The organism is Rothia sp. BD8, from assembly GCF_044878465.1.
GTDB lineage: Bacteria > Actinomycetota > Actinomycetes > Actinomycetales > Micrococcaceae > Rothia > Rothia kristinae.
In genome coordinates, this window is the sequence record NZ_JANJES010000011.1 from 1 (window position 1) to 57,671 (window position 57,671).

Here is a 57,671-nt window from a genome sequence, read left to right on the forward strand (position 1 = left end):
GCCGGGGGGGTCACCCCCGGCCCCCCCCCCCCCCGCCCGGGGGGGGCGGCCCCCCCCCCCCCCCCGCGGCGCCCCCCCCCCCCCCCCCCCCCCCCCCCCCCCCCCCCCGCCCGGCGGGGCCCCCGTCCCCGTTCCCGCCCCGTGCCGAGGACCGGGGGAGCGCGTCGGACCTGCTGATAACCTAGGCTGGAAACGGTCACGGTTCGGTCACGACGCCGGGACCCGGCGGTCCTGCCCGGACCGCCGCAGCACACCTTTGACCACCACCTGCGAGGAGACGGTTGCGCACATGACGGTCGGATCGATCGCGGGGCTCATCGCCGCCGGCGTCTTCGCCGTGCTGGTGGCCCTGCTGGCCCTGCCCATCGTCAAGCTCGGACGGGTCTTCGATGAGTTGCGCGTGACCGTGCGCCAGCTCAACGAGGGCACCGGCCCGCTGATCGACGAGGTCACCCGCACGGTGGCCACCACCAACACCCAGCTGGAGAAGGTGGACGGGATCACCGACAACGTCTCCGACGCCTCCGCGAACGTCTCCGCCCTGTCCAGCCTGGTCGCCTCCACGGTCGGCCAGCCCCTGATCAAGGTCGCCTCCTTCTCCTATGGCGTGCGCAAGGCCTTCCGCGGCCGCGACGGCGAGACCCAGGCCGCCGATCCCGCAGGCCCCACGGAGGAGAGCGCATGAGCTTCTGGTCCAAGGCCGCACTGACTCTGGCCGGTGCGGCCGCGGGATACTTCGCGGCCCGCCGCGGCCCCGCCGTCGTGCGCACCGGACGCGAGCTGGTGCTGCGCGGGCCCTCCGCGCTGTCCGAGCAGACCCCGAGCCCGGGAGGAAACGCCATGGCCCGCTTCTGGAGCTCCTCCGCCGCCGCCCCGTTGCGCGCCGGGGCCCTGAAGGCCGTGCGCTTCGCCGCGACCGTGAAGCAGGGCATGGCGGAGAAGGAATCCGAGCTGAACCGCCGCTACGCGGCCCAGCAGCGGGACCTGCGCCCCGGCTCCCTGGACAGCTGGGACCGGCCCCTGCCGCCGCAGCCGCCGCAGCACATCGCACCCCGAGACGTCAGCGCCGCGCCGCCCCCGCAGGCCCACGACGCCGAGACCACCACGAGCCCCACCGAGAAGGACGACCGCTGAGCATGCTCTCCCAGGAAATCTCCCAGCGCTGGACCGACTACTTCGCCGAACGAGGCCACACCGTGGTCCCCTCGGCCTCGCTGGTCTCCAACGCGCCCGGCTCGATGTTCACCATCGCCGGCATGGTCCCGTTCATCCCCTACTTCCTCGGCCAGGAGACCGCCCCGTACTCCCGCGCGGTCTCCGTGCAGAAGTGCATCCGCACCCTGGACATCGAGGAGGTCGGCAAGACCGCCCGGCACGGCACCTTCTTCCAGATGGCCGGGAACTTCTCCTTCGGCGACTACTTCAAGGCCGAGGTGATCCCGTGGGCCTGGAACCTGCTGACCTCCCCGGTCTCCGAGGGCGGCTACGGCCTGGACCCGGAGCGGCTGTGGGTCACCGTCTACGAGGGAGACCAGGAGGCCTACGACCTGTGGACCCGCGAGGTCGGGGTGCCCGCGGAGCGGGTGCAGCGGATGGACATGAAGGAGAACTACTGGTCCACCGGCCAGCCCGGCCCCGCCGGCCCGGACTCCGAGATCTTCTACGACCGCGGCCCCGCCTACGGCAAGGAGGGCGGGCCGGCGGCCGACGACGACCGCTACATCGAGATCTGGAACCTCGTGTTCATGCAGTTCCAGCGCGGCGAGGGCATCGGCAAGGACGACTTCGAGATCCTCGGGGAGCTGCCGAAGAAGAACATCGACACCGGCCTGGGCGTGGAGCGCCTGGCCATGCTCCTGCAGGGCGTGGAGAACTTCTACGAGACCGACCAGGTCCGCCCCGTCCTGGACGCCGCGGCCGAGCTGTCCGGCAAGCGCTACTCCGGCTCGGAGTCCGCGAAGGACCCCGGCTACGAGGACGACGTGCGCATGCGCGTGGTCGCCGACCACGTCCGCTCCTCCCTCATGCTGATCAGCGACGGGGTGACCCCCTCCAACGAGGGCCGCGGCTACATCCTGCGCCGCCTGCTGCGCCGCTCCATCCGCGCGATGCGCCTGCTCGGGGTCACCGAGGCCTGCCTGCCCGTGCTGCTGCCGGCCTCCCGCGACGCCATGAAGGGCGCGTTCCCCGAGGTCGAGCGGGACTTCGAGCGCATCTCCCGGGTCGCCTACGCCGAGGAGAAGGCGTTCCTGCGCACCATCGAGTCCGGGACCAGCCGGCTCAACGAGGCCGTCACCGCGGCCAAGGCCGAAGGCCACGCCGTGACCGGCGAGGACGCCTTCACCCTGCATGACACCTACGGCTTCCCCATCGACCTGACCCTGGAGATGGCCGCCGAGGCCGGGGTCTCGGTGGATGAGGCCTCCTTCCGCGAGCTCATGGAGGAGCAGCGTCACCGCGCCCAGGCCGATGCCCGGGCCAAGAAGGGCGGGCACGCGGACCTGCACGTGCTGCGCCAGCTGGCCGACGAGCGCGGCTCCGTGTTCACCGGCTACACCCAGCTGCGCACCGAATCCGCGATCCGCGCGATCCTGGTCGGCGGGGCCACCGTTCCGGCCGCCTCGGCCGGGCAGGAGATCGACCTGGTGCTGGATGAGACCCCGTTCTACGCCGAGGCCGGCGGTCAGGCCGCCGACACCGGCACGATCTCCGGCAACGGCTTCTCGATCCGCGTCAAGGACGTGCAGCAGCCGGTCAAGGGCCTGAGCGTTCACCGCGGCGTCGTCACCGAGGGCGAGGTCCCCGCGGGTGCCGCGGCGGTCGCCCAGGTGGACGTGCAGCGGCGCAAGGACGCCGAGAAAGCCCACTCCGGCACGCACATCGTGCACGCGGCCCTGCACCGGGTGCTGGGCCCCGAGGCCGTGCAGCGCGGCTCCTTCAACAAGGAGGGCTACCTGCGCTTCGACTTCGCGTGGAACGAGGGGCTGTCCGAATCCGTGCAGGCGGAGGTCGAGGAGGTCTCCAACACCGCGATCCGCGACAACTACGAGGTCATCACCCGCGAGATGCCGCTGGCCGAGGCCAAGGCCATGGGCGCGATGAGCCTGTTCGGGGAGAAGTACGGGGACATCGTGCGCGTGGTGGAGATCAACGGGGACTTCTCCCGCGAGCTGTGTGGGGGAACCCACGTCGGGTCCTCCGCGGAGATCGGCTCCCTGTCCCTGCTCTCGGAGGCCTCCGTGGGCTCCGGGAACCGGCGCGTGGAGGCCCTGGTGGGCCTGGACTCCTTCAACCACCTGGCCGCCGAGCGCACCCTCGTCAACCAGCTCACCTCCCTGATGCGGGTCCAGTCCTCCGCCGAGCTGCCCGAGCGCATCGGTCAGACCCTGGAGAAGCTGAAGTCCGCGGAGAAGGAGCTGGAGAAGCTGCGCCGGGAGAAGCTGCAGGCCGAGGCCGGCAAGCTCACCGAGTCCGCCGAGCTGATCTCCGGGATCCGCGTGCTCACCCACGACGCCGGGCAGATCCCCGCCGACGACGCCCGGGGCCTGGCCACGGATCTGCGCCACCGGCTCGGGGAGGACCCGGCCGTGGTGGCGGTGGCCGCCGAGGCCAAGGGCCATCCCGTGATCGTCGTGGCCACCAACCAGGGCGCCCGCGACGCCGGGATCAAGGCCGGTCAGCTGGTGCGCACCGCCGCCGGGATCCTCGGCGGCGGGGGCGGCGGCAAGGATGATCTGGCCCAGGGCGGCGGTCAGAACCCGGCCAAGATCGCCGAGGCCCTGGAGGCCGTCGCCGGCCAGATCGCGACCGCGGCGAAGTAGCCGCCGCACCACGGGCCGGGAGGACACGGGAATGGGATTCAGCCGAGGCGTGCGGATGGGCGTCGACGTGGGCAACGCCCGCGTCGGCCTGGCGCTGTCCGATCCGGACGGCATCCTCGCGACCCCGTTGAAGACCCTCAAGCGCAACCTCAACACGGATTCCGATCGGCGGGTACTGCGCCGCCTGCTGGAGATCCACGAGGTCGCCGAGGTCTACGTCGGGCTGCCTCGCACCCTGTCGGGGGGCTCCTCGGCCTCCACCCAGATGGCCGAGGACTACGCCTCCGGCCTGGTGGCGGAGCTTGCCGCCGAGGGACGCGAGATCCCCGTCTGGTTGGTCGATGAGCGGCTGAGCACCGTCTCGGCCCAGCGGTCCCTGCACGAGGCGGGGGTCTCCTCCCGCCGGTTCAAGACGATGGTGGACCAGGTCGCGGCCGTGGCCATCCTGCAGCAGAGCCTGGACGCCCTGAAGGCCGATCGCGCCGTGGCCGGGTATCGTGTGGAAGCGCCCACCGTGCCGCGCGAGGACGCCCGGTCCCAGCACCTCGATCCGACCTCGGAGCCGAGGCCCGAGCAGAACGGAGATCCCGCGTGAGCGACGACTCGACACGCCGACGCCCCACCTCGTCCGAGGACGAGGCCGGGTTGCACGACATCCTCGCGCCCAGCGACGCGGACCGACGCGATGGGGTCCTCGGGCTGCGGGTGGAGGACGAGGACATCACTCCGGAGCAGGCCCGGCGACGCCGGAAACGGCGCCAGCAGTCCCTGGTGGCCGCGGTGCTGGTCTTCGTCCTGGCCCTGGTGGTCTCCGGGGCGATCGTGGGGCCCAAGCTCGGATTGTTCCAGGCCAAGGACTACGACGGGGACGGCAACGGCACGGCCGTGACCTTCACCGTCAGCTCCGGGGAGACCAACCAGCAGATCGCCCAGGGCCTGGAGGACAAGGGCGTGGTGGCCGACGCGGGCCGCTTCGTGGACGTCTACGAGGAGAAGTCCGACGGCTCCTTCATCCAGCCCGGCACCTTCCAGCTGCAGGAGCGGATGAGCTCCGAGGCCGCCGTGGACGCCCTGCTGGGCACCGGTGGGGAAGCGGTGCACTACGTCGCGATCAACCAGACCCTGCGCAAGGACGAGGCCTTCAAGGCCCTCGCCGACGGCACCGGCATCCCCGTCTCGGAATTCGAGCAGCTGGACAAGGACCCGGCGAAGTTCGGCATCCCCTCGCAGTTCCCCTCCCTCGAGGGCTACCTGCACCCGGGGGAGTATCGCTTCAAGACCGACGCGACCGCCGAGGACATCATCCGCGAGATGGTGGATAAGACCAAAGCGGATCTGAAGAGCGCCGGGGTCACCGGGGACCAGCACACCTTCGACGTGCTGACCATCGCCTCGATCCTCGAGTTCGAGGCCACCCCGCAGGACTACCGCGCCGTGGCCGGGGCGATCCACAACCGCATCGACAACCCCGGCGGGGAGACCAACGGGTACCTGCAGTCCGACGCGACCGTGGCCTACGGGCTGGGGGAGAAGACCTACCAGATCACCGCGGAGCAGAAGCAGGACGCCTCCAACAAGTACAACACCTTCGCCAACAAGGGCCTGCCCGAGGGGCCCATCGGCTCGCCGGGACTGAAGGCCATCCAGGCCGCGCAGAACCCCCAGAAGAACGACTACTACTACTGGGTCACGGTCAACCTGGACACCGGCGAGACCAAGTTCGCCAAGACCTACGCGGAGCATCAGAAGAACGTGGAGGAGTACCAGAGCTGGTGCTCGGATCACGAGGGCAAGTGCTCGTGAGCCCGGAGCCCCCGAAGGAACCGGACCCAGCCGCATGGGCGGCGGTGCTGGGCAGTCCGGTCGGGCACAGCCTCTCCCCGGACCTGCATGCGGCCGCCTACCGCGAGCTCGGCGCAGCCGTGCGGTACCGGCGTCTCGAGACGCCTCGGTCCGAGCTGGGGGCCCGGCTGGCCGCCGCGGCCGAGCCCGGCTGGCGCGGCTACTCCGTGACCATGCCCCTGAAGGCCGATGCGGCCCGGGCGGTCTCCGCGCTGACCCCGTTCGCCCGCGCCGTCGGGGTGGTCAACACGGTCGCGGCCGCGTCGCGGGGCGCCGACGGGGCGGCCCGGGGCCTGCTCGGGCACAACACCGACGTCGCCGGCATCGTCAACGCCCTGCGCGACCTCGGGCCCGCTGACCCGGAACCGGTCGCCCCCGCGGCCGTCATCGGCGGCGGCGGGACCGCGACGGCCGCCGCGGCCGCGCTGCGGCTGATGGGCTGGGAGGAGACCTTCGTGTACGTGCGCGACGCCTCCCGCACCCGCGAGCTGCGCGCGGCGGCCGAGCGGCTCGGGCTGCGGCTGCGGATGCGTCCCCTGGAACACTGCCCGGCGGAGCTGGACGGGATCGGCACGGCCGTGTGCACCCTGCCGGCCCGCGCCTTCGACCCGCACGCCCGGCGGCTGAGCGGGGACCTGTCCGGGCTGCGCCTGCTGGACGTCTCCTACGATCCCTGGCCCTCCGTCCTGGCCGAGCGCGCGCAGCAGCGGGGGGCGCGGGTGGCCTCCGGGGCGCACATGCTGCTGCACCAGGCGGTGGACCAGGTCAAGCTGTTCCTCGGCCTGCCCCTGGACCGCCCGCTTCCGCACCAGCAGACCGTCCTGGAGGCCATGGCTGCGGCGATCGGGCTGCCCGCTCCCGTCCGGGAGCCCGTGCCGGTGCATACTCTGGATGGGCTGACCGAGACCGCGCCCTCCGAGGACGGGTGAGCGCCGCACCGAGAGGACCCGCACCGGCAGGCGCTTGCGGCCGGAGCCCGCGCCCGCGGAGAATGGGACGACCCCCGATGACGCCGCCCGGCACCGTGCCCCATGCACGGCCGGGCGGGTTCGCCGAGACGAGACGAAGGAACGTGACCAGGTGACCCTACGCTGGCTGACCGCAGGAGAATCCCACGGCGAGGCGCTCGTCGGCATCATCGAGGGGGTGCCCGCCGGCGTGGAGCTGACCACCGGGCAGCTGCGCGAGGCCTTGGCCCGGCGCCGTCTGGGCTACGGGCGCGGGGCGCGGATGAAGTTCGAGGAGGACCGGGTCCGCATCCTCGGCGGCGTGCGCCATGGGCTGACCCAGGGCGGGCCCGTGGCCGTGGAGATCGCCAACACCGAGTGGCCCAAGTGGACCGAGGTCATGTCCGCGGACCCCGTTAACCCGGCGGTGCTGGAGGGCAGGGCCCGCAACGCGCCCCTGACCCGTCCCCGGCCCGGCCACGCCGATCTCACCGGCATGCAGAAATACGGCTTCGACGAGGCCCGCCCGGTGCTGGAGCGGGCCTCCGCGCGCGAGACCGCGACCCGCGTGGCCCTGGGCGTGGTCGCCGCGCAGATCCTGGACAGCCTCGGCGCGCAGCTGGTCAGCCACACCGTCGCCCTGGGCGGGGTGAGTCTGCCGGAGGGCCACCCGGCCCCGGTGCCGGCGGACACGCCGACCCTGGACGCGGATCCCCTGCGCTGTGCCGACCCGCAGACCTCCGAGGCGATGGTCCGGGAGGTCGACGCCGCGCACAAGGACGGGGAGACCCTCGGCGGCATCGTCGAGGTCCTGGCCTACGGGCTGGTGCCCGGGCTGGGCTCCTACGTGCACTGGGACCGGCGCCTGGACGCGCGCCTGGCCGGAGCGCTGATGGGCATCCAGGCGATCAAGGGGGTCGAGGTCGGCGACGGCTTCCGCACCGCCGCCCGGCGCGGCTCCGCCGCCCACGACGAGATCGTCCCGGACGCCGAGGGCGCCGCGCACCGGACCTCCAACCGGGCCGGGGGCATCGAAGGCGGGATGAGCATCGGGGACTTGCTGCGGGTGCGCGCGGCGATGAAGCCGATCGCGACCGTGCCCAAGGCCCTGCGCACCGTGGACACCACCACGGGCGAACCCACCCGGGCCCACCACCAGCGCTCCGACGTCGCCGCCGTGCCGGCCGCCGGGGTCGTCGCGGAGGCCATGACCGCCCTGGTGCTGGCCGACGCGTACCTGGAGAAGTTCGGCGGGGACTCCATCGCGGAGACCGCGTGCAACAAGGACGCCTACCTGGCCGCGATCCCGGCCTCCCTGCGCACCGTGGGCGACGGGCGGGACCCCCGCGCATGAGCGAGGTCCCGACCGCACCCGACGCCGCCGTGCACCCCCGGCCCGTCGTGCTGATCGGGCCGATGGCCGCCGGCAAATCCGCCGTCGGACAGACGCTGCGCACCCGCCACGGCTACCGGCTCATCGACTCCGACGCGCGCATCGTCGCCGCCCAGGGCACGATCCCGGAGATCTTCGCCCACCACGACGAGGCCCACTTCCGGCGCCTGGAGGCCGCCGCGATCGGCGAGATCCTCGCGGATCCCGACAGCGTCGGCGCGATCGTCTCCGTGGGCGGGGGCGCGCCGATGACCCCGGCGGTGGCCCGCCTGCTGGCCGAGACCACCGTGGTCTACCTGCTGGTGGACGAGCAGACCGTCGCGGAGCGGATCCGGACGGAGGGGGACCGGCCGCTGCTGGCCGGACACCCCCTGCAGCGCTGGCGGCAGATGTACGCCCAGCGCCACGAGACCTACGAGCGGCTGGCGGACCTGGTCGTGGACGCCCGCGGGCACCGGGACCTGGTCACCCTGGCCGATGAGATCCACGAGCACCTGGCCCGCGCGGCCGGGAAGGAGCAGCGATGAGCAGCCAGCCCAGCGGCGAACCCGAGCCGATCACCCGGATCCCCGTGACCGGTCAGCGTCCCGGCGAGAGCTACGAGGTGCTCATCGGCCACGACCTGCTGCGCGAGCTGCCCGGGATCCTGGGCCCCCGGGTGCGCCGGGCCCTGATCGTGCACCCGCGGGCCCTGCGCTCCACCGGCGAGCTGGTCATGAGCGATCTGCGCGCCGCCGGATACGAGGCCTTCTCCGCGGAGATCCCCGACGCCGAGGAGGGCAAGCACGCGCAGGTCGCGGCCTTCTGCTGGCAGGTGCTCGGGCAGAACGACTTCACCCGCTCCGACGTCGTGATCTCGGTGGGCGGGGGAGCGGTCTCCGACCTCGCCGGCTTCGTCGCCGCGACCTGGCTGCGCGGGGTGCGGGTCGTGCACCTGCCCACGACGCTGCTGGGCATGGTCGACGCCGCGGTGGGCGGGAAGACCGGGATCAACACCGCCGAGGGTAAGAACCTCGTCGGGGCCTTCCATCCGCCGGCGGCCGTGCTGTGCGACCTGGGCACCCTGCGCACCCTGCCCGTCAACGAGCTGCTCACCGGGCTGGCCGAGGTCGTCAAGTGCGGGTTCATCGCCGACCCGAAGATCCTCGAGCTCCTGGAGGCCCACCCGCAGCAGCTGCGCGACTCCCAGTCCGCGGTGATCCGGGAGCTGATCGAGCGGGCCGTGCGGGTCAAAGCCGAGATCGTCTCCGAGGACCTGCGCGAGACCGGGCGGCGGGAGTTCCTCAACTACGGCCACACGCTGGGGCACGCGATCGAGCTGGCCGAGCGGTATCAGTGGCGCCACGGGGCGGCGGTCGCGGTGGGCATGGTCTTCGCCGCGGAGCTGTCCGCCGCGGCCGGCAGCCTGGACCCGGCCGTCGTGCAGCGCACCCGCGCGATCCTGGAATCCCTGGGCCTGCCCACCGGATACCGGGCGGATCGCTGGGCGCGGCTGCTGGAGGCCATGCACCGGGACAAGAAGACCCGCGGCAATCTGCTGCGCTTCGTCGTCCTCGACGGGATCGCCCGCCCGCGGATCATGGAGGTCCCGGACGAGACCCTGCTGTTCGCCACCTACCAGGAGATCGCCGAGGCCTGAGGAGGCCCCCGCCGACCGCGCCACGGGGGAAGCGGGCCGGGGAGGCGATACAATGGCACCTGATCCGCCGCCGCACGGATGCGCCCTCCCGCGCGTCCCCGGATGCGGCGAGAGCAGTACGAACCGAGAAGGAGTGTCCGTGGCAACGACCAACGACATCAAGAACGGGACCATCCTCAACCTGGACGGGAACCTCTGGGGCGTCATCGAGTTCCAGCACGTCAAGCCGGGCAAGGGCGGGGCGTTCGTGCGCACCAAGCTGCGCAACGTCAACACGGGCAAGGTCGTGGACAAGACCTTCAACGCCGGCGCCAAGGTGGACATCACCACGGTGGACCGCTCCGAGTACCAGTACCTGTACCAGGACGGCGAGGACTACGTCTTCATGGACAACAAGACCTACGACCAGGTCACCGTCCCCGCCGCCGTCGTGGGCGATGCCGCGAACTACATGCTGGAGAACCAGAACGCCACGCTGGCCTTCCACGAGGGCACGCCGCTGTACATCGAGCTGCCGCCGTCGGTGGTCCTGGAGATCACCTACACCGAGCCCGGCCTGCAGGGCGACCGCTCCACCGGCGGCACCAAGCCCGCGACCCTGGAGACCGGCGCGCAGATCCAGGTGCCGCTGTTCGTGGAGCAGGGCACCCGCGTCAAGGTCGACACCCGCAGCGGCGACTACCTGGGCCGCGTCAACGAGTGAACTCCCGGACGAAGGCGCGCGTGCGCGCCCTGGAAGTGCTGTTCGAAGCCGATTCGCGCGGCGAGGACACCCTCGAGGTGCTGCGTCGGCGCCGCGCCCACACCTCGGCCCTGATCTCCGACTACTCCGAGCGGATCGTGCGCGGGGTCCTCGAGCACGACGAGGAGATCGCCGAGGCCCTGGAGACCTACTCCAAGGGCTGGACGCTGGACCGGATGCCGGCCGTGGACCGGGCGATTCTGCGCATCGGGGCCTGGGAGCTGCTGTACAACGACGACGTCCCCGACGCCGTCGCCGTCTCCGAGGCGGCGGGCCTGGCCCGCACCCACTCCACGGATGACTCCCCGCGGTTCGTCAACGGGCTGCTGGGCCGGCTGCAGAAGGTCAAGCCGACCCTGCTGGCCTGAGCACCCGCCGAGGCCGCCCGGACCGATCGCGTCCGGGCGGCCTCGGCGCGTCCAGGCTCCTGTGGTAGGTTCGAGCCCAGCAGAGCACCCTTTAAGCTCCCGTCCGGTGAGGCGGGGAAGGAGGCCGAGTCCATGACCGATCAGCATAACCGAGAGGACCCCCCGAGGGTCTCGCCGCGAGCCCGGGTGATCCTGGACGCGGCCGACATCGACCGGGCCCTGACCCGGATCGCCCACGAGATCCTGGAGGCCAACAAGGGCGCCGAGGACCTCGTGCTGCTCGGCATCCCCCGCCGCGGGTATCCGCTGGCCCGGCGCCTGGCCCAGCGCCTGCACCGCATCGATCCCGGCTTCGACCCGGCCGCGGCCCTGGGGCAGCTGGACGTGACCATGTACCGGGATGACCTGCGCACCGGCACCTCCCGCACCCCCGAAGCCACCCGCCTGCCGGGCCTGGGGATCGACGGACGCCGCGTCGTTCTCGTGGATGACGTCCTGTACTCCGGGCGCACCGTGCGCGCCGCCTTGGACGCCCTGGCCGACTACGGCCGCCCCGCCCTGGTGCGCCTGGCCGTGCTCGCCGACCGCGGCCACCGGCAGCTGCCGATCCGCGCGGACCACGTGGGCAAGAACCTGCCCACCGCCGCCGCCGAATCCGTGCGGGTCTTCCTCGCCGAGACCGACGCCGCCCCCGCGCTGAGCGGGAAGGACGAGCGGGATCTCAGCGACTGCGTGCTGCTGGACCCGGCCCCGCCGCGCCCGGGCCCGCAGACGGCGCCGAGCGCGGGGGAGGCCCGGGCATGAGGCACCTGCTGGACACCCGCTCCCTGACCCGCGAGCAGGCCATCGCCCTGCTGGACACCGCGGACCGGATGGGGGAGGTCGGCTCCCGCGAGGTCAAGAAGCTGCCCGCCCTGCGCGGGCGCACCGTGGTCAACCTGTTCTTCGAGGACTCCACCCGCACCCGCATCTCCTTCGAGACCGCGGAGAAGCGGCTCTCCGCCGACGTCATCAACTTCGCGGCCAAGGGCTCCTCCGTGTCCAAGGGCGAATCCCTGAAGGACACGGCCCAGACCCTGGAGGCCATCAACGCCGACGCCGTCGTGATCCGCCATCCCGCCTCCGGCGCCCCGGCCCGCCTGGCGACCAGCGGGTGGATCCAGGCCCCGGTGGTCAACGCCGGGGACGGCACCCACGCCCACCCCACCCAGGCGCTGCTGGATGCGATGACCCTGCGCCAGCGTCGCGCCGAGCTGACCGCCACCGGCGCCCAGGGCACGGACCTGGCCGGGATGCGCATCGTGATCGTGGGCGACATCCTGCACTCCCGGGTGGCCCGCTCCGATGTGTGGCTGCTGAGCACCCTGGGCGCGCAGGTCACCCTCGTCGCCCCGCCGACCCTGCTGCCGGTGGGCATCGACGACTGGCCGGTGCGGGTCAGCTACGACCTCGACGAGGCCCTGGCCCAGGACCCGGACGCCGTGATGCTGCTGCGCATTCAGCGCGAGCGCATGCACGCGGCCTTCTTCCCCAGCTCCGAGGAGTACGCGAGGCTCTGGGGACTCAGCCCCGAGCGCCTGGCCGGCCTCAGCGCCCGCGGGGCGCAGACCGCGATCCTGCACCCGGGGCCGATGAATCGGGGCCTGGAGATCAGCGCCGACGCCGCGGACTCCCCGCGCTCCCTGGTCCTGCGCCAGGTGGCCAACGGGGTCTCCGTGCGCATGGCCGTGCTCTACCACCTGCTCACCGGCGCCCCGGACCCCGCCGGGGCCACCGGGGACCCGGAGGCCGATCGTGCCTGAGGGCACCGGAAAGGACACCATGACCGACGCCGCGATCCTCATCCGAGACGCCCGCCTGCTGGGCGAGCAGACCGTGGACGTGCTGGTGCGCGAGGGGCGCATCGCCGAGCTCGGCGAGAACCTGACCGCCCCCGAGTCCGCCCGGGTGATCGAGGCCGAGGGCCTCGTGCTGCTGCCCGGGCTGGTGGATGTGCACACCCACCTGCGCGAACCCGGCCGGGAGGACGCCGAGACCGTGCAGACCGGGACCCGGGCGGCCGCCGCCGGCGGCTACACCGCGGTCTGCGCGATGGCCAACTCCGATCCCGTCGCGGACACCGCCGGGGTCGTGGAGCAGGTCCAGCGGCTGGGCCAGGACGCCGGCTGGGTCGAGGTTCGACCGGTCGGGGCGGTGACCGTGGGTCTGCAGGGTGAGCGCCTGTCCGAGATCGGCGCGATGGCGGACTCCCGGGCGCAGGTGCGGATGTTCTCCGATGACGGCAGGTGCGTACACAACCCGGTGCTGATGCGCCGGGCCCTGGAGTATGTCAAGGCCTTCGACGGGGTGATCGCCCAGCACGCCCAGGAGCCGCTGCTGACCGACGGGGCCCAGATGAACGAGGGCGCGGTCTCCGCGGAGCTCGGCTTGGCCGGCTGGCCCGCGGTGGCCGAGGAGTCCATCATCGCCCGGGACGTGTTGCTCGCCCAGCACGTCGGCTCCCGGGTGCACATCTGCCACCTGTCCACCAAGGGCTCGGTGGAGATCGTGCGCTGGGCCAAGCAGCGCGGCATCGCCGTCACGGCCGAGGCCACCCCGCACCACCTGCTGCTCACCGACGAGCTGGCCCGCACCTACGACCCCGTGTACAAGGTCAACCCCCCGCTGCGCACTGCCGAGGACGTCCAGGCCCTGCGCGCGGCCGTGGCCGACGGGACCATCGACGTGATCGGCACCGACCATGCCCCGCACCCGGTGCAGGACAAGGAGTGCGAGTGGGCGTGTGCGGCGATGGGCATGACGGGTCTGGAGACCGCTCTGTCCGTGGTCCAGCAGACCCTGGTGGACACCGGGCTGATCACCTGGGCCGACGTCGCCCGCATCATGTCCGCCGACCCCGCGCGTATCGCCCGCATCCCGGGACAGGGCCGTCCGATCGCGGTGGGGGAGCCGGCCAACCTCGTGCTGGTGGACCCGCAGGCCCGGCGCATCGTCGTCCCGGAGGAGCACCAGAGCAAGGGCCGCAACTCGCCCTACCGCGGCCTGGAGCTGCCCGGGCGGGTCATGGCCACCGTCTGGGAGGGCCACCCGACCGTCCTGGACGGGCGCATGGCGACCCCCCGCACCCCGGAGGCTGAGGGGGCGCGCGCATGACCTTCCACCACCTGCTGACCCTGCTCTCCTCGTTGCTGCTGGCCGGGATCGTGCTCGGGCTGATCGGACTGGGCTGGCGCCACCGCCGGGACCGGCAGTCCGGGATCGCCCGGCCCGCCCCGGTGCCCGAGCGCCTCGACGGGGCGCAGGCCTCCTTCGCCTGCCCCGCCCAGTACGTCAGCACCACCCGCGCGGGGGACTGGCTGGATCGGATCGCGGTCCACGGGCTGGGCGCGCGCGCCGACGGGCAGGCCCTGGTCCTGACCGAGGGCCTGATCATCGTGCGCGACGGCGCCGAGGACCTGTGGGTGCCCGCCGAGGCGATCCGGGTGCTGCGCCGAGAATCCGGGATGGCCGGGAAGTTCGTGGAGAAGGACGGGCTGGCTGTGATCACCTGGGACCTGGGCGGACTGCTCGTGGACACCGGGCTGCGCACCCGCCGCGCCGCGGACACCCCCGCCCTGCTGCAGGCCCTGCGCGCCATCGCCCCGCACGCCGCGGACCGCCTGCCCGAGCCCGCCCCGCCGGCACCAGCCGCCCCCGCCGATCAGACCACCGCCGCGACCTCGAGGAAGTAGCACACACCATGACCACCCACGCCACCCCCGCCCCCACACCGGCGGTCCTCGTCCTGGAGGACGGCTCCGCCTGGGAGGGCAGCGCCTACGGCGCCGTCGGCTCCACCCTCGGCGAGGCGGTGTTCTCCACCGGGATGACCGGCTACCAGGAGACCCTCACCGACCCGTCCTACGCCGGGCAGATCGTCATCCAGACCGCCCCGCACATCGGCAACACGGGTGTCAACGACGAGGACGCCGAATCCCGGCGCATCTGGGTCGCCGGCTACGCGGTGCGCGAAGCCGCCCGCATCCCCTCGAACTGGCGCTCCCAGCGCAGCCTTGACGAGGAGCTCACGGACCAGGGCATCGTCGGCATCCGCGGCATCGACACCCGCGCCCTGACCCGGCGGCTGCGCGAGGTCGGCGCGATGCGCGCCGGCATCTTCTCCGGGGACCAGGCCGATCGACCCCGCGCCGAGCTGCTGGCCGAGGTCCGGGACTCCGCCGGGATGCTCGGGCGCCGCCTGGCCGAGGAGGTCAGCATCACCGAGGAGCAGATCGTCGAGCCCTCGGAGTGGGGCTGGGAGGGCGAGCCCCGGGGCACCGTGGTCGCGGTGGACCTGGGCATCAAGTCCATGACCCCGCGCCGCTTCGCCGAGCGCGGGCTGCGCACCGTGATCGTCCCGGCCGACACCGGATTCCAGCGGATCCGCGAGCTCGGGGCGGACGGGGTGTTCTTCTCCAACGGCCCCGGGGACCCCGAGACCGCGGATGAGCAGGTCCAGCTGCTGCGCGAGGTGCTGCGGGCCAAGATCCCGTTCTTCGGGATCTGCTTCGGCAACCAGCTGCTGGGCCGGGCCCTGGGCTTCGGGACCTACAAGCTCCCCTTCGGCCACCGCGGGATCAACCAGCCCGTGCTGGACCGGGCCACCGGCACGGTGGAGATCACCGCCCAGAACCACGGCTTCGCGGTGGACGCCCCGCTGGATGGACCCGTCACCGCCCCGCAGGAGGAGTTCGGGCGGGTCGAGGTCTCCCACGTGTGCCTGAACGACGACGTCGTGGAGGGCCTGCGCTGCCTGGACCTGCCGGCCTTCTCCGTGCAGTACCACCCCGAGGCCGCCGCCGGACCGCACGACGCCGCCTACCTCTTCGACCGCTTCATCGACTCCCTCCCGGCCGCCGGATCCGCCGCCGCAACCGCGCAGAAAGCAGGAAAGTAACCCCATGCCCCGTCGCACCGATCTGCACTCCGTCCTGGTCATCGGCTCCGGTCCCATCGTCATCGGGCAGGCCGCGGAGTTCGACTACTCCGGCACGCAGGCCCTGCGCGTGCTCAAGGACGAGGGCATCCGCGTCATCCTGGTCAACTCCAACCCGGCCACGATCATGACCGACCCCGAGTTCGCCGACGCGACCTACATCGAGCCGATCACCCCGGAGACGGTCGAGAAGATCATCGCCAAGGAGCGCCCCGACGCGATCCTGCCGACCCTGGGCGGACAGACCGCCCTGAACACCGCGATCGCCCTGGACGAGCGCGGCGCGCTGGAGCGCTACGGCGTCGAGCTGATCGGGGCGAACATCGCCGCGATCAACCTCGGCGAGGACCGCGAGGCCTTCAAGGGCGTGGTCGAGCGCTGCGGGGCCGAATCCGCCCGCTCCGAGATCGTGCACTCGATGGACGAGGCCCTGGCCGCCGCCGAGCGGCTGGGCTACCCCATGGTCGTGCGGCCCTCCTTCACGATGGGCGGGCTGGGCTCCGGGATGGCCTACGACGAGGCCGACCTGCACCGGATCGCCGGGGCCGGGATCCAGTACAGCCCCACCAGCGAGGTGCTCCTGGAGGAGTCCATCCTCGGGTGGAAGGAGTACGAGCTGGAGATGATGCGCGACCGCAACGACAACGTCGTCGTGGTCTGCTCGATCGAGAACTTCGACCCCGTGGGGGTGCACACCGGGGACTCCATCACGGTCGCCCCGGCCCTGACGCTCACGGACCGGGAGTACCAGAAGATGCGCGACGTCGCGATCGCCGTGATCCGCGAGGTCGGGGTGGACACCGGCGGGTGCAACATCCAGTTCGCCGTGGATCCCGCCACCGGGCGCGTCGTCGTCATCGAGATGAACCCGCGGGTCTCCCGCTCCTCGGCCCTGGCCTCCAAGGCCACCGGCTTCCCGATCGCCAAGATCGCCACCAAGCTCTCCCTGGGCTACACCCTGGACGAGATCCCCAACGACATCACCCGCAAGACCCCGGCCTCCTTCGAGCCCACCCTGGACTACGTCGTGGTCAAGGTCCCGCGCTTCGCCTTCGAGAAGTTCCCGGCCGCGGACCCCACCCTGACCACCACCATGAAGTCCGTGGGCGAGGCCATGGCCCTGGGCCGCAGCTTCACCGAGGCCCTGCAGAAGGCCATGCGCTCCCTCGAGCAGAAGGACGGCGCCTTCGACTTCGCCGCCGAGACCCCGGACCGGGACGCCCTGGACGAGCTCGTGGAGGCCACCCGCACCCCCACCACCCAGCGGATCCACCAGGTCCGCCGGGCCCTGGCCGCCGGGGCCGGCGTGGAGCGGATGTACGAGGCCACCGGCATCGACCCCTGGTTCCTGGATCAGCTGCAGCTGCTCAATGAGGTGGCCGAGCGGGTCCGGGCGGATCCGAACCTGACCCCGGACACCCTGCGCGAGGCCAAGCGCCACGGCTTCTCCGACGCCCAGATCGCCGCCATCGCCCACACCCGCGAGGACGTGGTCCGGGGGGTGCGCCACGCGCTGGGCATCCGCCCGGTGTTCAAGACCGTGGACACCTGCGCGGCCGAGTTCGAGGCCTTCACCCCGTACCACTACTCCGCCTACGACCAGGAGGACGAGGTCGCCCCGCACGAGGGGGAGTCCATCATGATCCTGGGCTCCGGGCCCAACCGGATCGGGCAGGGCATCGAGTTCGACTACTCCTGCGTGCACGCCTCGATGGTGCTGCGCGAGGCCGGCTACGAGACGGTCATGGTCAACTGCAACCCGGAGACCGTCTCCACCGACTACGACGTCTCCACCCGCCTGTACTTCGAGCCGCTGACCCTGGAGGACGTCCTGGAGGTCATCGAGGAGGAGCGGCGCACCGGCGGGCTGAAGGGCGTGTACGTGCAGCTGGGCGGGCAGACCCCGCTGAAGCTGGCCGCGCAGCTGCAGGAGGCCGGGGTGCCGATCCTGGGGACCACCCCCGACGCCATCGACCTGGCCGAGGATCGCGGGGAGTTCGCCCAGGTCCTGGAGCGGGCCGGGCTGATCTCCCCGAAGAACGGCACCGCATCCACCTTCGCCGAGGCCAAGCGCATCGCCGACGGCATCGGCTACCCGGTGCTGGTGCGCCCCTCCTACGTGCTCGGCGGCCGCGGCATGGAGATCGTCTACGACGAGGCGAGCCTGGCGGCCTACCTCGAGCACGCCACCGAGGTCTCCCCGTCCCAGCCGGCCCTGATCGACAAGTTCCTCGAGGATGCGATCGAGATCGACGTCGACGCCCTGTTCGACGGCACCGACCTGTACATGGGCGGGGTCATGGAGCACATCGAGGAGGCCGGCATCCACTCCGGGGACTCCGCGTGCACCCTGCCGCCGGTGACCCTCGGCCCGGACGTCATCGACCGGGTCTGCGCCGCGACCCGCGGGATCGCCGAGGGGGTCGGGGTGCGCGGACTGATCAACATCCAGTTCGCCGTGGCCTCGGACATCCTCTACGTCATCGAGGCCAATCCGCGCGCCTCGCGCACCGTGCCCTTCGTCTCCAAGGCCACCGGGGTGCAGCTGGCCAAGGCCGCCGCGCTGATCGGGGTGGGCCGGAGCATCCGCGAGCTGACCGAGCATGGCGTGCTGCCCTCGCACATGGACGGGGCCCGCATCCCGGAGGGCACGGCGATCGCCGTCAAGGAGGCCGTGCTGCCCTTCAGCCGCTTCCGCACCCCCGAGGGCGTGGTGGTGGACGCGCTGCTGTCCCCCGAGATGCGCTCCACCGGCGAGGTCATGGGCCTGGACCCCTACTTCGACACCGCCTTCGCCAAAGGCCAGGCCGCCGTGGGCAGCCCGCTGCCCACCGAGGGCCGGGTCTTCGTGTCCGTGGCCAACCGGGATAAGCGCTCCGCGGTCGTCTACGTGAAGATGCTCCAGGACCTCGGCTTCGAGATCGTCACGACCGGCGGCACGGCCCAGGTGCTGCGGCGCAACGGGATCCCCTGCACCGTCGTGCCCAAGCTCGGCGACGTCGCCGAGGGGGAGCGCTCCGTGGTGGACATGATCCGCGAGGGGCAGATCGACCTGATCTTCAACACCCCCTCCGGCGGCTCGGCCCGCGGGGACGGCTACGAGATCCGCGCGGCGGCGACCTCGGTCGGGGTCCCGCTGATGACGACGCTGTCCCAGTTCGGGGCCTCCATCCAGTCCATCGCGGCCCAGCGGGAGCACTCCTGGGACGTGCTGAGCCTGCAGGAGCACGAGGCCTCCCTGGCCCAGCGGGCCCAGGAGGCCCCGGCAGCTGAGGGGGACCGGGCGTGAGCGCGGCCCCGGTGACGGCCCGGAGCCCGCGCGGCGAGGCCGGTGACCGGCTGGTGCGGGCCATGGCCGAGCACGGCCCCCTGTGCGTGGGCATCGACCCCCACCCGGGGCTGCTGCGCGACTGGGGGCTGGCCGATGACGCCGACGGGGCCCGGACCTTCGGCCTGCGCGTGGTGGAGGCCGCCGCGGGGGCCGCGGCCGTCGTGAAGCCGCAGGTCGCCCTGTTCGAGCGCCACGGCGCGGCGGGCCTGGCCGCCCTCGAGCAGGTGCTCACCGCCGCCGCGGATGCGGGGCTGGAGCTCATCGCCGACGCCAAGCGCGGGGACATCGGCTCGACCATGGCCGCCTACGCCGACGCCTGGCTGCGCGAGGGCTCCCCGCTGGCCGCCGACTGGGTCACGCTCAGCCCCTACCTGGGCTTCGGCTCCCTGGACCCGGCCCTGAACCTGGCCGCCGAGACCGGACGCGGCGCCTTCGTCCTGGCCCTGACCTCCAACCCGGAGGGTGCCTCGGTGCAGCACGTCGGCGGCCCCGAGGCCTCGGTGGCCCGGGGAATCGTGGCCGCCGCGCGGGAGCTCAACGAGCGGCTGCGCGAGCCCGGCCCCGAGGGGGCCGGCGGGTGGGAGCTGGCCGGACCGTGCGGGCTGGTCATCGGGGCGACCGTGGGCGCGTCCCTGTCGCGCCTCGGCATCGACCTGGCGGACTTCCCCGGCCCGATCCTCGCCCCCGGCTACGGGGCGCAGGGCGCCACCGAGGAGGATCTCGCCCGCGTGTTCGCCGGGACCGATCGGCGCCTGGTCGTCTCCTCCTCACGGGCGATCTTGCGCCACGGACCGGAGGTCGCGGCGCTGCGCAGGGAGATCCTCGGGACCAACCGGCGGCTGGCCGCGGGACTGGCACCCTCCTGAGCCGAGGACGGGTGCGGGTCCGGCCGGGGTCCGCTGCGTCACGATTGGTCGCCGCGGGCCCTTTTTCGGTAATTTGATCTGCGTACCCGTCGTCGGCCGACCCCGGATCCCGCGAACCGAGGCGGGCCCACCCAGGCCACGAACGAGAGGATGGCTCCATGGTTCTGCAACCCCTCACCGACGAGCAGCGCGCGGCCGCCCGGGAGAAGGCCAAGCACTCCCGGCAGGTGCGCGCCGAGGCGAAGCAGGCCCTGCGCCGCAGGGAGATCACCGTGGCCGAGTTCCTGGAGCGGGCCGACGGGGACGAGGCCCTCGAGCGGATCCGGGTCGAGGACATGCTGAAGTCCATCCCCAGCATCGGCGACGTCCGGGCCCGCGCGATCATGCGGGACCTGAAGATCGCCTCCAGCCGCCGCCTGCGCGGACTGGGCACGCACCAGCGCAACAGCCTGATCTCCTATCTCGAAGGGTGAGTCCATGTCCGAGGGGAACCACCGCACGCTGACCGTCCTGGCCGGTCCCACCGCCGTCGGGAAGGGCACCGTCTCCGCCTACATCCGAGACCACTACCCCCAGGTGTGGTTCTCGGTCTCCGCGACCACCCGCGGGCCGCGCCCGGGGGAGCAGGACGGGGTGCACTACTGGTTCGTCTCCGACGAGGAGTTCGACTCGATGGTCGAGCACGACCAGCTGCTGGAATGGGCCACGGTGCACAACAGCCACCGCTACGGCACGATGCGCGCCAAGGTGGAGGAGGCCCTGGCCGCGGGTCGTCCCGTGCTGCTGGAGATCGATCTGCAGGGCGCCCGGCAGGTGCGCAACGCGATGCCGGACTCCCGGCTGATCTTCCTGGCTCCGCCCAGCTGGGACGAGCTGGTGCGGCGCCTGCGCGGCCGGGGCACCGAGTCCCCGGAGGAGCAGCGCCAGCGCCTGGAGACCGCCAAGGAGGAGCTGGCCGCGGAGCCGGAGTTCGACGTCACCGTGACCAACGACGAGGTGCGGCGCGCGGCCGAGGAGATCGTCTCCCTCATGGGGCTGGACCCCGCCGCACACCGCGACTGAGCCGCACCCCCGGCACCCGGGGGTACCCTGCCGACGCACCACGCGGTATGATGGCCGTTCGGTCCCCGCACCAGGCGGCGGCAGGGCCGATCCACACCCGACCAACGGAGCTAAACCCTTGTCACTTTCCGAACACGAAGGCATCATCGACCCGTCCGTGGATGAGCTGCTCGGCAAGGCCGAGTCCAAGTACGGCCTGGTGATCTTCGGAGCCCGCCGGGCCCGGCAGATCAACGCCTACTACTCCCAGCTGCAGGAGGGCCTGTTCGAGCATGTCGGGCCGCTGGTGGACACGGACATCAACGAGAAGTCCCTGTCCATCGCGATGCGCGAGATCGACGAGGGGACCATCGAGGCCCACCACGTCGAGGGCGGGAAGTTCAACGAGAACGGCCAGCTGGTCCACGACGACGCTCCCGCGGACTTCTTCGGCGCCGACTTCTTCCCCGAGGACGTCGAGATCAACGGCGACGCCTCCGTCGACTTCAGCTCCGGGCAGACCCCCGAGGTCATCGACCGGACCAGCCAGAGCGCCGAGCAGGAGCAGGCCGCCGAGGATCCCTCCGGCGAGCAGGCCTGATCCCGGCCGCGGCTCGCCCAGGGCCGCGGCGCGATCGCCACGGGCCGCCCTTCCCATCCTCACCGGTGGGCGGGGCGGCCCGTTCGCGTCCGCGATCGCCTGCTCCGCACCGGCGGGGGGCGGCCAGCGGTGCTCCCGCGTCGAACCCCGGTGCCCGGTAGCATGGGCCGGGTGCGCATCGTCTTAGGAATCGGCGGGGGCATCGCGGCCTACAAGGCCGCCATCCTGCTCCGCCTGCTCAAGGAATCCGGTCACGACGTCGTCCCCCTGCCCACGGACACCGCCCTGAGGTTCGTCGGCGCCCCCACCTGGGAGGCGCTGTCCGGGCATCCGGTGAACACCAGCGTGTTCGACGAGGTCCAGGCCGTCAACCACGTCCGCCAGGCCGAGGAGGCCGACCTCGTCCTGATCGCCCCGGCCACCGCGGACCTGCTGGCCCGGATCGCCGCCGGCCGGGCCGATGACCTGCTCAGCGCGACCGTGCTCACCGCGACCTGCCCCGTGGTGCTCGCCCCGGCGATGCACACGCAGATGTGGACCAACCCCGCGACGCGGGACAACGTCGCCCTGCTGCGCTCCCGCGGTCTGCGCGTGATCGAGCCGGCCGTGGGGCGCCTGACCGGGGCTGACTCCGGCCCCGGGCGCCTGCCGGAGCCGGCGGACATCGCTCGCCAGGCCCTGGCCGCCGTGTCCGCCGCGGGCCTCACCCCGAAGGAGGCGACCCGGCTGGCGCGGCTGCGCGTGCTGGTCACCGCCGGCGGCACCCGGGAGGCCCTGGACCCGGTGCGCTACCTCGGCAACCGCTCCTCCGGCAAGCAGGGCATCGCCGTCGCCCGGGCCGCCGCCGACGCCGGGGCCGTTGCGCACCTGGTGCTGGCCCACGCGGAGGTGCCCGCCCCGCAGCCCACCACGACGCTGAGCCTGTCCCGGGTCTCCTCCGCGCTGCAGCTGCGCGAGCGGGTGGGGGAGCTGATCCGGCAGGAGGCGCCCGACGTCGTCGTGATGGCCGCGGCCGTCGCGGATTTCCGCCCCGCCGCCTACGCCGAGACCAAGATCAAGAAGGACCCGGGCACCCAGGACGCCCCCGGCATCGAGCTGGTGCGCAACCCGGACATCCTGCGCGGCATCGTCACCGATCGCGAGAGCGACCGCACCCCGGAGCAGCCCGGGCCGGTGATCGTGGGCTTCGCCGCGGAGACCGGCTCTGCGCAGGCCAGTGTGGCCGAGCTCGGCCGCGCCAAGCTGGAATCCAAGGGGTGCGACGTGCTCGTGGTCAACGAGGTCGGCGCGCAGAAGGTCTTCGGCCGCGACGAGACCGCCGCGACCATCCTCACCCGCCGCCCCGACGGGGAGGTGGAGGAGCAGGAGGTCGCCGGGACCAAGGACGAGCTGGCCGCCGCCCTGTGGCGGGCCGTGCTGCGGCTGATCGATGACCAGTCGCGTCGCACGGCGTCATCCGCCTCAGCGTGAGGACTCCGCGCCCGGCGGGGGAGGAGACGACGCGGACCAGCGAGTACAGTGGTCGCGTGACTTCCGACCAGCGAGACCACCTGCGCCTGTTCACCTCCGAATCCGTCACGGAGGGGCACCCGGACAAGATCTGCGACCAGATCTCCGACTCCATCCTGGACGCCCTCCTGGACCAGGACCCCCTGGCCAACGTGGCCGTGGAGACCATGGTCACCACCGGGCAGGTGCACGTGGCCGGGGAGGTCACCACCAGCGCCTACGTGGAGATCCCCAAGATCGTGCGCGAGACGATCCTGGACATCGGCTACAACTCCTCGACCCACGGCTTCGACGGCGAGTTCTGCGGCGTCTCCGTGTCCATCGGGGAGCAGTCCCCGGACATCAACGCCGGGGTCTACACCTCCCTGGAGCAGCGCAGCGGCACCGCCCGGGACGAGCTGGACCACCAGGGGGCCGGGGACCAGGGGCTGATGTTCGGCTACGCCTCCAACGAGAACGCCGCCCTGATGCCCACCCCGATCTGGCTGGCTCACCGCCTGTCCGAGCGGCTGACCGCGGTGCGCAAGGACGGCACCCTCGCGGATCTGCGCCCGGACGGCAAGACCCAGGTGACCCTCGGGTACGACGGCACGACCCCCGTCTCGGTGGACACCGTGGTGGTCTCCACCCAGCACGACCGCGGCTACGCCCTGGAGGACCTGCGCCGCGACGTCGAGGAGCACGTGATCCGCCCGGTCCTGGCCGAGCAGGACCTCGACGCCGCGCAGGCGAAGCTGATCATCAACCCCGCCGGGCAGTTCGTGCAGGGCGGGCCCGTGGGCGACGCCGGGCTGACCGGACGCAAGATCATCGTGGACACCTACGGCGGGATGGCCCGCCACGGCGGCGGCGCCTTCTCCGGCAAGGACCCCTCCAAGGTGGACCGCTCCGCGGCCTACGCGATGCGGTGGGTCGCCAAGAACGTCGTCGCCGCGGGGCTGGCCGACCGCGCCGAGGTGCAGGTGGCCTACGCGATCGGGCAGGCCAACCCCGTGGGCCTGTACGTGGAGACCTTCGGCACCGAGCACGTGGACCCGGTGCGCATCGAGAAGGCCATCCGCGAGGTCTTCGACCTGCGTCCGGCCGCGATCATCCGGGATCTGGAGCTGCGCCGCCCGATCTACGCCAAGACCGCCGCCCACGGGCACTTCGGCCGCTCCGAGCCCGAGTTCACCTGGGAGCGCACCGGCCGGGTGGACGCCCTGCGGGCCGCCGTCTAGGTGAGCCCGGCCGAAGATCCCGGGGTGCTGCCCGGGATGGAGGAGCTGGGGGCACCCGAGCCGACGGCGCCCGGGACCTCCCCGGCGGCCGAACACCGACCGGTGGCCCGGGTGGCCATCGACACCCGGGTGCCCCACCTGGATCGGCTCTTCGACTACGAGGTGCCCGCCGAGCTGGACGAGCAGGCCCAGCCGGGCGTGCGCGTGCGGGTCAGCTTCCACGGCCGGGTGCAGGTGGCGTGGCTGGTGGAGCGGGTGGACACCACGGCCGCCGAGACCTCGCTGCGCCGGATCCTCGAGGTGGTCTCCCCGCTGCGCCTGCTCACCGAGCAGACCTGGGAGCTGGTCCGGGCGGTGGCCGCGCGCATGGCCGGTCTGGATGCCGATGTGCTGCGTCTGGCCGTGCCCCCGCGGGCCGCCCGCACCGAGCAGGCCTTCCTGCGCGAACACCCCGGGCTGCTCACCGGCCCCCAGCCGCCGCCCGCCCCGCCGGTGGCCGAACTCGACCCTGAACTCCACTCCGACCCCGGTCCCGCCTCGACGGGTCCCTGGGTCCTGTACCGCGGGGGAGCGGCCTTCCTCGCCGCCCTGGGCGCCGAGCGCGACCCCGGACAGCCGACGCCGCGGGCCGTGGCCGCCCTGGCGCCGTCCGCCGAGGCCGACTGGGCCCGGCTGCTGGCCGCGGCCTGCCGCGCGGCGGTGAGCGCCGGGCGCCGGGCGCTGGTCATCGTCCCGGACGCCACCGCGCTGGACCGCCTCACCGCGGCCCTGGCCCCGCTGTTCGACGCCGAGCGCATCGCCCGGCTGAGCAACGACGAAGGCCTCAGCGAGCGCGCCGGGGCCCACCTGCGCGCCCGCGCCGGCCTGGCCGACGTCGTGATCGGCACCCGCTCGGCCGCCTTCGCCCCCGTCCCGGAGCTGGGCCTGCTGGCCTGCTTCGACGACGGGGACCCCAACCTCACCGAACGCCAGGCCCCCTACGCCCACGCCCGAGACGTGCTGCTGCTGCGCAGCGCCCGGCAGGAGGTGCCCCTGCTGCTGAGCGGGTACGCGGTCTCCGCGGAGGCCCAGCGCCTGGTGGACACCGGCTGGGCCGTGCCGCTGAGCCCGGATCGGGAGGACCTGCGGCGCGCCAGCCCCCTGGTGGTGGCCACCTCCGACTCCTACCAGCGGGCCCGGGACCCCCTGGCCGCCCTGGCCCGGATCCCACAGCGGGCCCACCAGTCCGCCCGCCGCGCCCTGGAGCACGGGCCCGTGCTGGTGCAGGTGGCCCGCACCGGGTACGCCCCGACCCTGGCCTGTCAGCGCTGCCGCACCCCGGCCCGCTGCCCGCACTGCCACGGCCCCCTCGGACTGACCCGGGACTCCCGCTCCCACGCCGAGTGCCGCTGGTGCGGGCGGGCCGCGGCCGACTGGGCCTGCCCGAGCTGCGGCAACCGGACCTGGCGGCTGAGCACCGTCGGGGCGCTGCGCACCGCGGAGGAGCTGGGGCGGGCCTTCCCCCGGGTCCCGGTGATCTCCTCCTCCGGGGAGCACGTGCGCGCGCAGGTCCCGGATCGGCCCGCCCTCGTCGTGGCCACCCCGGGGGCCGAGCCGCGCGTGCCCGGCGGGTACCGGGCGGCCCTGCTGCTGGACGGGGACCGGATGCTGCAGCGGGACGCGCTGCGCAGCACCGAGGACGTGCTGCGCCGGTGGGCCAACGCCTGCGCGCTGGTGCGCTCCCGGCAGGAGGGCGGGGAGGTCGTGGTCACCGCGGAGCAGTCCTCGGTGCTGGCGGCACTGGTGCGCTGGGATCCCTCCGGATGGGCCCGGCGGGAGCTGGCCGAGCGGCGGGAGCTGGGCCTGCCCCCGGCGGTGCGCACGGCGGCGATCACCGGGCCCCGCACGGGCGTCGAGGCCTTCCTCCGCGCCCTGGACCCGCCCTCCCTCGGGCAGGCCCCGGCCCTGCGCGTGATCGACCCCATCCCGCTGGAGCCGGACGGAGAGGACCAGGAGCTCTACCGGGCACTGGTGTTCATGTCCTACGGCATCGCACCGCAGGTCACGGCGGCCCTGCGGCGGGTGCGCGCGGCGTCGTCGGCGGCGCGTGAGCACGCCCCCGTGCAGGTGCGCTGCGACGGCTCCGACGTGCTCTGAGATCCCCGACCCCCTGACGCGGCCCCGAGGGCCCGCTACAATCTCATGCGGTGCCCGGGCCGAGGCGTCGACGCCGGGCGGGCACCCGGCAGCTCCCGCCGCGTCCGCTCGCTCCCGATCCCTTCCGGAAGAGGTCCCCGCATGTCCGTGAAGCGCACCGCGCGCATCGCCCTGTCCTTCGTCGGCCTGCTGGTCGGCGCGGGCTTCGCCACCGGACAGGAGGTGATCCAGTACTTCATCTCCTTCGGGTCCTGGGGCATCGCCGGGGCCGTGCTGGCCGGCATCGTCATGGCCGCCGCAGGCGCCGTGATCCTGCAGCTGGGCAGCTACTTCCTGGCCGATGAGCACAACCGCGTCTTCCGCTCCGTGTCCTACCCCGTGATCGCCAAGCTGCTGGACGCCTCCGTGACCATCACCCTGTTCGCCATCGGGTTCGTGATGCTCGCCGGGGCCGGCTCCAACCTGCAGCAGCAGTTCGGGCTGCCCGCTTGGATCGGCTCGGCCATCATGCTGGTGCTGGTCATGGTCACCGGCCTGCTGGACGTGGACCGGGTCTCCAACATCATCTCCGCGGTGACCCCGCTGATCATCATCGCCGTGTGCGCGGCCTTCCTCTGGACCCTGTTCCACCTGCCCTCGGACCTCTCGGCCCTGGACCATCTGGCCGCCGCCCAGGAGTCCCCGGTCTCGCCGTGGTGGGTCTCGGCCCTGAACTACAACGGCCTGGCGCTGATCCTGGGTGTGTCCATGTGCCTGGTCATCGGCGGGAACAACACCGACCCGCGGGAGGCCGGCTGGGGCGGTCTGGCCGGGGGCATCCTCTATACGGTCATGCTGATCATGGCCGCGGTGACCCTGTACGCCAACATCGCGGTGGTCGGGGACTCCTCCGTGCCGATGCTGAAGCTGTTCGAGCACATCCACCCCGTGCTCGCGCAGATCATGGTCTGGATCATCTTCCTGATGATCTACAACACCGCGATCGGCATGTTCTACGCGCTGGGTCGGCGCCTGAGCGCCGGACGCGAGCAGCGCTACCGCCGGATCTTCCTCGTCGTGTGCCTGCTGGGCTTCGCGGTGAGCTTCGTCGGCTTCGAGACGCTGATGACCTACGTCTACCCCGTGATCGGGTGGATCGGTGCCGCGATGGTGCTGGTCCTGCTGGGCTGGTGGGTGCTCAACCGCCGCGACATCCTCGCCGAGGGGGACCGACGCCGCAACCTGCGCGCCCTGCTGTACCTGCGCGATCACCCCGAGCGGGAGTACAGCGACGCCCACGCCGCCCGGGCCGAGCGCATCGCCGAGGACTCGGTGGTCGAGGCCCCGCAGGTCACGGCCGCGATCGGCGTCGAGGTCCTGCGCGACCTGAACCGGGACGAGGACGTGGACTCCGAGCGGATCCACCGGGAGCAGGACCGATGAGCGCGCGCCGCACGATGCGCATCGCCCTGGCCTTCGTCGGGCTGGTCGTGGCCGCCGGCTTCGCCACCGGCCAGGAGCTGATCCAGTACTTCCTGTCCTTCGGGGCGATCGGGATCCTGGGGGCGCTGATCTCCGGGGTCGTGATGACGGTGGCCGGGGCCGTGGTGCTGCAGGCCGGCTCCTACTTCCTGGCCAAGGACCACCGGAAGGTGTTCCGCAGCGTCTCCCACCCGGTGGTCTCCGTGTTCCTGGACGTCGCGGTGACCCTGACCCTGTTCTCGGTGGGCTTCGTGATGCTCGCCGGCTCCGGGGCGACCCTGGAGCAGCAGTTCGGGCTTCCGGCCTGGGTCGGCTCCCTGATCATGGTGGCGCTGGTGATGCTCACCGGCCTGCTGGACGTGGACAAGGTCTCGCGCATCATCTCCTCGGTGGCCCCGGTGATCATCCTGGCGGTCCTGGTGGCCTTCATCTGGTCCCTGGCGCACGTGCCCGGGGACCTGGGGGCGCTGTCGCAGCTGGGCCGGACCCAGGAGTCCCCGGTGCACCCGTGGTGGGTCTCCGCCCTGAACTACACCGGGATGAACCTCATGGTCGGGGTCTCCATGTCCCTGGTGATCGGCGGTGCCGAACCCAGCCCGAAGGAGGCCGGCTGGGGTGGGCTGATCGGCGGGCTGATCTTCACTGCCCTGCTGCTGATGAACGCGACCACGCTGTTCTTCACCCTCGACGAGGTCGGCGACGCCCAGGTGCCGGTGCTGAAGGTCTTCGACCACATCAGCCCCGTCTTCTCCACGATCATGGTGTGGATCATCTTCCTGATGGTCTACAACACCGCGATCGGGATGTTCTACGCCCTGGGTCGTCGGCTCACCGCGGCCCACCCGCGGCGCTACCCGTGGGTGTTCCTCACGGTGTGCGCGATCGGCTACGCCGTGAGCTTCGTCGGCTTCGGCACCCTGATGTCCAGCGTCTACCCGGTGATCGGCTACGTCGGGCTCGTGCTGATCGCGGTGCTGGTGCTGTGGTGGTGGCCGCGTCGGCAACGGATCGGCAGCGAGGACTCCCGGCGTCGGCGCATCGGCGCCCTGCTGCGGGTCAAGCAGGATCGCCGACGCCGATTCTCCCGGGGTCAGCAGGATCGGCTGGAGGCCCTGCTGGAGGAGTCCGAGACGGAGCCCGCGGCCGTCACGTCCGCGCTGGAGATCCAGAACCGCCAGCACGACGAGCGCGGCTGACCCGCTCGGCCAACTCCACCAGGGTGCGCGCCGAGGCCTCCCAGGAGTACCGGGCGGCGTCGGCGACGCCCCGTGCCGCGAGCTCGGTGCGCACCCGGGGATCCTCCAGGCGGCGCACCGCGGCAGGGAAGGCCTGCGGGTCCTCGAAGTCCACGTGCAGCCCGTGCGGGGCGACCTCCCGGAAGATCGGGATGTCGCTGAGCACCACGGGCACCCCCTGCGCCTGCGCCTCGACCACGGGCAGGCCGAAGCCCTCGGCCCGGGAGGCGCTGACCAGCGCCCGGGCCGTGCGCAGCAGCTCCCGGTACTCCGGCTCGGCGATCCCGTCGTGGAAGACCACCCGGTCCGGATGTCGGATCAGCGCGGCCAGCTCGCGTCGTCGGGCCTCGGGGTAGCGGGAGAGCAGGTGCAGCCGGTACCCGGGCAGCCGGTCCACGCCCGCGATCAGCCGCTCGACCCCCTTGTACGGCATCGCCGATCCCATGTAGAGCAGGTCCGTGCCGCGCCCGCGCGCCCGGGTCCGGGTCTCGAGCGGGTCCAGCAGCACCCCGTCCGGGGCGGCATTGGGCACCACCGTGACGGGGCGGCGGGTCAGCCGGTGCTCGTCTATCAGCCCGGCGGTGGTGTCGCTGACCGTCACGACGGCGTCGGCACGGTTCAGCAGCCACCGCTGCGGGGCGTAGCTGCGGTGGAACAGCCGCCAGCCCAGGCGCACCGGGGCCGGCAGGAACCCCGGCGGCTGCGGGTGGGCGTAGTAGATCAGGTCGTGCAGGGTGAGGATCTGGGCGTAGTCCCGGCCCCAGGTGCCGATGGTCTGCATCGGGGAGAAGACCACGTCCGGGCGCAGCCGGTTGATCCGCAGGGCGCTCAGCGGCTCCAGAGGACCGGTGGGGGAGAACCCGCGCACCGTCGGCAGCTCCGGCAGCTGCTTTCGCTGGGCCGGGTCGCTGATGAGCATCGCGACCCGCAGCCCCGGGGTCTGCCCGGTGCGGATCAGAGCATCCACCGCGTGCAGCAGCCCGGCCGTGTACCGGCTGATGCCGTCGTGCACAGGCCGGACGTAGCGGGCATCCACCAGCAGCCTCACGCCGCACCCCCGTTCCCGTCGGACCGAGCGGGTCCGGCCGCCGGGCGCGATGACGACGCCGCCGGCGCGGCCCCGGTCTCCGGGAGGGCCTCGGTGAGGAAGTCCCCGACCACCCGGGCCGCCCGGCGGGGCGTCTCGTAGTGGATCAGGTGCCCGACCTCGGGCAGCACTTCCAGGCGCGCCTGCGCCTGCGGTGGGAAGGTCTCGCGCAGCCGCCGCTGCCCGGCCACCGAACCGAGGTCGTCCCGCTCGGCGGCCACCAGCAGCGTGCGCACCGTGACCTGCCCGGACCAGTCGCCCACGGTGGCCCGGGTCGAATCGGCGTAGGCCTGAATGACCACCCGACGGGAGGCGAAGGCCCCGAAGTACGCGGCGTGCTGACCGTTGATGAACCGGCGCAGGTGCGCATCGCGGGTCTTCATCATCAGCTCCGAGGAGATCCGGGTGATCGCCGCCGAGCGCACCAGCCGATCTCCCAGCGCCTCGGGCAGCACCGCGCACACCCGGTAGAACAGGGCGGCCCCCAGGGCCGGCAGGCGCTGGGCCGAGGCCAGGGCCGGTTCGCAGATGGGGTTGAGCAGGGCCAGCGCCGCCACCGCGTCCGGGTGCTGCGCCGCCAGGGCCGCGGCGACGACGGAGCCGTAGGAGTGCCCGAGCACCGCCAGGGGCAGCCCGTCCTGCGGCAGGGCTTCGAGCAGCTGCCCCAGGATCTCGGCGTAGCCGGCGACGTCGTGGGCGCGGGCTGGGAAGGCCGGGGAGCGGCCGAAGCCGGGCAGGTCCGGGACCACCGTCTCGACGTCGTCCGGCAGGGCGCGGGCCACCAGGTCCAGACCGTGGTGGTCCCCGCGGAAGCCGTGCACCGCGACCAGGCGCACCCGGGGCGAGGTGCGTGCCGGGTAGGTCCAGGTGCGCAGGACGCCGGCGGGCAGATCCCACCGGGTCTCGGCGGGCAGGTAGGCGCCGATGGGGGCGGATTCCAGGATCGAGCTCACGCCCTCCACTCTACGGTTCCTCCCCGGGCCGGGCGCCGTCGTCGGGGCCCGGCACCGCGTAGACTGGGACGGTTCCCGCGCTCACGCGCGGGCGCCCGCACCCCGATGCCGAGAACCGAAGGAATGATGGTGGCCCAGGTGAGTGACGCAGCCCGCGAGCAGGCGGCCGAGGAGAGGACCTACGACGCCGCGGCCCTGGAGGCCCGCTGGCAGGAGTACTGGGAGACCGAGCGGGTCTTCGTCCCCCTCGACGACGGCTCCAAGCCCCGCCGCTACGTCCTGGACATGTTCCCCTACCCCTCCGGGGACCTGCACATGGGCCACGCCGAGGCCTTCGCGATGGGCGACGTCGTCGCCCGCTACTGGATGCAGCGCGGCTACGACGTGATGCACCCGATCGGCTGGGACTCCTTCGGCCTGCCCGCGGAGAACGCCGCCATCAAGAACGGCACGCACCCGGCCGAGTGGACCTACCGCAACATCGAGACCCAGGCGGCCTCCTTCAAGCGCTACGGGATCGCCGTGGACTGGTCCCGGCGCCTGCACACCTCGGACCCCGAGTACTACCGCTGGACCCAGTGGCTGTTCCAGCAGTTCCACGCCAAAGGCCTGGCCTACCGCAAGGACTCCCCGGTCAACTGGTGCCCCAAGGACCAGACGGTGCTGGCCAACGAGCAGGTCGTCAACGGCGCCTGCGAGCGCTGCGGCACCCCGGTGACCAAGAAGTCCCTGAACCAGTGGTACTTCCGCATCACCGAGTACGCGGACCAGCTGCTGGAGGACATGGATCAGCTGGAGGGGCACTGGCCGGAGCGGGTCCTGGCGATGCAGCGCAACTGGATCGGGCGCTCCTCGGGTGCGCGGGTGGACTTCCGGATCCCGGCCGAAGGCGGCCGGTCGGAGCGGGAGGTCTCCGTGTTCACCACCCGCCCGGACACCCTGTACGGCAACACGTTCCTGGTGGTGGCCGCGGATGCGGACCTGGCCCTGGAGCTGGTCACGGACGAGCAGCGGGCGGCCCTGGAGGAGTACCGGGAGCGGGTCAAGGCCTTCTCGGACATCGAGCGGCAGGCCACCGACCGGGAGAAGACCGGCGTGTTCACCGGTCGTCACGCGCTGAACCCGCTGACGGGGGAGTCCGTGCCCGTGTGGGCCGCGGACTACGTGCTGGCCGACTACGGGACCGGGGCGGTCATGGCCGTGCCGGCCCACGACCAGCGGGATCTGGACTTCGCCCGCGCCTTCGACCTGCCGGTGCGCACCGTCGTGGACACCGGGGAGGAGGACCCCGCGGTCAGCGGCGTGGCCACCACCGGGGACGGCGTGCTCACCGGCTCCGGGCCGCTGGACGGACTGGACAAGTCCGCCGCGATCGCCCGCGCCGTGCAGCTGCTGGAGGACAATGGCGCAGGGGCCGGCCAGACCATCTACCGGCTGCGGGACTGGCTGCTGTCCCGCCAGCGCTTCTGGGGCGCGCCGATCCCCATCATCCACTGCCCGGACTGCGGTGAGGTCCCGGTCCCGGAGGATCAGCTGCCGGTGCGCCTGCCGGAGAACCTGAAGGGCGAGCAATTGGCGCCCAAGGGCCAGTCCCCGCTGGCCGCGGCCGAGGACTGGGTCAACGTCGCCTGCCCGTCCTGCGGCGAGCCCGCCCGGCGGGACACGGACACGATGGACACCTTCGTGGACTCCTCCTGGTACTTCCTGCGCTTCGCCAACCCCCACCTGGACACCGCCGCCCTGGACCCGCAGGCGCTGCGCGACTGGGCGCCGGTGGATCAGTACGTGGGCGGTGTGGAGCACGCGATCCTGCACCTGCTCTACGCCCGGTTCTTCGTCAAGGTGATCCGGGACCTCGGGTGGGTCGACTTCGATGAGCCCTTCCGGGCCCTGCTGAACCAGGGTCAGGTGCTCAACGGGGGCAAGGCCATGTCCAAGTCCCTGGGCAACGGCGTGAACCTCGGCGAGCAGCTGGACCTGTACGGGGTGGATGCGGTGCGCACCACGATGGTCTTCGCCTCCCCGCCGGAGGACGACGTCGACTGGGCCGACGTCTCCCCGGGCGGGTCCCTGAAGTTCCTGGCCCGGGCCTGGCGGCTGGGACAGGATCTGACGGCCCCGCTGGGGGCGGATCCGGCCGACGGGGACCAGGCGCTGCGACGGGTCACCCACCGGATGCTGCACGAGGCCGAGCAGGCCCTGGAGTCGGGCAAGTTCAACGTGGTGGTCGCCAAGACCATGGAGCTGGTCAACGCGACCCGCAAGGCCATCGACGCCGGGCCCGGCGGGGCCGATCCGGCCGTGCGCGAGGCGGTGGAGGCCGTGGCGGTGCTGCTGAGCCTGTACGCCCCTTACACCGCGGAGGACCTGTGGCACCAGGTCGGACACGATGAGCCGGTGCTGCGCGCGGGCTGGCCGCAGGTCCGGGAGGAGCTGCTGGTCCAGGACACGGTCACCGCCGTCGTGCAGATCCGCGGCAAGGTCCGGGACCGCCTGGAGGTGCCCGCGGACATCGACGCCGAGCAGCTGCGCGAGCGCGCCCTGGCCTCGGATGCCGTGCAGCGGTTCCTGGACGGGTCCGAGATCCGCAAGGTCATCGTGCGCGAGCCGAAGCTCGTGAACATCGTCGCCTAGGCGCACGCGGGCAGCGGCCATGACCGAGTCGCGGGATCCGGTAGGCACAACCGGGCGGGAGGAGACCGGCCCGGACGTTCCCGGGGCGGTCCTTCCCGAGACGGGCGCGGCGCGGTCGCGGCCGTGTCGGGTCGGGGTGCTCACCGACGCCGCGGCTGGCCTGCCCCGCACCCTGCTGGAGCGAGCACGCGCGGCCGGGGAGCTGATCTGCCTGGATCTGCCCCTGATGATCGAGGGCCAGATCTTCCCCGAGGCCGCGGACCCGCGCGTGCGGGAACACCTGGTGCTCGCCGCCGCCGAAGGCCGCAGCATGAGCACCTCCCGCCCCTCCCCGGGCGCCGTCTCCCGGGCTCTGGCGGCCCTGGCGGCGGCCGGGTGCACCGAGGTGGTGGCCCTGACCATCTCCGGGGAGCTGTCCGGGACGGTCCAGACCCTGCGCACCGCCGCCCGGGAATCCCCGATCCCGGTGCGCGTGCTGGACACCCGGACGGTCGCCGCAGCCCAGGCCGCCGGGGTGGCCGCCGCGCTGGCCGCCGCGCGCACCGGCGCGGATGCCGACCGGGTGCTCGAGGCGGCCCAGGCGGCCCTCGAGGCGACGCAGCTGCTGTTCTGGGTGCCCTCCCTGGAGCAGCTGGGCCGCAGCGGCCGGGTGCCCCGGGCCCTGGCCCGCGTCGGGCAGATGCTGCACGTCAAACCCATCGCGACCGTCGAGCAGGGGCGCCTGCGCTACCTGGAGCGGCCCCGGCAGACGGGTCCGGCGGTCCAGCGCTTCGCCGAGCTGGTCGCGCAGCGCGCCACCCGGGCGGTCCTGGCCGACGCCGCGGCCCGCGGCGTGCCCGACGATCACGGGTGGGCGGTGTGCCTGATCCAGGACTTCTGGGGCCGAGAGGTACCCGAGCGGCTGCACCACCGGATCGAGGAGCAGCTGGGGGGCCGGGTACGCGTGGTGCGGGCGGACCTGCCCGCTGCCCTGGCCGTGCACACCGGCCTCGGACCGACGGCCGCGGCGAGCATCCCCGGGCACCTGGCAGGGGCTCTGGCGGATCCGGCGCCCGACGTCGCGGGGGACTGAGCGCCCTACGGGTCCGCGCCGATGGGGGATGGACGCGGTGTCTTGGCCCCGTCATCCACCGAGGGGTCCTCCGGCCGGGTCGGATGTGCGGAGGCGGATCGCGGGTCCTTCTACGGTGAGGCCCATGAACCAGCGCATCGAGGAAACCGAGGACCCGTGGGAGGTCCCGGAGGATCACCGCGTCACCCGCCGCACGGTCCCGTCCCCGCGCCGGGCGGGTCCCACGGCCTCCCGGCAGCGGCTGACCGCGATGATCGAGGGCCTGGCCCCGGACGAACGGGGACCGGCCGCCGTCCCGACGCCGGGGGTCGGGTGGCTGCGCTTCTCCCCGTCACCAAGGGCGGTGCTGGGCCTGCTGGCCGTGGCGGCCCTGGCTGTGCTCGCGCTCGTGCTGTTCGTCCCCCGCGGGGAGCAGCAGGCCCCGAGGATCGCCGTGGCCGCCTCCGGAAGCGCCTCCCCGTTGGAGCTCGGTTCGCCCGACCCGGGTTCCGACGCCGCCCCGGCGGCCGGTGCCCCAGGGACTCCGGGTGCCACGGCGGCGTCGGGCGGGGAGGTCGCCGTGCACGTGGTCGGCGCGGTGAAGTCCCCGGGGCTGCAGCGGCTTCCGGCCGGGGCCCTGACGGCCGAGGCGATCCAGGCCGCCGGCGGGCCCACCGAGGAGGCCGGGCTGGAAGGGATCAACCTCGCGGCCCCGGTGCAGTCCGGACAGCAGATCCGGGTGCCCACCCGAGAGGAGGCGGCCGCCCAGGCCGCGGCACCGCCCAACCCCTCCGGGACCGCCGCTGCGGGAGCCGGGGATACCGGGACGGGTCCGGGAACGGCCGGCAGTGGTGCCGCGAGCGGGGAGCGGATCAACCTGAACACGGCCACCGCCGAACAGCTGGAGACCCTGCCGCGGGTGGGCCCCAAGCTGGCCCAGCGGATCCTGGACTATCGGCAGGTCCACGGGGCCTTCGCCTCGGTGGCCGAGCTGGATGCCGTTCCCGGGATCGGGGAGGCCATGCTCGCTGCCCTCGAGCCGCTGGTCATGGTGTGAGATGCCCGCGCCCGGGCTCGGCACCCAACCCGTGCGAGCCGTGGATCTGCGGCTGCTCAGCGCGGCGGCCGCGGCCTGGACGGCCGCACTCCTCGCCCCCGGCCACCAGCCCCGGGCCCTGCTGGCTGCCGCCGGGATCTGTGCTGCGGGCGCCCTGGTCGGCGCCGGACTGCTCATCCCGGCGGCCATCGGGCGCCGTCGCGGTCCCCGGACCCGAGGTGCGGTCCCGGAGGATCCCGGGGATGGGGGACGGGCGGGTCGGTCCCCGAGATCCGGTCCCCGCGGGCTGCTCCCGCGGGCTCGCGCCGTCCTCGGTGCCCTGGTGATCGCGGCGGTTGGGGCGGGCCTGGTGCTGACCAGCGCCGGCCTGCAGGCGAGGGACCCGGTGGCCCTCGCTCTGGCGGAAGCCGCCCGCGCGAGCACCGACGGCGAATCGGGCACCGACGCCGAGTCATCGGTCGACGGCGCCGCCACCGGGGCGGGGCAGACCCCGGCCTCGTCCGCCGAGACGAACCCCGCGGAGACCGCCGTCCGCCTGGTCGCGCGCGTCGCGGAGGACCCCAGGGAGGTGGAGGGCCGCTTCGGCTCCCGGTGGGCCGTGCCCACCACGGTCCTGGCCGTGCAGCGCGGGCCCACCGGGGAGACGGCGGCGGGCTCGGCGGCGGTGACGCTGTGGTTCGGCGCCGATCCGACGGCGCGCCTGGCCGAGGCCGGCACCGCACCGGTCCTGCTGGCCGGCGTCGTGAGCGCCGGGCGCGGTGGGGAGCCGCAGATCTCGGTGGCCGCCGTGATCGGCCCGGCGGACCCGGACCACGCCGGATCGGGCGGTGCGTCGTCGGGCTCCGCCGACAGGACCGGTGCGCGGCCGGGGATCCTGGAGCGGGCCCGGGAGCGCACCGAGGCCCGGGCCCGGGACCTGCTCGCCCCGGACACCGCCGCCCTGGTGCTGGGCATGGCCTACGGGGATGACGAGTCCCTCTCGGAGCCGACCGCCGAGGACATGAAGACCGCCGGGCTCACCCACCTGACGGCCGTGTCCGGGTCCAACGTCGCGATCGTGCTGCTGCTCGGGGTCCACGCGGTGCGCTGGACCCGCTGCCCACGGGCGGTGACCCTGCTCGCCGGGATCGCGGCGGCCGGGGCGTATCTGCTGCTGGTCGGTCCGGACCCCAGCATCCTTCGCGCCACCGTCATGGGGGTGCTCGGCGGGATCAGCGTGGCCGCCGGGCGCGGCGGATCCAGCGGGGCGGCCCTGTGGGTCAGCACCGTCGTGCTGCTCACGGTGGACCCGAGCCTGGGCGCCGACGCCGGGTTCGTCCTGTCCGTGGCGGCCACCGCCGGGATCATCCTGCAGGGCCCGGCCGTGTGCCGGCTGCTGTGCGGGGTGGCCTGGCGGTGGCTGGCCGAGGCGCTGGCCATCAGCATCGTCGCGAGCCTCTGGTGCGCGCCCTATCTGGTCCACCTGTCCGGGTTCTGGGGGCCGTGGACGGTCCCGGCCAACGTGCTGGCGGCCCCCGCGGTCCCTCTGGGCACGGTCTGCGGTCTGCTGGCCGTGTGCTCGTCCGGGGTGGGCCCGCTGGCGGATCCGCTGCTGCTGGGCGCCGGTGTCTGTGCCCGATGGATCGAGGCGGTGGCCCACGGGATCGGGCAGGCCCCGGCCGCCCGGGTGCCCACCGGGGACGGGCCCGGCGCCGTCGTCCTGGCCGGGCTGTTCGCGGGATTGGCCGCGGTGGCCCTGCAGCTGGCGGACCCGGCGCGCCGGGCTACCATGAAGGAGCTGCCCGACAGTCTGCGGGCCAGCCTGGCCGCCGAGGAGGAAGGACCCCCATGCCCCCGCGCCGCCGCAGCGCCGAGACCGAGCAGACCTCCTGGCGCAGCGTGGAACCGGCCCCCGTGATCTTGCTCAGCGGTTCGGAGGAGCACTTCGCGACCCAGGCCCGACGTCGCGTGCTCGCCCGGATGCGCGAGCAGCGCGGGGAGGTCGAGGTCCACGAGCTCTCCGCCCGGGACTACGCCCCCGGAGCCCTGGCCCAGGCCACCGGCCCCTCCCTGTTCGGGGACGCCCGCCTGGTGCGGGTCCAGGAGCTGGAGCGGATGTCCGAGGAGTTCCTCACCGAGGCCCTCGCCTACGTCAAGGCCCCGGACCAGGAGTCCGTGGTCCTGCTGCACCACGGCGGCGGCAATCGCGGGAAGAAGCTGCTGGACGCGATCGGCAAGGCCGGGCACCCGGTGGTGTCCTGCCGGCCGCTGAAGACGGACCGGGACGCCTCGGAGTTCCTGCACGCCGTCGTGCGCGAGGCCGGGCGGCGCATCGAACCGGATGCCGTGCGGCTGCTGATCGCCGCGACCGGGCGCGACGCCGCCGAGCTGCACGCCGCGGCCCGGCAGCTGCTGGCCGACGGGCCCGCCACGATCACCGATGCCGTGGTGGAGCGGTACTACGGGGGACGCACCGAGGTCACGGCCTTCAAGGTCGCCGACGCCGCCGTCGCCGGGAACCCCGGATCGGCGCTGCGCGCGCTGCGCCAGGCCCTGGACTCCGGGGTGGACCCGGTGCCGCTGGTCGGCGCCCTGGCCATGCGGGTGCGCACGATCGCCCAGGTGCACGGACGCCGGGACAGTCCCGCCCAGCTGGCCCGGGACCTCGGCATGGCGCCCTGGCAGGCCGAGCAGGCCCAGCGGGACGCCCGCCGCTACGCCCCCGAGGCGCTGGGGGAGGTCATCCGGGCCCTGGCCGAGGCCGACGCGCAGGTCAAGGGCGAAGCCCAGGACCCGATCTACGCCCTGGAGCGGGCCGTGCTCACCCTGGCCACCGCGGGACGCCGCCGCTGACCAGCCGCCCGAGGCCTCCTCCCGCAGGATGGGTCTCCGGGTCTCCCACCCTGCGCGCGCAGCGGCGCGCCCGGGGCGGGGCCGAGCGGATGGGGGCGGGCCGTGCGGATGCGACGAGGCCCCGTCGCCTCCACCCCCGGAGGGGAGTGAGGGAACGGGGCCTCGAGCGGCTGGCCGTGAGGGGGCGTTACGCCAGGGAGTTCACCCGAGCGGCCAGACCGGACTTCTTGTTGGCCGCGTTGTTCTTGTGCAGCACGCCCTTGGAGACGGCCTGGTCGAACTTGCGGGAGGCGACGCGCAGGGCCTCGGCGGCCTCTTCCTTGCTGCCGGACTCCACGGCCGCGTTGACCTTGCGCACCGCGGTGCGCAGCTCGGACTTGTAGGCGTTGTTGCGCAGGCGGGCCTTCTCGTTGGTCAGGATGCGCTTCTTCTGGGACTTGATGTTCGCCACGTGAAAAGTTCTTTCTGTTCCGTCGAATGGGTCAGTGAGGGCAAACGCAGCGGATCGCGACTGAGCGGCGTGGGGATGCCGAGGGTTCCGTCATCGCTGCGCAGTGCCCGATGACCATCGGACACACAGCCGTCCACTCTAGCAGACCGCGGAGGTTCAGGCCACCGGTGGGGGAGCGCCGTCGGCCGCGACGACGAGGCCCCCGCCCGTCGCCTCAGCGGCGGCGGGGCACGGCGCGGACCACCCGCTCGAAGACCTCGCGCGGCAGCACCGCACCCTCCCGGCGCACAGTTCCGGGATCCACGCGGATCACCCGGTCCACCAGGATCTCGGAGGCCCGACCCTGCCGGTCCCACGGGCCGGAGCCGATGTCCAGGTAGCGGTCGTCGCGGTGCGCGGCGTTGGTGTGATCCTTGCTGGTCAGCATCAGCCCCAGCAGCCAGCGCCCGTCCCGACCCACCAGCAGCACCGGCCGGTCCTTGCCGCGCCGGTGATCCTCCTCGTAGGGCACCCAGGTCCACACGATCTCCCCGGGATCCGGCCGCCCGTCCGGGCGCGGCCCGTAGACTGCATCCAGGGCCCCGGTGTAGTCCCCGGGATAGGCTCCGGTGTTCCCGGTGCGGTGCTCGGACGGGGCGGCGACCGCCCCGGAGCCCCGCTGCGAGGAGGAGCTGCGGGTGGTCTCCGGCTGCTGGGAGGCGTACCGGCGCCAGAGGCGCTGGGCGGTGCGCAGCACGCGGGTCACGGTGCGGCGATCGATCTGCATGCTCCTCACCCTAGGCCACCGTCGGTCCCGCACGGGGCCGCCGCCCCCGCCCCGCGTCCACCCCGGGGCCCTCGCGCGGCGAGGAGCGGATGCGGGGAAACGGGCCCGCTCGTGGGAAACTGGGGCGAGGCGCGGATCAGCGTCGGGTCCCGTGCTCGGACCCGCTCGGCATCCCCGCGCCTGCCGAAAGCACCCGTTGACGAGCGGCGCCGCTCCCCGCGCCAGGAAAGGATGCCCGTGGCCCCCCAGGCAGCCCACGCCCCGCAGCCCGCGGCGACGGACCCCGCGGTCCTGCGCAACTTCTGCATCATCGCGCACATCGACCACGGCAAGTCCACGCTGGCCGACCGCATGCTGCAGGCCACCGGCGTCGTGACCCCGCGGGAGATGAAGGCGCAGTACCTGGACCGGATGGACATCGAGCGCGAACGCGGCATCACCATCAAATCCCAGGCGGTGCGCATGCCCTGGGAGGTGGACGGCACCGCCTACGCCCTGAACATGATCGACACCCCCGGGCACGTGGACTTCACCTACGAGGTCTCCCGCTCCCTGGCCGCCTGCGAGGGCGCCCTGCTGCTGGTGGACGCCGCCCAGGGGATCGAAGCCCAGACCCTGGCGAACCTGTACCTGGCCATGGAGAACGACCTCACCATCATCCCGGTGCTGAACAAGATCGACCTGCCGGCCGCCCAGCCGGAGAAGTACGCCGAGGAGCTGGCCAACCTCATCGGAGTGGAGCCGGAGGACGTGCTGAAGGTCTCCGGCAAGACCGGCGAGGGCGTGCCGGAGCTGCTGGACCGGATCGTGCGCGACCTGCCCGCCCCCCAGGGTCGGCCCGACGCCGCGCCGCGGGCCATGATCTTCGACTCCGTCTACGACTCCTACCGGGGCGTGGTCACCTACGTGCGCGTCGTGGACGGGCGGCTCACCCCGCGCCAGAAGATCCAGATGATGTCCACCGGCGCCGAGCACGAGCTGCTGGAGATCGGGGTGATCTCCCCGGAGCCCAAGCCCACCGAGGGCCTCGGCGTCGGGGAGGTCGGGTACCTGATCACCGGCGTGAAGGACGTGCGCCAGTCCCGCGTCGGGGACACCGTCACGGACGCGAAGAAGCCGGCCGAGCAGAACCTCGGCGGCTACGAGGACCCCAAGCCCATGGTCTTCTCCGGGCTGTTCCCCATCGACGGCTCGGACTACCCCGTCCTGCGCGACGCCCTGGACAAGCTCAAGCTCAACGACGCCGCCCTGGTCTACGAACCGGAGACCTCCGCGGCCCTGGGCTTCGGCTTCCGCTGCGGCTTCCTGGGGCTGCTGCACCTGGAGATCGTGCGCGAGCGCCTGGAGCGGGAGTTCGACCTGGACCTGATCTCCACCGCGCCGAACGTCATCTACGACGTCGTCGCCGAGGACGGCACCTCGATGCGGGTGACCAATCCCTCCGAGTTCCCCGAGGGCAAGATCGCGGTGATCGAGGAGCCGATGGTGGCCTGCACGATCATCGTGCCCAGCGAGTTCATCGGCGCGGTTATGGAGCTGTGCCAGTCCCGGCGCGGGCAGATGGGCGGGATGGACTACCTCTCCCAGGACCGCGTGGAGCTGCGCTACCGGATGCCGCTGGCGGAGATCGTCTTCGACTTCTTCGACCAGCTGAAGTCCCGCACCCGCGGCTACGCCTCCCTGGACTGGAAGCTGGACGGGACCCAGGAGGCCGACCTGGTCAAGGTGGACATCCTGCTGCAGGGGGAGCGGGTGGACGCCTTCTCCGCGGTGACCCACCGGGACAACGCCTACTCCTACGGCACGGCGATGGCCGCGAAGCTGCGGGAGCTGATCCCGCGCCAGCAGTTCGAGGTGCCCATCCAGGCGGCCATCGGTTCGCGGATCATCGCCCGGGAGAACATCCGGGCCATCCGCAAGGACGTGCTGTCCAAGTGCTACGGCGGGGACATCTCCCGCAAGCGCAAGCTGCTGGAGAAGCAGAAGGAGGGCAAGAAGCGGATGAAGATGGTCGGGCGCGTGGAGGTCCCCCAGGAGGCGTTCATCGCCGCCCTGTCCTCCGGGGAGCAGACCAAGGACAAGCCGAAGAAGTGAGCCCGGCCCAGCCCACGGGGGATCCGGCCCCGTCCGACGGCCTGCTGCCGGCCTCTGTGCTCGACGGCGCCGAGCGGCGCAGCCTGAGCCTCTACGTGCACGTGCCGTACTGCTCGGTGCGCTGCGGGTACTGCGACTTCAACACCTACGCCGCCGAGGACTTCGGCGACGGCGTGAACCGGCTCAGCTACGCCGAGGACGCGATCCGCGAGCTGGACCTGGCCGCCGGCGTCCTCACCCGCTCCGGCCTGCCGGCCCGCCCGCTGAGCACGGTGTTCTTCGGCGGGGGCACCCCGACCCGTCTGCCGGCCGAGGACCTGGCGCGGATCCTGCGCGCCGGGATCGAGCGCTTCGGCATCGTCGACGGCGCGGAGGTCACCACCGAGGCCAACCCGGATTCGGTGACCCGCGAGGACCTCGCCCTGCTGAAGGAGGCGGGGTTCACGCGCGTCTCCTTCGGGATGCAGTCCGCGGTGCCGCGGGTGCTGGCCGTGCTGGATCGCACCCACACCCCGGCCAACGTCCCCAAGGTGGTCTCCTGGGCCAGGGAGGTGGGCCTGCAGACCTCGGTGGACCTGATCAGCGGGGCGCCGGGGGAGACCCTGGCGGAATGGGAGACCTCGGTGCGCGCGGCCATCGACTGCGCCCCGGACCACATCTCGGCCTACTCGCTGATCGTGGAGCCGGGCACCAAGCTCGCCGCGCAGATCCGCCGCGGGGAGCTGTCCCCGGTGGACGACGACGCCCAGGCGGACATGTACCTGCTGGCCGACCGCCTGTTCGGGGAGGCCGGGTACTCCTGGTACGAGGTGTCCAACTGGTCCCGCTCCGAGGACACCCGCTCCCGGCACAATCTCGCGTACTGGCGCAACCGGGACTGGTGGGGGATCGGCCCCGGCGCGCACTCGCACATCAACGGCGTGCGCTGGTGGAATCTGAAGCACCCCGTGCCTTACGCCCATCGCGTGCGTCAGGGCCTGTCCCCGGCGGCGGCTCGGGAGCACCTGGATGCGGACACCCGCTACGTCGAGGACGTGATGCTCGCCGCGCGCATCCGGGAGGGCGTCGCGATCGAGGATCTGCGGGGGCCTGGCCGGGAGGCGGTGGGCTGGCTCGAGGGCCAGGGGCTGATCGAGCCGCAGGCCCGGGCCGAGGGCAGGGTCGTGCTCACGCTGCGTGGGCGGCTGCTGGGGGACGCCGTCGTGCGCACCCTGCTGGGGGACTGAGCCGCAGGGACGTCCTCCAGACGGGGCTCGGGGCGAGCCGACCCCGGGGTTCGACGTCGGGGTCCCGGATCCGAGCCCGGTCGGGATCAGCCGCGGCGGGCGGAGATCCGATCCAGCAGCCGGGTGTTGAAGCGGTACTGGTAGGGGTTGCCCCGGTTCACGTGCACCCCGGCCACCAGGGAGGACAGCGCGAGGAAGACCCAGACCACGGCCGCGATGAGGCCGAACAGCCACCCGATGGCGGGCACGGGGGACAGGGCCACGCAGACCACGATCAGCACGCTCGGCAGGAGGGTGAAGTTCAGGGCCTCCCGGGACTCCTGGGCCGTGAAGCGACCCCGGGCGCGCAGGGTCAGGTAGATCAGGCCGGAGGGGATGCACCCCACCACCCCGCCGAAGTGGGCGAGGGTGGCCATCGTGCGGTCATCCTTGACGCTCAGCGGCTGCGGCATCGCATTGGTCCCCTCGAAGGGAGGAGTCTGCTCGGTGGTGGAAGTGGTCCCCAAAACTTCTCGCTTCATCCTGTCTCGTCAGCGGCCGCGCGGGTCGTGCGGGCATCGCCTCCAGCTTACCGGGCCCGAACCGGCGACGGCGGAGGCCGGGATCACCCATGGCGAAGATCACATGAGGCGGTGGGGGTCAGGGGTGATCGGTGAGGAAGTCGATGATGTGCTCCACGGGACCGAGGATCCCGGGATTCAGGTCCGTGTAGCTGTTCACCCCGGCCAGGATCCGGCGCCAGGCCCGGCCGCGCTCGGCCGCGCTGGCATGGGGCCACCCGATCCGCCGAAGCACGCCGGTCTTCCAGTCCTCCCCCCGCGGGACCTGCGGCCAGGCGGAAAGCCCCACGGCGCGCGGGCGCACCGACTCCCAGACGTCCACGTAGGGGTGGCCCACGAACAGCACGTGCTCGCGGGCCCCGGGCAGGCCCAGAGCCTGCTCGGCCAGACGGGACTCCTTGGAGCCGGGCACCAGGTGATCGGCCAGCACCCCCAGGCGTCGGCCCGGACCCGGCTGGAAGTCGCGGATGATCTGCTCGACGTGATCCAGTCCGTGCATCGGCTCCACCACGATCCCCTCGACCCGCAGGTCATCGCCCCAGACCTTCTCCACCAGCTCGGCGTCGTGCACCCCCTCGACCAGCATCCGCGAGGCCCGCGCCGTGCGGGCCGGGGCCTGGGGGAGGGCGACCGAGCCCGACCGGGTCCGGCCGGGGCCACTGGGGGCGGGACGCGAGGCCGGGGGGACCAGGCGCACGGGGCGGCCCTCGTACAGGAAGCCGTAGCCCAGGGGGAAGGCCCGCACCGCGCCGTGGCGGTCCTCCAGGCTGACCACCCGCTGCCCGCCGATGGTCTCCAGGCGCACCGCGGCCCCGACCCAGCCGGTCTCCAGCTCCTCCAGGACCATCCCGGCGCGCACCGGCAGGTCCTCGGTGCGCGGGCCGCGGCGGGCGGCGGAGAGCTCCTCGAGGGACTGCGGCCCCCAGTCCTGTGTGTGCATCCTCGTCGCTCCTCCCTCGGCGGCCCGGTCGGCGATCTGCGACCGGCGGATCATCCCGACGTCGGCGGCCGGCGCGCTCCGGACCCGGCCCGCGCTTTCCTCGATGACGGCACGGGCGTAGGATTAGCACTCGGACCACCCGAGTGCCAGATCGGCCCGCGCCGTGCGCCCCCGACTCTAGCGCCGCCGCCGGTCCCCGGCACACCGCGGATCCCTCCCGATCCGCCCCCCCCGTGCCGCAAAGCCCCGCCGTCCCCGGCAGAACCCAGGAGCCAGACCGTGAACCATCTGCGCCGCCTCGAGGTGCTCAGCGCCATCGTGGAGGACTACGTGCATTCGCGGGAGCCGGTGGGATCCAAGGCCCTCGTCGAGCGGCACCGGCTCGGCGTCTCCAGCGCGACGGTGCGCAACGACATGGCCGCCCTGGAGGATGAGGGCCTGATCGCCGCCCCGCACGCCAGCGCCGGGCGCATCCCCACGGACAAGGGCTACCGCGCCTTCGTGGACCGCATCGACGCCGTGCGGCCGCTGACCCCGGCCCAGCGCCGGGTCATCGTCGAGTTCCTCGGCTCCTCCCACGATCTCGACGAGGTCATGGCCCGCACGGTGCGCCTGCTCTCGCAGCTGACCCACCAGGTCGCCGTCGTGCGCTATCCCCGGCGCACCGGGGAGCGGGTCCGGCACCTGGACCTGGTGCCCCTGGAGCCGGACACGGCCCTGCTGATCCTCATCACCAGCCGCGGGCGCGTGCTGCAGCAGCCGGTGCCCCTGCCCGTCGACGCCGGGCACGCGGGGGAGGACCTCGCCCTGCTGCGCACCCGCCTGCTGGAGGAGCTGGTCGAGGCCCCGCTGGATGCGGCTGCGGCCCGCGCCGACACCGTGCTCGCCACCCTGCCGCCCGGGGCGCGCGAGGCCGGGGCGCGGGTGATGGCGGGCCTGGCGGGCCTGGCCGACGGCGGCGCGCAGGACCGGCTGCTGATGGCCGGGACCAGCTACCTCGCCCAGTCCACCCGGGACTTCCGCAGCAGCATCGCCCCGATCCTGGATGCGCTGGAGGAGCAGGTCGTTATGCTGCGCCTGCTCTCGGAGCTCGGGGAGGAGCACCCCGGAGCCACCGGCGTCTCGGTGCGCATCGGCGCCGAGAACGCCGCGACCCCCCTGGCCGACGCCTCGGTCGTGGCCAGCGGGTACGGTCCGGCCGGCAGCGCCCAGCTGGGCGTGGTCGGACCGACCCGCATGGACTACCCCGAGACCATGGCCGCTGTGCGGGCCGTGGCCCGCTACCTCTCGCGCCTGCTGCGCGAGGACCAGCCCTGACCCGCACCCGACCCTGACCATCGACCCCGCCACGCGGTGAGCACACCGCGAGAAGAAGGAACGAGCACACCGTGAGCAGCCACTACGAAACCCTCGGCGTCTCCCGCGACGCCAGCCCCGAGGAGATCAAGAAGGCCTACCGGAAGAAGGCCCGCACCCTGCATCCCGACGTCAACCCCTCCCCGGAGGCCGCCGAGGAGTTCAAGCGCGTCTCCCACGCCCACGACGTCCTCTCCGACCCGGAGAAGCGCCGGATCTACGACGCGACCGGCAACGAGAACGGCACCGCCGGCGGCTTCGGCGGTGGCGGCGGATTCCCCGGCGGGGGCTTCGGCTTCTCCGACATCTTCGAGACCTTCTTCAACGGCGCCCAGTCCTCCCGCGGCCCGGCCAGCCGGGCCCGGCAGGGCCAGGACGCCCTGATCACCGTGCGCATCGACCTGCGCGAGGCCGTGTTCGGCGCCGAGAAGGAGGTCATGGTCGACACCGCCGTGACCTGCCCGGAGTGCTCCGGGAAGGGCACCCAGGACGGCACGGAGCCGGAGACCTGCGAGGTCTGCCACGGGCGCGGGCAGGTCCAGCGCCAGGTCCAGTCCATCCTCGGCAACGTGGTGACCACCGCCGAGTGCCCGCACTGCCACGGCTTCGGCACCGTCATCAAGCACCCCTGCCAGGAGTGCTACGGCGAGGGCCGGGTGCGCCAGCGCCGGCCGCTGACCGTGAAGATCCCGGCCGGGGTGTCCACCGGCACCCGCATCCGGCTGTCCGGGCAGGGCGAGGCCGGCACGGGCGGGGGACCCAACGGCGATCTCTACGTGGAGATCCGGGTCAGCCCGGACGAGGTCTTCACCCGGGAGGGAGACGACCTGCACGCCAGCATCACCGTCCCGATGACCGCGGCCGCCCTGGGCACCTCGGTCACCCTGGAGACCTTCGACGGACCGCGCGAGGTCACCGTGGAGCCGGGCACCCAGAACGGGCAGACCGTGACCCTGCGCGGCCTGGGCGCGACCCGCCTGCGCGGCAGCGGCCGCGGCGACGTGATCGCGCACCTGCAGGTCACGACCCCGACCCGCCTGAACGACGAGCAGCGCGAGCTGCTGCGGAAGCTGGCCCAGCTGCGCGGGGAGGACGACGGCGCCGGGCAGACCGTGCAGCGCGGCTCCGGGCAGGGCTTCTTCTCCCGGCTGCGCGACCGCTTCCAGGACTGACCCCGCCACCGCACAGGAGCCGCCATGACCCGCCCCGTCTTCCGCGTCCCCACCGATCTCCTGCGCGACGCGCGTTCGGAGGACTCCGTCGAACTGACCGGCCCGGAGGGCCACCACGCCCGCACCGTGCGTCGCCTGGGCCCCGGCGAGGAGCTGGATCTGGTCGACGGGCGCGGGCTGCGCGCCCCCGGCGTCGTCCGGGAGCTGCTGCCCGAGGGCCTGTTGGTGCGCCTGATGGCCGATCCCGCCCCGGAGCCGGTCGGCCGACTCGTGCTGGTCCAGGCCCTGGCCAAGGGGGACCGGGACCTGATGGCCGTGGAGATGGCCACCGAGCTCGGGGTCGCGGCGATCGTGCCGTGGCAGGCCGAGCGCAGCATCGTGCGCTGGAAGGGGGAGCGGGCCGCGCGCTCCCACGCCAAGTGGGAGCGCACCGCGGCGGCGGCCGCCAAGCAGGCCCGGCGCGCCGTCGTGCCCGACGTGCTGCCGCTGGCCGATCTGGAGGCCCTGCTCGGGCAGGTGGGCCCCGAGGACCTGGTGCTCGTGCTGCACGAGCAGGCCCGGAACCCGCTGAGCCGGGAGGTGCCCGCCCGCCTGCCGGATCCGCAGGGCCGGGGCCGGGTCCTGCTCGTCGTGGGTCCGGAGGGCGGGATCTCGCCGGAGGAGACGCGCCGGCTCGTCGCGGCCGGCGCGCACCCGGTGCGCCTGGGCCCGGAGGTGCTGCGCACCTCCACGGCCGGGGCCGCCGCCCTGGCCGTGCTGCAGGTCCTGTCCGGGCACTGGTCCCAGCTCGGCCCGGGGTCCGAGGGCGCCGATCCCGACGGGACGGATCCCCTGACCCCCGATCCCGACGAACCCGCCGCATCCTCCTGAGGATCCCTCCCGCCGGACCCCGGGCGCAGACGAGCCCGGGGGCGGGCGGGTAGGCTGGGATGGAGCATCCCGCCCCCGCGCACGCCCACCGTCGAAAGGCTCTCCGCCGCCGTGCTCTCCGATTCGCCGACCGGCGATTCCCGCCCGCTGTCCGTCTCCCGCACGTATGCCTTCGCCTCGCGCGAGGCGATGATCGGGGCCTTGGGCCCCCAGGACTCCTCGCTGCTGGTCATCGAACAGGCCTTCCCCGACGTGTCCCTGCACCTGCGCGGCCTGGAGGTCGGGGTCAGCGGTCCCTCCGCCCAGGTGCAGCTGGTGTTGCGTCTGCTCGAGGAGCTGGAGGCCCTGGCCCGGCAGGACACCCGCATCACCGTGCAGACCGTCCAGCGGCTCACGGACCTGCTCGTGCGCAACATGGCCCAGGCCGCGCCGAGCCTGACGAAGAACATCCTCTCCAGCCGGGGCCGGAAGATCCGCCCCAAGACCGTCAACCAGTCCGCGTACGTCGAGGCGATCGACGCGAACACGGTCGTGTTCGGCATCGGCCCGGCCGGCACCGGCAAGACCTACCTGGCGATGGCCAAGGCCGTGCAGGCCCTGCAGGCCAAGGAGGTCAACCGGATCATCCTGACCCGCCCGGCGGTGGAGGCGGGGGAGTCCCTGGGCTTCCTGCCCGGCAGCCTCAACGAGAAGATCGACCCGTACCTGCGTCCCCTCTACGACGCCCTGCACGACATGATGGACCCGGATTCCATCCCCCGGCTCATGGAGGCCGGGACCATCGAGGTCGCGCCGCTGGCCTACATGCGCGGGCGCACCCTCAACGACGCCTTCGTGATCCTCGACGAGGCGCAGAACACCACCGCGGAGCAGATGAAGATGTTCCTGACCCGCCTGGGCTTCGGCTCCAAGATGGTCATCACCGGGGACGTCACCCAGGTGGATCTGCCCCGGGGGGCCGCCTCGGGGCTGCGGCAGGTGCAGACGATCCTGCGCGATGTGCAGGACGTGCACTTCGCGCGCCTGGAGGCCGTGGACGTCGTGCGCCACCAGCTGGTCAGCGACATCGTCACCGCCTACGGGCGGTGGGAGCAGGATTCCGCCCACGCCCGGGACAAGCGGGCGCGCGACGCCGCCCGGGCGGGTTCCGCGGACTCCCGGAGAGACTCGCGGGACGCCGGGAGCGCCGGGGCGGATGCGGGGGAGCGGGCATGATCCTGGACATCGAGGTCTCCGAGCCGAGCACCGACGCCGAGCGCACGGCCTTCGCGGAGGTGGACCTGGCCCAGCTGCGCGCCCTGGTGGACTTCGCCGGCGCCCGTCTGCACCTGGGGGAGGAGGTCGAGCTGTCCCTGGCCGTGGTCACCGACGAGCAGATGGCCCAGCTGCACCGGCAGTGGATGGATCTGCCCGGGCCCACGGACGTGATGTCCTTCCCGATGGACGAGCTGAGGCCCGGCACCGCCGAGGACCCGGCGGCCGGGGTGCTCGGCGACGTCGTGCTGTGCCCGACGGTGGCCCGGGAGCAGGGTGAGCGCGCGGGGCACGGAACGGCCGATGAGCTGTGCCTGCTCACCGTGCACGGGATCCTGCACTGCCTGGGCTATGACCACGCCGAACCCGAGCAGGAGCGGGAGATGTTCGCTCTGCAGCGGCGGATCCTGGAGGACTTCCTCGGACACCCCGCCCCGGTCGAGACCCGCCACTAGAAGGAGGCCGTCATGAGCACCGTCCTGCTGATCCTCGCCGTCCTCGTCCTGCTGGGCCTGGCCTTCCTGATGACCGCCGCGGAGTCCGCGTTCACCTACCTGCCCCGCCACGAGGCGGAGACCGTCAGCCGGGAGGAGGGGCGGGCCAGCCTGCGTGCGGTGCTGGCCGATCCCCGGCCGCACATGTACGCACTGCGCTTCACCCGCATCGTGGGGGAGTCCGCGGTCAGCGTGATCCTCCTGCTGCTGCTGATGCGGGTGCTGCCCTGGGTCTGGCTGGCGGCGGTGCTGACCGTGCTGCTGGCCTCCCTGGCGGGCTTCGTGCTGGTCGGGGTCGCCCCGCGCCACCTCGGCCGGGCCCATCCGCTGCGGGTGGCCGGTGCCACGGCGAAGCTGCTGCGGGCCCTGACCCGAGGCATGGGGCCCGTGCCCCGCTGGCTGATGCGACTGGGGGCGCGGATCTCCCCGGCCACCGAGGAGAACGCCGGATTCTTCACCGAGGAGGAGCTGCGCGAGTTCGTGGACCGGGCCTCCACCACGGATCTGATCGAGGACAGCGAGGCGGCCATGCTGCACTCGATCTTCGAGCTGGACGACACCCGCATCCGCGCCGTGATGGTGCCGCGCCCGGACATCGTCAGCTTCGAGGCCGAGGACACCCTGGACAACGCCCTGAACCTCTTCCTGAGGTCCGGCTACTCCCGCATCCCCGTGCTGGGCGAGGACGTCGACGACGTGCGCGGCTTCCTGTACCTGAAGGACGTCGCCGAGGCGATGCTCGCGGATCGGGGCCGGGCCCGCGAGCGCGGCGTCGGGCAGCTGCTGCGTCCGGCCAGGTTCGTCCCCGAGTCCCAGAAGGTCTCGGAGCTGCTGCCCCAGATGCAGCGGGAGGGGACCCACATCGCCGTCGTGGTGGACGAGTACGGCGGCACGGCCGGGCTGGTCACGCTGGAGGATCTCATCGAGGAGCTGGTGGGGGAGATCGTGGACGAGTATGATGCCGCGGTCCCGGAGGTCACCGCCGAGGGGGATGCCTACCTGGTCTCGGCCCGGCTGTCGGTGGGGGACCTGGGAAACCTGTTCGACCTGGACCTGGAGGACGACGACGTGGATACGGTCGGGGGGCTGCTGGCCAAGGCCCTGGGGCGGGTGCCGATCGTCGGGTCGGAGGCGCAGATCTACGGGCTGAAGCTGAAGGCCGTTAGGCTCGAAGGACGCCGCAACCGGGTGGGCACGGTCCTGGCCAGCCCCGTCGCCCCGGAGCCGGCCGAGTCCGCCGCCGAGCACGAGGAGTGACCATGGAATTCGCCGCCGTTCCCGAGGGCTTCCGGGCGGGCTTCGCCGTGCTCGTCGGGCGCCCCAATGCCGGGAAGTCCACCCTGACCAACGCCCTGGTGGGTCAGAAGGTGGCCATCACGTCCAACCGTCCGCAGACCACCCGGCACACGATCCGGGGGATCGTGCACCGTCCCGAGCACCAGCTGATCCTCATCGACACCCCGGGGCTGCACCGGCCGCGCACCCTGCTGGGTCAGCGGCTGAACGACCTGGTGGCCGAGACCCTGGCGGAGGTGGACGTCATCGGGTTCTGCCTGCCGGCCGATGAGCGGATCGGTCCCGGGGATCGCTACATCGCCGCGCAGCTGGCCGCGGCCGGGAACCGGCCCGTCGTCGCGATCGTCACGAAGGCGGATGCGGTGCCTCCGCAGCGTCTGGCCGAGCAGCTGCTGGCCGTGCAGGCCCTCGGCGAGGAGACCATGGCCGCCGAGCAGGAGGCCCGCCGGCAGCGTCGGGCCCGACGCCGCGGCTCCGGCGCGGGTGCGCCGAAGGCCGAGTCCGATGCCGGTCGCTCCGGCTGGGCCGACGTCATCCCCGTCTCCGCGGTCAGCGGCTACCAGGTGGAGGCGGTCGCGCAGGTGCTGGGCTCCCACCTGCCGGTCTCCCCGCCGCTGTACCCGGAGGGGGATCTCACGGATGAGCCGGAGGCGGTGATGATCGCCGAGCTGGTGCGCGAGGCGGCCCTGGAGGGGGTCCGGGACGAGCTGCCGCACTCGGTGGCCGTCACGGTCGAGGAGATGGTCGACCGGGAGGGTCGCCCCGCCGAGGACCCGATGGTGGATGTGCACGTGAACCTGTACGTGGAGCGGGAGTCCCAGAAGGCCATCATCATCGGGCGCCGGGGCTCGCGGCTGAAGGAGATCGGCACCAAGGCCCGGGCCGGGATCGAGCCCCTGCTGGGGGCGAAGGTGTACCTGAGCATCCACGTGAAGGTCGCCAAGGACTGGCAGCGCGATCCGCGCGCCCTGGGCCGGCTGGGGTTCTGATCCCGACTCACGGGCGGCATTCAGCCGGGCGTCGTAGAATCGAGCGCGACCCCGGCCTCTTCCCCCAGGAGACTCCGTGCCAGAAACCTCCAGCGCCCCCGAGCAGGACGTCCGCGCCGTGCCCCGCGGTCGGCACTTCCGCAACGACGGACTGGTCTCGCGCAGCGGCCTGTGGGCCGCGCTGTGCTGCATCGCCCTGCTGCTGGTCGTGATGGGCGCCGGCGGCGTCGCGGCCCTGCGGCTGCGGCACAACGTCAGCACCGACGCCCTGAACCTCGGGGGCAGCGAGAACCTCGAGGACGGTCCCCTGGACATCCTGGTGATCGGATCGGACACCCGCGCCGGGGCCAACAGCGCCTACGGCGACGCCGCCGATGCCTCCTCGGGGGCCCGCTCGGATGTGATGATGCTGGTGCAGATCAGTCAGGACCGGCAGAACGTCAGCGTCGTCTCCTTCCCCCGGGACCTGATGGTGGACATCCCGCAGTGCACCAACCAGAAGACGGGGCAGACCTACCCTGAGTCCCCGGACACCCAGATCAACGAATCCCTGGATCACGGCGGGCCGGGGTGCTCGGTGGCCACGATCAACAAGATCACCGGGATCAACATCGACCACTTCATGCTCGTGGACTTCAACGCCGTCAAGCAGCTCAGCTCCGTGGTGGGAGGGGTGCAGGTCTGTGTGGACCAGGCGGTCGATGATCCCTACTCGGGGCTGAAGCTGCCCAAGGGGGAGTCGGAGGTGGAAGGGGAGCAGGCCCTGTCCTTCCTGCGCTCCCGCCACGGCTTCGGCGACGGCTCGGACACCACCCGGATCAAGGCCCAGCAGGCGTTCCTGGCCTCGCTGCTGCGCAAGGTCAAGGCGCAGGGGACCCTGACCAACCCGGGGACGATGTACCGGATCGCGGAGGCGATCACGCAGAACGTGACCGTGGATTCCGGGCTGACCGATCCCAGCACCCTCGTGTCGATCGGCAGCATCTTCGCCGGCGTCGACCTGGACAAGGTGGTCTTCGCGACGGTGCCGAACGAGGCCTATCCGGCCAACCCGAACAAGCTGCAGCTGTCCGACTCCGCGCAGCAGGTCTTCGCGACCCTGCGCAAGGACGGATCCCTGGCGGCGAAGGAGCAGCCCTCCGCCTCCGCCTCCGCGCAGCCCTCCCCGTCGGCGTCGGTGGACCGCTCCGTGCCGGTCTCGGTGATCGATGCGACCGGCACGAGCTCCCAGGGGGAGCACGTGGCCGACCTCGTGGAGAAGCTGGGCTACACGCAGGTCACGCACCAGCAGGCCCAGAACCAGCTGGCCGGCACGACCGTGTACTACAGCACCGGCTATGAGGAGCAGGCGGAGCAGATCGGTCAGGCCCTGGGGGTTGCGGCGGAGCAGATCCAGCCCAGCGAGGCCTACGCCGGGGTCGCGGTGCTGCCCGGGCTGGACTTCACCTCGGGCGACAAGGTCAAGGCCGATGACCAGGAGATCGTCGGCGGCGCCTCCGGGCAGACCGCGCAGGAGTCCCCCTGCCAGCAGGCCTTCGGGTACTAGGCCCGGGCGGCCCGCGCGGTGCGGGAACGCCCGAGCCGGTCCCGGTTCGTCCATTATCTGGACTCCGGGGCGGGCAGGGGGCGTGCGGCGGGGCACGGTGATACGTTGCTGATGTGATGCACACGGCAGTACTCCGACGCCTTAGCCGCCGCAGCGAGGTCAGCTTCCCCTAGGCCGACCCCCTCGCTGCGGAGCCGCCGCCCGCGTCGACCGCCCATCCTGACCCAGGAAGAAGGCGAGTGCCTTGCCCAACCGCCAGCAGCCCTCCCCGATGCCCACCCATCGGTATCGTCCCTATCTCGAGCAGCTGCCCGTGTCCCTGCCGGACCGCACCTGGCCGGACCGGGTCATCACTCAGGCCCCGCGCTGGTGCGCGGTGGACCTGCGCGACGGGAACCAGGCCCTGGCCGATCCGATGGACACCGACCGCAAGCTGGCCATGTTCAAGCTCCTGGTGGCCATGGGCTACAAGGAGATCGAGGTCGGCTTCCCCTCGGCCTCCCAGACGGACTTCGACTTCGTGCGCACCCTCATCGAGGGTCGGCACATCCCCGAGGACGTCACGATCCAGGTGCTGGTCCAGTGCCGGGAGCACCTGATCGAGCGCACCTACGAGGCCATCGAGGGCGCCCCCTCCGCGATCGTGCACTTCTACAACTCCACCTCGGTGCTGCAGCGCCGGGTGGTCTTCCAGGCGGATCAGGACGAGATCCTGGACATCGCCCTGCGCGGGGCCCGGCTGTGCGCCAAGTACGAGGAGCAGCTGGGCAGCGCCGTGCCCATCACCTACGAGTACTCTCCGGAGTCCTACACGGGCACCGAGGTCCAGTACGCGGCCCGGGTCGCCAACGCCGTCGCCGCCGAGCTGGGGGTCGGCGACGGCCGCGAGGTCATCATCAACCTGCCGGCCACCGTAGAGATGGCCACCCCCAACATCTACGCCGACTCCATCGAGTGGATGCACCGGCACCTGGAGCACCGGGAGAACGTGGTGCTGTCCCTGCACCCGCACAACGACCGCGGCACCGGTGTGGCCGCGGCCGAGCTGGGGTACCTGGCCGGGGCCGACCGGATCGAAGGGTGCCTGTTCGGCAACGGCGAGCGCACCGGCAACGTGGACCTGGTGACGCTGGGACTGAACATGCTGACCCAGGGCGTGGATCCGCAGATCGACTTCTCCGACATCGAGCACATCCGCCACACCGTGGAGTACGCGAACCAGCTGCGCGTGCCCGAGCGCACCCCCTACGGCGGGGAGCTGGTCTTCACGGCCTTCTCCGGGTCCCACCAGGACGCCATCAAGAAGGGCTTCGATGCGATGGCCCAGCGGGCGGAGCAGACCGGGCAGGACCCCGCGGACATGGAATGGGCGGTGCCGTACCTGCCGATCGACCCGAAGGACGTCGGGCGCGACTACGAGGCCGTGATCCGGGTGAACTCCCAGTCCGGCAAGGGCGGGATCGCCTACCTGCTGCAGCGGCAGAAGGGCCTGGAGATGCCCAAGCGGGCGCAGGCCGAGTTCTCCGCGCTGGTCCAGGCGCGCACCGACGAGCAGGGCGGGGAGATCACCAGCGTCGCCCTGTGGGAGATCTTCCGGGACGAGTACCTGCCGGCCGAGGAGCCGGGGGCTGCGCGCTGGGGCCGGTTCCGCATCGCCTCGATGACCACCGAGGCCGCAGACACGGGGGACACGACGCTGCGGGTGCGGCTGGAGGCCGGGGGCCGTGTCCTGGAGCGCTCCGGCACCGGCAGCGGCCCGATCGACGCGATGACGCAGATCCTCTCCCGCGAGGGAGTGGATGTGCGCGTGCTGGACTACTCCGAGCACGCGCTGAGCTCGGGGGAGTACGCCCAGGCCGCCAGCTACGTCGAGGCGGCCGTGGGGGATCGGGTGCTGTGGGGCGTGGGCATCGACGCCAACACCACCCGCGCCGGGCTGAAGGCCGTGGTCTCCGCGGTGAACCGCGCGCTGCGCTGAGTTGGGGCGTTCGGATCGGCCCGTGCCGTGGCCGCCGTCGGCCGGGACCCTGCGCTCCCGGCCTCGAGCGGGCTGCCGTGGGAGAATGGAGGCGTGCCTCTGACCGCGATCCCCGCCCGCAGCTCCCGGGACCTGCTGCTGATCCTCGCGACCCACCCCCTGGGGGAGGCCGACCGGATCATCGTGGGTCTCACCGCCCACCACGGGATGCTGCGCGCGGTGGCCAAGGGGGTGCGGCGGGCCTCGTCGAAGATGGGGGCGCGCCTGGAGCCGTTCATGGTCGCGGACGTCTCCTTCGTCTCCGGACGCTCCCTGGCCACGATCACCCAGGCCGTGACCGTCAAGGCCTACTCCGCCCCGCTGGTGGCCGATTGGGACGCGTATCTGGCGGCCAGCGCGATCTGCGAGGTCGCCGACCGCATCGGGCAGGGGGAGCAGGACACGGCCGCGGCGCTGTTCCCCCTCACGGCCGGGGCGCTGTCGGCCCTGGCGCGGCACCTGCACGATCCGCGCGACGTCCTGGACTCCTACCTGCTGCGCGCCCTGGCAGCGGCCGGCTGGTCGGTCAGCACGAACCGCTGCGTGCGCTGCGGGGGTGAGGCGGACCTTCTCGGGTGGTCCGTGCGCGACGGCGGCGCCGTCGGCTCCGGATGCCTGGAGCCGGGGGACCGGCCCCTGCGCGCCGGGGATCTGGACCGCCTCGACGCCCTGGCCCGGGGTGACTGGGCCGCGCTGGACTCGGCGGACGACGATGCCTCGCGTCGTCGGACCGGGCGGCTGGTGCGGGCTTCGGTACAGTGGCACCTGGACCACGCGTTCCGGTCCTTCGATCTGCTGGAAGAAAGGCCTCGATGAATCAGCCGGTGCAGCCCTTCCTCCATCCCAGCGGTCGCACCGCGCCGGACATCCCCCGGCGCTTCGTGCCGCAGCACGTCGCGGTGGTCATGGACGGCAACGGCCGGTGGGCCAACGCCCGCGGTCTGCCGCGCAACGAGGGCCACAAGGCCGGGGAGCAGGCGCTGCTGGACGTCGTGGCCGGGGCCATCGAGATGGGGATCCCGTATGTCAGCGCCTACGCCTTCTCCACGGAGAACTGGAAGCGCTCCCTGGACGAGGTCAGCTTCCTCATGCGCTTCTGCACGGACGTGCTGGAGCGCCAGCTGGAGACCCTGAAGTCCTGGGGGGTGCGCATCCGGTGGGCCGGGCGCAGACCCCGACTGTGGACCTCGGTGATCCGGCAGCTGGAGCAGTGCGAGCGGGAGACCAGAGAGAACACGGTGTGCACGCTGGTGATGTGCGTGAACTACGGGGGCCGCGCCGAGATCGCCGATGCCGCCGCCGCCATCGCCGCCGACGCCGCGGCGGGGCGCCTGAAGCCGGGCTCGGTCACGGAGAAGACCTTCGCCCGGTACCTGGACGAGCCCGAGGTGCCCGACGTCGACCTGTTCCTGCGCACCTCGGGGGAGCAGCGCTTCTCCAACTTCCTCCTGTGGCAGTCGGCCTACGCGGAGATGGTCTTCATGGACGTGCTCTGGCCGGACATGGACCGGCTCGTGCTGTGGCGCGCGGTCGAGGAGTACGCCCGGCGGGACCGACGCTACGGGGCGGCCGTCGACAAGGCTTCAAGCAACACCTGAGATTGAACAACAGACCTTCAACTGCAACCTGAGATATAACGAGCGAGGATGAACATGGTGCGCTTCTACCCGACCTTCTTCCGCGTGGTCTTCTCCGGGATGGATCCCGAACGAGCCCACCGCATCGGCTTCGACGGCATCAAGGCGGCCCGGGCCACCGGCGCCTCCCGGCTCCTGCGGGTCCTGTGCGCCCCCCACCCGCAGCTGCGCACCCGCGCTCTGGGGCTGGACTTCCCGTCGCCCTTCGGTCTGGCCGCCGGCTTCGACAAAGGCGCAACCGGCGTCGCGGCGCTGGCGGATC

51 protein-coding genes (1 of these 51 running past the window's edge) are annotated in these 57,671 nt (G+C 72.7%); 45 read left to right on the plus strand and 6 right to left on the minus strand.

Annotation, left to right across the window (positions count from 1 at the left end; translation table 11 throughout):
* The first annotated feature begins 289 nt into the window (after nucleotides 1-289).
* The 26 genes from NQ707_RS08720 to NQ707_RS08845 all read left to right on the plus strand — a co-directional run bounded on the left by NQ707_RS08720 (nucleotide 290) and on the right by NQ707_RS08845 (nucleotide 29,088).
* Entirely contained in the window at nucleotides 290-685 is a 396-nt protein-coding gene (locus tag NQ707_RS08720) for a DUF948 domain-containing protein (RefSeq protein WP_058731433.1), read from the plus strand.
* The gene (locus NQ707_RS08725; RefSeq protein WP_058731432.1) at nucleotides 682-1,134 is read left to right on the plus strand and encodes a hypothetical protein; all 453 of its coding nucleotides are present in this window, start codon (nucleotides 682-684) and stop codon (nucleotides 1,132-1,134) included. Before NQ707_RS08720 ends, NQ707_RS08725 begins: the two co-directional genes overlap by 4 nt.
* Before the next feature lie 2 nt (nucleotides 1,135-1,136).
* Entirely contained in the window at nucleotides 1,137-3,821 is a 2,685-nt protein-coding gene (alaS, locus tag NQ707_RS08730; RefSeq protein ID WP_404435485.1) for an alanine--tRNA ligase, read from the plus strand.
* 31 nt (nucleotides 3,822-3,852) lie between these two features.
* Nucleotides 3,853-4,416, plus strand: a complete 564-nt coding sequence (gene ruvX, locus NQ707_RS08735) for a Holliday junction resolvase RuvX (protein WP_058731430.1) — start codon at nucleotides 3,853-3,855, stop codon at nucleotides 4,414-4,416.
* Entirely contained in the window at nucleotides 4,413-5,624 is a 1,212-nt protein-coding gene (mltG, locus tag NQ707_RS08740; RefSeq protein ID WP_058731429.1) for an endolytic transglycosylase MltG, read from the plus strand. The genes ruvX and mltG overlap by 4 nt, the downstream gene beginning before the upstream one ends.
* Nucleotides 5,621-6,592 (plus strand): shikimate dehydrogenase family protein, encoded by a 972-nt coding sequence (locus NQ707_RS08745; RefSeq protein WP_404435487.1) that lies wholly within the window; start codon nucleotides 5,621-5,623, stop codon nucleotides 6,590-6,592. The genes mltG and NQ707_RS08745 overlap by 4 nt, the downstream gene beginning before the upstream one ends.
* Before the next feature lie 151 nt (nucleotides 6,593-6,743).
* Complete coding sequence (gene aroC / locus NQ707_RS08750) at nucleotides 6,744-7,964, plus strand: chorismate synthase (protein ID WP_061225532.1); 1,221 nt, start codon at nucleotides 6,744-6,746, stop codon at nucleotides 7,962-7,964.
* Nucleotides 7,961-8,530, plus strand: a complete 570-nt coding sequence (locus tag NQ707_RS08755) for a shikimate kinase (RefSeq protein WP_058731426.1) — start codon at nucleotides 7,961-7,963, stop codon at nucleotides 8,528-8,530. Before aroC ends, NQ707_RS08755 begins: the two co-directional genes overlap by 4 nt.
* Complete coding sequence (gene aroB / locus NQ707_RS08760; RefSeq protein ID WP_058731425.1) at nucleotides 8,527-9,642, plus strand: 3-dehydroquinate synthase; 1,116 nt, start codon at nucleotides 8,527-8,529, stop codon at nucleotides 9,640-9,642. The genes NQ707_RS08755 and aroB overlap by 4 nt, the downstream gene beginning before the upstream one ends.
* A gap of 139 nt (nucleotides 9,643-9,781) precedes the next feature.
* Nucleotides 9,782-10,345, plus strand: coding sequence for an elongation factor P (efp, locus tag NQ707_RS08765; RefSeq protein ID WP_058731424.1), 564 nt, complete (start codon nucleotides 9,782-9,784; stop codon nucleotides 10,343-10,345).
* Nucleotides 10,342-10,752 (plus strand): transcription antitermination factor NusB, encoded by a 411-nt coding sequence (gene nusB, locus NQ707_RS08770; RefSeq protein WP_058731423.1) that lies wholly within the window; start codon nucleotides 10,342-10,344, stop codon nucleotides 10,750-10,752. The genes efp and nusB overlap by 4 nt, the downstream gene beginning before the upstream one ends.
* Before the next feature lie 132 nt (nucleotides 10,753-10,884).
* On the plus strand, nucleotides 10,885-11,556 hold the full coding sequence (gene pyrR, locus NQ707_RS08775; protein WP_404435489.1) for a bifunctional pyr operon transcriptional regulator/uracil phosphoribosyltransferase PyrR: 672 nt from the start codon (nucleotides 10,885-10,887) through the stop codon (nucleotides 11,554-11,556).
* The gene (locus tag NQ707_RS08780; protein WP_058731421.1) at nucleotides 11,553-12,554 is read left to right on the plus strand and encodes an aspartate carbamoyltransferase catalytic subunit; all 1,002 of its coding nucleotides are present in this window, start codon (nucleotides 11,553-11,555) and stop codon (nucleotides 12,552-12,554) included. Before pyrR ends, NQ707_RS08780 begins: the two co-directional genes overlap by 4 nt.
* A gap of 19 nt (nucleotides 12,555-12,573) precedes the next feature.
* A complete protein-coding gene (locus NQ707_RS08785; protein WP_058731420.1) occupies nucleotides 12,574-13,905 on the plus strand; it encodes a dihydroorotase in 1,332 nt (443 codons plus the stop codon).
* Nucleotides 13,902-14,483, plus strand: coding sequence for a hypothetical protein (locus NQ707_RS08790; RefSeq protein ID WP_064725354.1), 582 nt, complete (start codon nucleotides 13,902-13,904; stop codon nucleotides 14,481-14,483). Before NQ707_RS08785 ends, NQ707_RS08790 begins: the two co-directional genes overlap by 4 nt.
* Nucleotides 14,484-14,491: 8 nt before the next feature.
* Nucleotides 14,492-15,688, plus strand: a complete 1,197-nt coding sequence (carA, locus tag NQ707_RS08795) for a glutamine-hydrolyzing carbamoyl-phosphate synthase small subunit (RefSeq protein WP_058753861.1) — start codon at nucleotides 14,492-14,494, stop codon at nucleotides 15,686-15,688.
* A gap of 4 nt (nucleotides 15,689-15,692) precedes the next feature.
* Complete coding sequence (gene carB / locus NQ707_RS08800; protein ID WP_404435492.1) at nucleotides 15,693-19,016, plus strand: carbamoyl-phosphate synthase large subunit; 3,324 nt, start codon at nucleotides 15,693-15,695, stop codon at nucleotides 19,014-19,016.
* Nucleotides 19,013-19,924 carry an orotidine-5'-phosphate decarboxylase gene (pyrF, locus tag NQ707_RS08805; RefSeq protein WP_321194495.1) on the plus strand — a complete coding sequence of 304 codons (912 nt, stop codon included), beginning with the start codon at nucleotides 19,013-19,015 and terminating at the stop codon, nucleotides 19,922-19,924. Before carB ends, pyrF begins: the two co-directional genes overlap by 4 nt.
* 158 nt (nucleotides 19,925-20,082) lie before the next feature.
* Nucleotides 20,083-20,397, plus strand: coding sequence for an integration host factor, actinobacterial type (gene mihF, locus NQ707_RS08810; RefSeq protein ID WP_058731701.1), 315 nt, complete (start codon nucleotides 20,083-20,085; stop codon nucleotides 20,395-20,397).
* 4 nt (nucleotides 20,398-20,401) lie between these two features.
* Entirely contained in the window at nucleotides 20,402-20,986 is a 585-nt protein-coding gene (gmk, locus tag NQ707_RS08815; protein ID WP_058731700.1) for a guanylate kinase, read from the plus strand.
* A 118-nt stretch (nucleotides 20,987-21,104) separates the two neighbouring features.
* Nucleotides 21,105-21,566 (plus strand): DNA-directed RNA polymerase subunit omega, encoded by a 462-nt coding sequence (rpoZ, locus tag NQ707_RS08820; protein WP_058731699.1) that lies wholly within the window; start codon nucleotides 21,105-21,107, stop codon nucleotides 21,564-21,566.
* 171 nt (nucleotides 21,567-21,737) lie between these two features.
* Complete coding sequence (coaBC, locus tag NQ707_RS08825; protein WP_404435513.1) at nucleotides 21,738-23,036, plus strand: bifunctional phosphopantothenoylcysteine decarboxylase/phosphopantothenate--cysteine ligase CoaBC; 1,299 nt, start codon at nucleotides 21,738-21,740, stop codon at nucleotides 23,034-23,036.
* Nucleotides 23,037-23,092: 56 nt separating this feature from the next.
* Nucleotides 23,093-24,295, plus strand: a complete 1,203-nt coding sequence (metK, locus tag NQ707_RS08830; RefSeq protein WP_064725349.1) for a methionine adenosyltransferase — start codon at nucleotides 23,093-23,095, stop codon at nucleotides 24,293-24,295.
* On the plus strand, nucleotides 24,296-26,431 hold the full coding sequence (locus tag NQ707_RS08835; protein ID WP_404435496.1) for a primosomal protein N': 2,136 nt from the start codon (nucleotides 24,296-24,298) through the stop codon (nucleotides 26,429-26,431).
* Nucleotides 26,432-26,572: 141 nt separating this feature from the next.
* Complete coding sequence (locus NQ707_RS08840) at nucleotides 26,573-27,853, plus strand: hypothetical protein (protein WP_133143327.1); 1,281 nt, start codon at nucleotides 26,573-26,575, stop codon at nucleotides 27,851-27,853.
* A complete protein-coding gene (locus NQ707_RS08845; protein WP_099049735.1) occupies nucleotides 27,850-29,088 on the plus strand; it encodes a hypothetical protein in 1,239 nt (412 codons plus the stop codon). Before NQ707_RS08840 ends, NQ707_RS08845 begins: the two co-directional genes overlap by 4 nt.
* On the opposite strand, the gene NQ707_RS08850 is transcribed toward NQ707_RS08845, so the two are convergent.
* Entirely contained in the window at nucleotides 29,039-30,175 is a 1,137-nt protein-coding gene (locus NQ707_RS08850; RefSeq protein WP_404435498.1) for a glycosyltransferase family 4 protein, read from the minus strand. The genes NQ707_RS08845 and NQ707_RS08850 overlap by 50 nt on opposite strands.
* Nucleotides 30,172-31,167: an alpha/beta fold hydrolase gene (locus NQ707_RS08855; RefSeq protein WP_165869968.1), complete on the minus strand. Its 996-nt coding sequence runs from the start codon at nucleotides 31,165-31,167 to the stop codon at nucleotides 30,172-30,174. The genes NQ707_RS08850 and NQ707_RS08855 overlap by 4 nt, the downstream gene beginning before the upstream one ends.
* Nucleotides 31,168-31,290: 123 nt before the next feature.
* On the opposite strand from NQ707_RS08855, the gene leuS reads away from it, so the two are divergent.
* The 5 genes from leuS to holA all read left to right on the plus strand — a co-directional run bounded on the left by leuS (nucleotide 31,291) and on the right by holA (nucleotide 38,741).
* Entirely contained in the window at nucleotides 31,291-33,801 is a 2,511-nt protein-coding gene (leuS, locus tag NQ707_RS08860) for a leucine--tRNA ligase (protein ID WP_404435500.1), read from the plus strand.
* Between the two features lie 136 nt (nucleotides 33,802-33,937).
* Nucleotides 33,938-34,873 carry a DegV family protein gene (locus NQ707_RS08865; RefSeq protein ID WP_061225521.1) on the plus strand — a complete coding sequence of 312 codons (936 nt, stop codon included), beginning with the start codon at nucleotides 33,938-33,940 and terminating at the stop codon, nucleotides 34,871-34,873.
* A 124-nt stretch (nucleotides 34,874-34,997) separates the two neighbouring features.
* Nucleotides 34,998-35,909, plus strand: a complete 912-nt coding sequence (locus NQ707_RS08870) for a ComEA family DNA-binding protein (protein WP_058731239.1) — start codon at nucleotides 34,998-35,000, stop codon at nucleotides 35,907-35,909.
* Nucleotide 35,910: 1 nt separating this feature from the next.
* Nucleotides 35,911-37,806: a ComEC/Rec2 family competence protein gene (locus NQ707_RS08875; RefSeq protein ID WP_058731238.1), complete on the plus strand. Its 1,896-nt coding sequence runs from the start codon at nucleotides 35,911-35,913 to the stop codon at nucleotides 37,804-37,806.
* Complete coding sequence (gene holA / locus NQ707_RS08880) at nucleotides 37,737-38,741, plus strand: DNA polymerase III subunit delta (protein WP_058731237.1); 1,005 nt, start codon at nucleotides 37,737-37,739, stop codon at nucleotides 38,739-38,741. The genes NQ707_RS08875 and holA overlap by 70 nt, the downstream gene beginning before the upstream one ends.
* 187 nt (nucleotides 38,742-38,928) lie before the next feature.
* On the opposite strand, the gene rpsT is transcribed toward holA, so the two are convergent.
* Nucleotides 38,929-39,192 (minus strand): 30S ribosomal protein S20, encoded by a 264-nt coding sequence (gene rpsT, locus NQ707_RS08885; RefSeq protein WP_058731236.1) that lies wholly within the window; start codon nucleotides 39,190-39,192, stop codon nucleotides 38,929-38,931.
* 214 nt (nucleotides 39,193-39,406) lie between these two features.
* The gene (locus NQ707_RS08890; protein WP_133143326.1) at nucleotides 39,407-39,958 is read right to left on the minus strand and encodes a type II toxin-antitoxin system PemK/MazF family toxin; all 552 of its coding nucleotides are present in this window, start codon (nucleotides 39,956-39,958) and stop codon (nucleotides 39,407-39,409) included.
* A gap of 231 nt (nucleotides 39,959-40,189) precedes the next feature.
* Here NQ707_RS08890 and lepA point away from each other — a divergent pair, with 231 nt between their 5' ends.
* Together lepA and hemW are read left to right on the plus strand one after the other, a co-directional pair.
* Nucleotides 40,190-42,052 carry a translation elongation factor 4 gene (gene lepA / locus NQ707_RS08895; RefSeq protein WP_174520372.1) on the plus strand — a complete coding sequence of 621 codons (1,863 nt, stop codon included), beginning with the start codon at nucleotides 40,190-40,192 and terminating at the stop codon, nucleotides 42,050-42,052.
* A complete protein-coding gene (gene hemW, locus NQ707_RS08900; RefSeq protein ID WP_058731235.1) occupies nucleotides 42,049-43,278 on the plus strand; it encodes a radical SAM family heme chaperone HemW in 1,230 nt (409 codons plus the stop codon). The genes lepA and hemW overlap by 4 nt, the downstream gene beginning before the upstream one ends.
* Before the next feature lie 86 nt (nucleotides 43,279-43,364).
* Here hemW and NQ707_RS08905 read toward each other — a convergent pair whose 3' ends face one another.
* On the minus strand, nucleotides 43,365-43,784 hold the full coding sequence (locus NQ707_RS08905) for a DUF4870 domain-containing protein (protein ID WP_224799492.1): 420 nt from the start codon (nucleotides 43,782-43,784) through the stop codon (nucleotides 43,365-43,367).
* Between the two features lie 133 nt (nucleotides 43,785-43,917).
* The gene (locus NQ707_RS08910; RefSeq protein WP_404435504.1) at nucleotides 43,918-44,778 is read right to left on the minus strand and encodes a DUF3097 family protein; all 861 of its coding nucleotides are present in this window, start codon (nucleotides 44,776-44,778) and stop codon (nucleotides 43,918-43,920) included.
* A 279-nt stretch (nucleotides 44,779-45,057) separates the two neighbouring features.
* Here NQ707_RS08910 and hrcA point away from each other — a divergent pair, with 279 nt between their 5' ends.
* The 12 genes from hrcA to NQ707_RS08970 form a co-directional block, all read left to right on the plus strand.
* A complete protein-coding gene (gene hrcA / locus NQ707_RS08915) occupies nucleotides 45,058-46,095 on the plus strand; it encodes a heat-inducible transcriptional repressor HrcA (RefSeq protein ID WP_058743675.1) in 1,038 nt (345 codons plus the stop codon).
* A gap of 71 nt (nucleotides 46,096-46,166) precedes the next feature.
* Nucleotides 46,167-47,306 carry a molecular chaperone DnaJ gene (dnaJ, locus tag NQ707_RS08920; protein ID WP_058730854.1) on the plus strand — a complete coding sequence of 380 codons (1,140 nt, stop codon included), beginning with the start codon at nucleotides 46,167-46,169 and terminating at the stop codon, nucleotides 47,304-47,306.
* Between the two features lie 24 nt (nucleotides 47,307-47,330).
* On the plus strand, nucleotides 47,331-48,176 hold the full coding sequence (locus NQ707_RS08925) for a 16S rRNA (uracil(1498)-N(3))-methyltransferase (protein WP_064725342.1): 846 nt from the start codon (nucleotides 47,331-47,333) through the stop codon (nucleotides 48,174-48,176).
* A gap of 189 nt (nucleotides 48,177-48,365) precedes the next feature.
* Nucleotides 48,366-49,391, plus strand: coding sequence for a PhoH family protein (locus NQ707_RS08930; RefSeq protein ID WP_081046166.1), 1,026 nt, complete (start codon nucleotides 48,366-48,368; stop codon nucleotides 49,389-49,391).
* Nucleotides 49,388-49,885, plus strand: coding sequence for an rRNA maturation RNase YbeY (gene ybeY / locus NQ707_RS08935; protein WP_058730855.1), 498 nt, complete (start codon nucleotides 49,388-49,390; stop codon nucleotides 49,883-49,885). Before NQ707_RS08930 ends, ybeY begins: the two co-directional genes overlap by 4 nt.
* A gap of 12 nt (nucleotides 49,886-49,897) precedes the next feature.
* The gene (locus NQ707_RS08940) at nucleotides 49,898-51,181 is read left to right on the plus strand and encodes a hemolysin family protein (RefSeq protein WP_058730856.1); all 1,284 of its coding nucleotides are present in this window, start codon (nucleotides 49,898-49,900) and stop codon (nucleotides 51,179-51,181) included.
* Between the two features lie 2 nt (nucleotides 51,182-51,183).
* Nucleotides 51,184-52,209: a GTPase Era gene (locus tag NQ707_RS08945; RefSeq protein ID WP_058730857.1), complete on the plus strand. Its 1,026-nt coding sequence runs from the start codon at nucleotides 51,184-51,186 to the stop codon at nucleotides 52,207-52,209.
* A 76-nt stretch (nucleotides 52,210-52,285) separates the two neighbouring features.
* Nucleotides 52,286-53,755 carry an LCP family protein gene (locus tag NQ707_RS08950; protein ID WP_099049732.1) on the plus strand — a complete coding sequence of 490 codons (1,470 nt, stop codon included), beginning with the start codon at nucleotides 52,286-52,288 and terminating at the stop codon, nucleotides 53,753-53,755.
* Nucleotides 53,756-53,999: 244 nt separating this feature from the next.
* Nucleotides 54,000-55,733, plus strand: a complete 1,734-nt coding sequence (gene leuA, locus NQ707_RS08955; RefSeq protein WP_058730858.1) for a 2-isopropylmalate synthase — start codon at nucleotides 54,000-54,002, stop codon at nucleotides 55,731-55,733.
* A 93-nt stretch (nucleotides 55,734-55,826) separates the two neighbouring features.
* Nucleotides 55,827-56,588: a DNA repair protein RecO gene (gene recO, locus NQ707_RS08960; RefSeq protein ID WP_064725341.1), complete on the plus strand. Its 762-nt coding sequence runs from the start codon at nucleotides 55,827-55,829 to the stop codon at nucleotides 56,586-56,588.
* Nucleotides 56,585-57,370 (plus strand): isoprenyl transferase, encoded by a 786-nt coding sequence (locus tag NQ707_RS08965; protein ID WP_058730859.1) that lies wholly within the window; start codon nucleotides 56,585-56,587, stop codon nucleotides 57,368-57,370. The genes recO and NQ707_RS08965 overlap by 4 nt, the downstream gene beginning before the upstream one ends.
* A 57-nt stretch (nucleotides 57,371-57,427) precedes the next feature.
* Nucleotides 57,428-57,671 carry the 5' portion of a quinone-dependent dihydroorotate dehydrogenase gene (locus NQ707_RS08970; protein WP_058730883.1) on the plus strand. Its footprint extends 860 nt past the window's final position, so the window shows 244 of its 1,104 coding nt (coding positions 1-244); it begins with the start codon at nucleotides 57,428-57,430; its stop codon lies off the right edge, out of view.

What these genes read in the sequence shown, in the direction of transcription:
- NQ707_RS08720 (WP_058731433.1), top strand. Translation starts at nt 290, where the DNA reads ATGACGGTCGGATCGATCGCGGGGCTCATCGCCGCCGGCGTCTTCGCC.
- NQ707_RS08725 (WP_058731432.1), top strand. Translation starts at nt 682, where the DNA reads ATGAGCTTCTGGTCCAAGGCCGCACTGACTCTGGCCGGTGCGGCCGCG.
- alaS (WP_404435485.1), top strand. Translation starts at nt 1,137, where the DNA reads ATGCTCTCCCAGGAAATCTCCCAGCGCTGGACCGACTACTTCGCCGAA.
- ruvX (WP_058731430.1), top strand. Translation starts at nt 3,853, where the DNA reads ATGGGATTCAGCCGAGGCGTGCGGATGGGCGTCGACGTGGGCAACGCC.
- NQ707_RS08755 (WP_058731426.1), top strand. Translation starts at nt 7,961, where the DNA reads ATGAGCGAGGTCCCGACCGCACCCGACGCCGCCGTGCACCCCCGGCCC.
- aroB (WP_058731425.1), top strand. Translation starts at nt 8,527, where the DNA reads ATGAGCAGCCAGCCCAGCGGCGAACCCGAGCCGATCACCCGGATCCCC.
- pyrR (WP_404435489.1), top strand. Translation starts at nt 10,885, where the DNA reads ATGACCGATCAGCATAACCGAGAGGACCCCCCGAGGGTCTCGCCGCGA.
- NQ707_RS08780 (WP_058731421.1), top strand. Translation starts at nt 11,553, where the DNA reads ATGAGGCACCTGCTGGACACCCGCTCCCTGACCCGCGAGCAGGCCATC.
- NQ707_RS08785 (WP_058731420.1), top strand. Translation starts at nt 12,574, where the DNA reads ATGACCGACGCCGCGATCCTCATCCGAGACGCCCGCCTGCTGGGCGAG.
- NQ707_RS08790 (WP_064725354.1), top strand. Translation starts at nt 13,902, where the DNA reads ATGACCTTCCACCACCTGCTGACCCTGCTCTCCTCGTTGCTGCTGGCC.
- carA (WP_058753861.1), top strand. Translation starts at nt 14,492, where the DNA reads ATGACCACCCACGCCACCCCCGCCCCCACACCGGCGGTCCTCGTCCTG.
- carB (WP_404435492.1), top strand. Translation starts at nt 15,693, where the DNA reads ATGCCCCGTCGCACCGATCTGCACTCCGTCCTGGTCATCGGCTCCGGT.
- mihF (WP_058731701.1), top strand. Translation starts at nt 20,083, where the DNA reads ATGGTTCTGCAACCCCTCACCGACGAGCAGCGCGCGGCCGCCCGGGAG.
- gmk (WP_058731700.1), top strand. Translation starts at nt 20,402, where the DNA reads ATGTCCGAGGGGAACCACCGCACGCTGACCGTCCTGGCCGGTCCCACC.
- NQ707_RS08840 (WP_133143327.1), top strand. Translation starts at nt 26,573, where the DNA reads ATGTCCGTGAAGCGCACCGCGCGCATCGCCCTGTCCTTCGTCGGCCTG.
- NQ707_RS08845 (WP_099049735.1), top strand. Translation starts at nt 27,850, where the DNA reads ATGAGCGCGCGCCGCACGATGCGCATCGCCCTGGCCTTCGTCGGGCTG.
- leuS (WP_404435500.1), top strand. Translation starts at nt 31,291, where the DNA reads ATGATGGTGGCCCAGGTGAGTGACGCAGCCCGCGAGCAGGCGGCCGAG.
- NQ707_RS08870 (WP_058731239.1), top strand. Translation starts at nt 34,998, where the DNA reads ATGAACCAGCGCATCGAGGAAACCGAGGACCCGTGGGAGGTCCCGGAG.
- NQ707_RS08875 (WP_058731238.1), top strand. Translation starts at nt 35,911, where the DNA reads ATGCCCGCGCCCGGGCTCGGCACCCAACCCGTGCGAGCCGTGGATCTG.
- holA (WP_058731237.1), top strand. Translation starts at nt 37,737, where the DNA reads ATGCCCCCGCGCCGCCGCAGCGCCGAGACCGAGCAGACCTCCTGGCGC.
- NQ707_RS08890 (WP_133143326.1), bottom strand. Translation starts at nt 39,958, where the DNA reads ATGCAGATCGATCGCCGCACCGTGACCCGCGTGCTGCGCACCGCCCAG.
- lepA (WP_174520372.1), top strand. Translation starts at nt 40,190, where the DNA reads ATGCCCGTGGCCCCCCAGGCAGCCCACGCCCCGCAGCCCGCGGCGACG.
- NQ707_RS08910 (WP_404435504.1), bottom strand. Translation starts at nt 44,778, where the DNA reads ATGCACACACAGGACTGGGGGCCGCAGTCCCTCGAGGAGCTCTCCGCC.
- NQ707_RS08925 (WP_064725342.1), top strand. Translation starts at nt 47,331, where the DNA reads ATGACCCGCCCCGTCTTCCGCGTCCCCACCGATCTCCTGCGCGACGCG.
- NQ707_RS08930 (WP_081046166.1), top strand. Translation starts at nt 48,366, where the DNA reads ATGATCGGGGCCTTGGGCCCCCAGGACTCCTCGCTGCTGGTCATCGAA.
- ybeY (WP_058730855.1), top strand. Translation starts at nt 49,388, where the DNA reads ATGATCCTGGACATCGAGGTCTCCGAGCCGAGCACCGACGCCGAGCGC.
- NQ707_RS08940 (WP_058730856.1), top strand. Translation starts at nt 49,898, where the DNA reads ATGAGCACCGTCCTGCTGATCCTCGCCGTCCTCGTCCTGCTGGGCCTG.
- NQ707_RS08945 (WP_058730857.1), top strand. Translation starts at nt 51,184, where the DNA reads ATGGAATTCGCCGCCGTTCCCGAGGGCTTCCGGGCGGGCTTCGCCGTG.
- NQ707_RS08965 (WP_058730859.1), top strand. Translation starts at nt 56,585, where the DNA reads ATGAATCAGCCGGTGCAGCCCTTCCTCCATCCCAGCGGTCGCACCGCG.